Source organism: Methylotenera sp. G11, from assembly GCF_000799735.1.
Taxonomy (GTDB): Bacteria; Pseudomonadota; Gammaproteobacteria; order Burkholderiales; family Methylophilaceae; genus Methylotenera.
On sequence record NZ_JUHH01000001.1, the window covers coordinates 1498178 to 1555576 of the forward strand.

The 57399-nt window shown below is 49.9% G+C and carries 62 protein-coding genes (1 of these 62 running past the window's edge); 14 read left to right on the forward strand and 48 right to left on the reverse strand.

Annotated features, from left to right (window positions below):
- From xerD to GQ51_RS12040, 24 genes are all read right to left on the reverse strand, one after another.
- A protein-coding gene (xerD, locus tag GQ51_RS06855; RefSeq protein ID WP_047551456.1) for a site-specific tyrosine recombinase XerD crosses the window boundary here: on the reverse strand, positions 1-308 show its beginning. Its footprint begins 601 nt before the window's first position; only the first 308 of its 909 coding nucleotides appear in the window; it begins with the start codon at positions 306-308; its stop codon lies beyond the left edge, outside the window.
- Positions 309-791 carry a methylated-DNA--[protein]-cysteine S-methyltransferase gene (locus GQ51_RS06860; RefSeq protein ID WP_047551458.1) on the reverse strand — a complete coding sequence of 161 codons (483 nt, stop codon included), beginning with the start codon at positions 789-791 and terminating at the stop codon, positions 309-311.
- A 100-nt stretch (positions 792-891) separates the two neighbouring features.
- A complete protein-coding gene (gene rplS / locus GQ51_RS06865) occupies positions 892-1287 on the reverse strand; it encodes a 50S ribosomal protein L19 (RefSeq protein WP_047551461.1) in 396 nt (131 codons plus the stop codon).
- Between the two features lie 53 nt (positions 1288-1340).
- Positions 1341-2078 (reverse strand): tRNA (guanosine(37)-N1)-methyltransferase TrmD, encoded by a 738-nt coding sequence (gene trmD / locus GQ51_RS06870; protein WP_047551462.1) that lies wholly within the window; start codon positions 2076-2078, stop codon positions 1341-1343.
- Between the two features lie 16 nt (positions 2079-2094).
- The gene (gene rimM, locus GQ51_RS06875; protein WP_052177860.1) at positions 2095-2643 is read right to left on the reverse strand and encodes a ribosome maturation factor RimM; all 549 of its coding nucleotides are present in this window, start codon (positions 2641-2643) and stop codon (positions 2095-2097) included.
- A gap of 82 nt (positions 2644-2725) precedes the next feature.
- The gene (rpsP, locus tag GQ51_RS06880) at positions 2726-3172 is read right to left on the reverse strand and encodes a 30S ribosomal protein S16 (protein WP_047551467.1); all 447 of its coding nucleotides are present in this window, start codon (positions 3170-3172) and stop codon (positions 2726-2728) included.
- Between the two features lie 189 nt (positions 3173-3361).
- Complete coding sequence (gene queC, locus GQ51_RS06885; RefSeq protein WP_052177743.1) at positions 3362-4084, reverse strand: 7-cyano-7-deazaguanine synthase QueC; 723 nt, start codon at positions 4082-4084, stop codon at positions 3362-3364.
- 7 nt (positions 4085-4091) lie between these two features.
- The gene (queE, locus tag GQ51_RS06890) at positions 4092-4730 is read right to left on the reverse strand and encodes a 7-carboxy-7-deazaguanine synthase QueE (protein ID WP_047551470.1); all 639 of its coding nucleotides are present in this window, start codon (positions 4728-4730) and stop codon (positions 4092-4094) included.
- Between the two features lie 195 nt (positions 4731-4925).
- Entirely contained in the window at positions 4926-5753 is an 828-nt protein-coding gene (locus GQ51_RS06895; RefSeq protein WP_047551471.1) for a YbgF trimerization domain-containing protein, read from the reverse strand.
- A gap of 23 nt (positions 5754-5776) precedes the next feature.
- On the reverse strand, positions 5777-6343 hold the full coding sequence (locus GQ51_RS06900) for an OmpA family protein (protein ID WP_047551474.1): 567 nt from the start codon (positions 6341-6343) through the stop codon (positions 5777-5779).
- 73 nt (positions 6344-6416) lie between these two features.
- Positions 6417-7664, reverse strand: a complete 1248-nt coding sequence (gene tolB, locus GQ51_RS06905) for a Tol-Pal system beta propeller repeat protein TolB (RefSeq protein WP_235276183.1) — start codon at positions 7662-7664, stop codon at positions 6417-6419.
- 344 nt (positions 7665-8008) lie between these two features.
- Positions 8009-8836 (reverse strand): energy transducer TonB, encoded by an 828-nt coding sequence (locus GQ51_RS06910; protein ID WP_327037011.1) that lies wholly within the window; start codon positions 8834-8836, stop codon positions 8009-8011.
- Between the two features lie 19 nt (positions 8837-8855).
- Positions 8856-9251, reverse strand: a complete 396-nt coding sequence (locus GQ51_RS06915) for an ExbD/TolR family protein (protein ID WP_047551479.1) — start codon at positions 9249-9251, stop codon at positions 8856-8858.
- 12 nt (positions 9252-9263) lie between these two features.
- Positions 9264-9938: a protein TolQ gene (gene tolQ / locus GQ51_RS06920; protein ID WP_047551482.1), complete on the reverse strand. Its 675-nt coding sequence runs from the start codon at positions 9936-9938 to the stop codon at positions 9264-9266.
- Positions 9939-10291: 353 nt separating this feature from the next.
- Positions 10292-10711, reverse strand: coding sequence for a tol-pal system-associated acyl-CoA thioesterase (ybgC, locus tag GQ51_RS06925; protein WP_047551484.1), 420 nt, complete (start codon positions 10709-10711; stop codon positions 10292-10294).
- Between the two features lie 13 nt (positions 10712-10724).
- Positions 10725-11762 (reverse strand): Holliday junction branch migration DNA helicase RuvB, encoded by a 1038-nt coding sequence (gene ruvB, locus GQ51_RS06930; RefSeq protein ID WP_047551487.1) that lies wholly within the window; start codon positions 11760-11762, stop codon positions 10725-10727.
- Between the two features lie 6 nt (positions 11763-11768).
- Positions 11769-12815 (reverse strand): AI-2E family transporter, encoded by a 1047-nt coding sequence (locus tag GQ51_RS06935; RefSeq protein ID WP_047551490.1) that lies wholly within the window; start codon positions 12813-12815, stop codon positions 11769-11771.
- Between the two features lie 97 nt (positions 12816-12912).
- Positions 12913-13491: a Holliday junction branch migration protein RuvA gene (ruvA, locus tag GQ51_RS06940; protein ID WP_047551493.1), complete on the reverse strand. Its 579-nt coding sequence runs from the start codon at positions 13489-13491 to the stop codon at positions 12913-12915.
- Positions 13492-13650: 159 nt separating this feature from the next.
- On the reverse strand, positions 13651-14217 hold the full coding sequence (gene ruvC / locus GQ51_RS06945; protein ID WP_200884403.1) for a crossover junction endodeoxyribonuclease RuvC: 567 nt from the start codon (positions 14215-14217) through the stop codon (positions 13651-13653).
- 51 nt (positions 14218-14268) lie between these two features.
- Entirely contained in the window at positions 14269-14994 is a 726-nt protein-coding gene (locus tag GQ51_RS06950) for a YebC/PmpR family DNA-binding transcriptional regulator (protein ID WP_047551495.1), read from the reverse strand.
- Between the two features lie 103 nt (positions 14995-15097).
- A complete protein-coding gene (locus GQ51_RS06955) occupies positions 15098-16015 on the reverse strand; it encodes a DMT family transporter (protein ID WP_047551498.1) in 918 nt (305 codons plus the stop codon).
- Between the two features lie 91 nt (positions 16016-16106).
- On the reverse strand, positions 16107-16484 hold the full coding sequence (locus tag GQ51_RS06960; protein ID WP_047551501.1) for a YybH family protein: 378 nt from the start codon (positions 16482-16484) through the stop codon (positions 16107-16109).
- A gap of 35 nt (positions 16485-16519) precedes the next feature.
- Positions 16520-17026, reverse strand: a complete 507-nt coding sequence (locus tag GQ51_RS06965) for a MarR family winged helix-turn-helix transcriptional regulator (protein ID WP_047551504.1) — start codon at positions 17024-17026, stop codon at positions 16520-16522.
- Between the two features lie 238 nt (positions 17027-17264).
- Positions 17265-18329 (reverse strand): helix-turn-helix domain-containing protein, encoded by a 1065-nt coding sequence (locus GQ51_RS12040; protein WP_052177744.1) that lies wholly within the window; start codon positions 18327-18329, stop codon positions 17265-17267.
- A gap of 283 nt (positions 18330-18612) precedes the next feature.
- Between GQ51_RS12040 and GQ51_RS06975 the strand changes: the two genes are divergently transcribed.
- From GQ51_RS06975 to GQ51_RS06990, 4 genes are all read left to right on the forward strand, one after another.
- Positions 18613-19053 (forward strand): cupin domain-containing protein, encoded by a 441-nt coding sequence (locus tag GQ51_RS06975; RefSeq protein ID WP_047551507.1) that lies wholly within the window; start codon positions 18613-18615, stop codon positions 19051-19053.
- Between the two features lie 27 nt (positions 19054-19080).
- Positions 19081-20622, forward strand: coding sequence for a hypothetical protein (locus tag GQ51_RS06980; protein ID WP_047551510.1), 1542 nt, complete (start codon positions 19081-19083; stop codon positions 20620-20622).
- A 4-nt stretch (positions 20623-20626) separates the two neighbouring features.
- The gene (locus tag GQ51_RS06985) at positions 20627-21532 is read left to right on the forward strand and encodes a TorF family putative porin (RefSeq protein WP_047551512.1); all 906 of its coding nucleotides are present in this window, start codon (positions 20627-20629) and stop codon (positions 21530-21532) included.
- A 243-nt stretch (positions 21533-21775) separates the two neighbouring features.
- Positions 21776-22207, forward strand: a complete 432-nt coding sequence (locus tag GQ51_RS06990; RefSeq protein ID WP_047551515.1) for a CBS domain-containing protein — start codon at positions 21776-21778, stop codon at positions 22205-22207.
- 67 nt (positions 22208-22274) lie between these two features.
- Here the strand turns inward: GQ51_RS06990 and trhP are convergent, their stop codons facing one another.
- From trhP to GQ51_RS07045, 11 genes are all read right to left on the reverse strand, one after another.
- Complete coding sequence (trhP, locus tag GQ51_RS06995; protein WP_047551517.1) at positions 22275-23621, reverse strand: prephenate-dependent tRNA uridine(34) hydroxylase TrhP; 1347 nt, start codon at positions 23619-23621, stop codon at positions 22275-22277.
- Positions 23622-23774: 153 nt separating this feature from the next.
- Positions 23775-24194, reverse strand: coding sequence for a secondary thiamine-phosphate synthase enzyme YjbQ (locus tag GQ51_RS07000; protein ID WP_047551520.1), 420 nt, complete (start codon positions 24192-24194; stop codon positions 23775-23777).
- A gap of 98 nt (positions 24195-24292) precedes the next feature.
- Entirely contained in the window at positions 24293-25102 is an 810-nt protein-coding gene (locus tag GQ51_RS07005; protein WP_047551523.1) for a quinoprotein dehydrogenase-associated SoxYZ-like carrier, read from the reverse strand.
- 117 nt (positions 25103-25219) lie between these two features.
- Complete coding sequence (locus tag GQ51_RS07010; protein ID WP_047551525.1) at positions 25220-25624, reverse strand: VOC family protein; 405 nt, start codon at positions 25622-25624, stop codon at positions 25220-25222.
- Between the two features lies 1 nt (position 25625).
- On the reverse strand, positions 25626-26753 hold the full coding sequence (locus GQ51_RS07015) for a hypothetical protein (RefSeq protein WP_235276184.1): 1128 nt from the start codon (positions 26751-26753) through the stop codon (positions 25626-25628).
- A 138-nt stretch (positions 26754-26891) separates the two neighbouring features.
- A complete protein-coding gene (aspS, locus tag GQ51_RS07020) occupies positions 26892-28679 on the reverse strand; it encodes an aspartate--tRNA ligase (RefSeq protein ID WP_047551531.1) in 1788 nt (595 codons plus the stop codon).
- Between the two features lie 19 nt (positions 28680-28698).
- Positions 28699-29313: a DUF502 domain-containing protein gene (locus GQ51_RS07025; RefSeq protein ID WP_047551534.1), complete on the reverse strand. Its 615-nt coding sequence runs from the start codon at positions 29311-29313 to the stop codon at positions 28699-28701.
- A 14-nt stretch (positions 29314-29327) separates the two neighbouring features.
- The gene (locus GQ51_RS07030; protein WP_047551537.1) at positions 29328-29591 is read right to left on the reverse strand and encodes an FmdB family zinc ribbon protein; all 264 of its coding nucleotides are present in this window, start codon (positions 29589-29591) and stop codon (positions 29328-29330) included.
- Between the two features lie 73 nt (positions 29592-29664).
- Positions 29665-30753 carry a 3-deoxy-7-phosphoheptulonate synthase gene (locus GQ51_RS07035; protein ID WP_047551540.1) on the reverse strand — a complete coding sequence of 363 codons (1089 nt, stop codon included), beginning with the start codon at positions 30751-30753 and terminating at the stop codon, positions 29665-29667.
- A gap of 103 nt (positions 30754-30856) precedes the next feature.
- Complete coding sequence (locus GQ51_RS07040) at positions 30857-31363, reverse strand: single-stranded DNA-binding protein (RefSeq protein WP_047551543.1); 507 nt, start codon at positions 31361-31363, stop codon at positions 30857-30859.
- A 2-nt stretch (positions 31364-31365) separates the two neighbouring features.
- On the reverse strand, positions 31366-32736 hold the full coding sequence (locus GQ51_RS07045) for an MFS transporter (RefSeq protein ID WP_047554007.1): 1371 nt from the start codon (positions 32734-32736) through the stop codon (positions 31366-31368).
- A gap of 154 nt (positions 32737-32890) precedes the next feature.
- On the opposite strand from GQ51_RS07045, the gene uvrA reads away from it, so the two are divergent.
- Together uvrA and GQ51_RS07055 are read left to right on the forward strand one after the other, a co-directional pair.
- Entirely contained in the window at positions 32891-35704 is a 2814-nt protein-coding gene (gene uvrA, locus GQ51_RS07050; protein WP_047554008.1) for an excinuclease ABC subunit UvrA, read from the forward strand.
- A gap of 41 nt (positions 35705-35745) precedes the next feature.
- Positions 35746-35976: a DUF2798 domain-containing protein gene (locus tag GQ51_RS07055; protein ID WP_047551546.1), complete on the forward strand. Its 231-nt coding sequence runs from the start codon at positions 35746-35748 to the stop codon at positions 35974-35976.
- A gap of 6 nt (positions 35977-35982) precedes the next feature.
- Here the strand turns inward: GQ51_RS07055 and mtgA are convergent, their stop codons facing one another.
- From mtgA to GQ51_RS07070, 3 genes are read right to left on the reverse strand one after another with little or no spacing between them, the layout of a single operon-like run.
- Positions 35983-36720: a monofunctional biosynthetic peptidoglycan transglycosylase gene (gene mtgA, locus GQ51_RS07060; protein WP_442922097.1), complete on the reverse strand. Its 738-nt coding sequence runs from the start codon at positions 36718-36720 to the stop codon at positions 35983-35985.
- Positions 36721-36735: 15 nt separating this feature from the next.
- Positions 36736-37548 carry a shikimate dehydrogenase gene (aroE, locus tag GQ51_RS07065; RefSeq protein WP_047554010.1) on the reverse strand — a complete coding sequence of 271 codons (813 nt, stop codon included), beginning with the start codon at positions 37546-37548 and terminating at the stop codon, positions 36736-36738.
- A 2-nt stretch (positions 37549-37550) separates the two neighbouring features.
- Entirely contained in the window at positions 37551-38015 is a 465-nt protein-coding gene (locus tag GQ51_RS07070) for a rhodanese-like domain-containing protein (RefSeq protein ID WP_047551549.1), read from the reverse strand.
- Positions 38016-38309: 294 nt separating this feature from the next.
- Here GQ51_RS07070 and glnA point away from each other — a divergent pair, with 294 nt between their 5' ends.
- From glnA to GQ51_RS12045, 8 genes are all read left to right on the forward strand, one after another.
- On the forward strand, positions 38310-39719 hold the full coding sequence (gene glnA / locus GQ51_RS07075) for a type I glutamate--ammonia ligase (protein ID WP_047551552.1): 1410 nt from the start codon (positions 38310-38312) through the stop codon (positions 39717-39719).
- 179 nt (positions 39720-39898) lie between these two features.
- A complete protein-coding gene (locus tag GQ51_RS07080; protein ID WP_047551555.1) occupies positions 39899-40399 on the forward strand; it encodes a DUF4124 domain-containing protein in 501 nt (166 codons plus the stop codon).
- 270 nt (positions 40400-40669) lie between these two features.
- Positions 40670-41755, forward strand: a complete 1086-nt coding sequence (gene glnL / locus GQ51_RS07085; protein WP_047551558.1) for a nitrogen regulation protein NR(II) — start codon at positions 40670-40672, stop codon at positions 41753-41755.
- A gap of 64 nt (positions 41756-41819) precedes the next feature.
- Positions 41820-43217 (forward strand): nitrogen regulation protein NR(I), encoded by a 1398-nt coding sequence (gene ntrC, locus GQ51_RS07090; protein ID WP_047551561.1) that lies wholly within the window; start codon positions 41820-41822, stop codon positions 43215-43217.
- 93 nt (positions 43218-43310) lie between these two features.
- Positions 43311-43547, forward strand: coding sequence for a CopG family ribbon-helix-helix protein (locus GQ51_RS07095; protein ID WP_047551564.1), 237 nt, complete (start codon positions 43311-43313; stop codon positions 43545-43547).
- A complete protein-coding gene (locus GQ51_RS07100; protein ID WP_047551567.1) occupies positions 43537-43821 on the forward strand; it encodes a type II toxin-antitoxin system RelE/ParE family toxin in 285 nt (94 codons plus the stop codon). The genes GQ51_RS07095 and GQ51_RS07100 overlap by 11 nt, the downstream gene beginning before the upstream one ends.
- 91 nt (positions 43822-43912) lie before the next feature.
- Positions 43913-44587 (forward strand): DUF6445 family protein, encoded by a 675-nt coding sequence (locus GQ51_RS07105; RefSeq protein WP_047551570.1) that lies wholly within the window; start codon positions 43913-43915, stop codon positions 44585-44587.
- Between the two features lie 97 nt (positions 44588-44684).
- A complete protein-coding gene (locus tag GQ51_RS12045) occupies positions 44685-46691 on the forward strand; it encodes a tetratricopeptide repeat-containing sulfotransferase family protein (RefSeq protein ID WP_052177746.1) in 2007 nt (668 codons plus the stop codon).
- 8 nt (positions 46692-46699) lie between these two features.
- Here GQ51_RS12045 and cysC read toward each other — a convergent pair whose 3' ends face one another.
- The 10 genes from cysC to GQ51_RS07160 all read right to left on the reverse strand — a co-directional run bounded on the left by cysC (position 46700) and on the right by GQ51_RS07160 (position 57345).
- Complete coding sequence (cysC, locus tag GQ51_RS07115; RefSeq protein ID WP_047551573.1) at positions 46700-47302, reverse strand: adenylyl-sulfate kinase; 603 nt, start codon at positions 47300-47302, stop codon at positions 46700-46702.
- A 114-nt stretch (positions 47303-47416) separates the two neighbouring features.
- Positions 47417-48673: a porin gene (locus tag GQ51_RS07120; RefSeq protein ID WP_047551576.1), complete on the reverse strand. Its 1257-nt coding sequence runs from the start codon at positions 48671-48673 to the stop codon at positions 47417-47419.
- Positions 48674-49033: 360 nt separating this feature from the next.
- Entirely contained in the window at positions 49034-50155 is a 1122-nt protein-coding gene (locus GQ51_RS07125) for a deoxyguanosinetriphosphate triphosphohydrolase (protein ID WP_088178150.1), read from the reverse strand.
- 216 nt (positions 50156-50371) lie between these two features.
- Positions 50372-51445, reverse strand: coding sequence for a 3-dehydroquinate synthase (gene aroB / locus GQ51_RS07130; protein WP_047551579.1), 1074 nt, complete (start codon positions 51443-51445; stop codon positions 50372-50374).
- Between the two features lie 43 nt (positions 51446-51488).
- On the reverse strand, positions 51489-52010 hold the full coding sequence (locus GQ51_RS07135; protein ID WP_047551582.1) for a shikimate kinase: 522 nt from the start codon (positions 52008-52010) through the stop codon (positions 51489-51491).
- Positions 52011-52132: 122 nt separating this feature from the next.
- On the reverse strand, positions 52133-54328 hold the full coding sequence (pilQ, locus tag GQ51_RS07140) for a type IV pilus secretin family protein (RefSeq protein ID WP_047554013.1): 2196 nt from the start codon (positions 54326-54328) through the stop codon (positions 52133-52135).
- 108 nt (positions 54329-54436) lie between these two features.
- Entirely contained in the window at positions 54437-54928 is a 492-nt protein-coding gene (locus tag GQ51_RS07145) for a pilus assembly protein PilP (RefSeq protein ID WP_200884441.1), read from the reverse strand.
- 55 nt (positions 54929-54983) lie between these two features.
- Positions 54984-55676, reverse strand: coding sequence for a type 4a pilus biogenesis protein PilO (locus GQ51_RS07150; protein WP_047551588.1), 693 nt, complete (start codon positions 55674-55676; stop codon positions 54984-54986).
- Positions 55673-56272 (reverse strand): PilN domain-containing protein, encoded by a 600-nt coding sequence (locus tag GQ51_RS07155; RefSeq protein WP_047551591.1) that lies wholly within the window; start codon positions 56270-56272, stop codon positions 55673-55675. The genes GQ51_RS07150 and GQ51_RS07155 overlap by 4 nt, the downstream gene beginning before the upstream one ends.
- Positions 56269-57345 (reverse strand): pilus assembly protein PilM, encoded by a 1077-nt coding sequence (locus tag GQ51_RS07160; RefSeq protein WP_047551593.1) that lies wholly within the window; start codon positions 57343-57345, stop codon positions 56269-56271. Before GQ51_RS07160 ends, GQ51_RS07155 begins: the two co-directional genes overlap by 4 nt.
- Positions 57346-57399 lie beyond the last annotated feature (54 nt).

Sequence of the window (57399 nt, forward strand, 5' to 3'; positions counted from 1 at the left end):
AGCGTGGGGTCTATGCTGACTTTATTCTCCCGCAGGCAATAACGGTAAAATCGCCGCAGGCTGGCGATCAGGCGACCAATGCTGCGCGGCTTACTCTGCGGGAACCTGAAGGCGAGATATTGCTGAATATCGGCAGCATTTACAGCCAGCAGTTGCGTGTGCCGGACCTGCGCCCATAGTGCGAAACCAGTCAGATCAAGACGGTAGCTTTGCAGTGTATTTTTTGACAAGCCATCTTCAAGCCAGAGATGGTCTATAAAGGTATCCAGTTCCGCACTGGTATCCTGCGCAAGCTCCTGGCTGCTCACTTACAGCTCCACACTTTCATGCCTTAACAGCCATTGTTTGATAAGCAAGCCGTTCTGCCTGCCCTGCATGAAACCACCAAGCCCATTCCTGGCAACCACCCTATGGCATGGAACCAGCAATGGCAGGCTATTCGCGCCACAGGCATTGGCAACTGCCCGTGGGCCAGAGCCGACCTGGGCAGCCAGTTCTGTGTAAGTGCGCGTCTGCCCAAGTGGAATTGCAGCGATGGCCTGCCACACCCGCTGCTGGAAATCAGTGCCTTGCTGGGCTGTAGGCAAGTCAAATGCCGCTGTGGGATTTTGCAGATACAGCATCACCTGTCGGCAGGCGGACTGCACTACGGGATTATCCGACTCTTTAGCCATGGAAATAGTGCCTGAAGGCTGCACCGCCAACAGCTCTATTGCCAGCTGGCCATTGCTTGAAGTAATAGCTACCGCGCCAAATGGGGTACCGATTAACGCATCATTGTCTGTTGTCATGACACGATGTTAAACCAAACTGCCTATGATGAGAATGTTTCGGGCAACAAAAAACCCCAGCGATCTGCATCTGCTGGGGTTTTTCCGGATCCGCCTGAAATTAAGCGCTTTCTGCTGGAGCCATGACTTCTTTATCGCGAGAAACCAATTTCTCTTTAATACGTGCTGATTTACCTGAACGCTCACGCAAGTAGTACAGTTTCGCACGGCGTACATCACCGCGGCGTTTCAATTCGATTGAAGCGATCAATGGTGAGTATGTCTGGAATGTACGTTCAACGCCTTCGCCTGAAGATATTTTACGCACGATGAATGATGAGTTCAGGCCTTTGTTACGTTTAGCGATCACTACGCCTTCGTAAGCCTGTACACGTTTACGGTTACCCTCAACCACGTTAACGCCAACCACTACAGTGTCACCTGGAGCGAAATCAGGAATTGTTTTGCCTAAACGGGCAATTTCTTCCTGCTCTAACATTTTAATAATATCTGCCATTTTCTTATCCCTTGCGGGTTCCTTTTAATTATGAAGAAACTTGTTCCTGCCAACTAATCCTGCTGCAGCAGCCGTGCTTCCTCTTTCGTCAACGGCCTTGCGGCCAATAAATCGGGACGCTGGTCCCGAGTTCTCTGCAATGACATTTTCAAACGCCACTGCCTGATCTTTGCATGATTGCCTGACATCAACACTTCAGGCACCTTCACATTTTTATATTCTTCCGGCCTTGTATAGTGCGGACAATCGAGCAGGCCATCTACAAATGAGTCTTCAATCGCAGAATCACTGTCACCCAGACTGCCGGGCAACTGCCGGATAATCGCATCCATCAACACCATGGCGGGCAATTCCCCGCCACTTAATACATAATCGCCGATGGAGATCTCCTCATCCACCTCAGCATCTATCAGTCGCTGGTCTACACCTTCATAACGGCTGGCCAATAACACCAGACCCGGCTTTTTGCTCAACTGCATGACTTTACCATGCGTCAGCGGCTTACCCGATGGCGAAACATGCACCACCCAAGGCTCGACACCCGCATCCGACTGCACAGCCTTTGCTGCGCCTATCGCTTTTTCCAGCGGCTCTATCAGCATTACCATGCCGGGGCCACCGCCATAAGGCCGGTCATCTACCGTTTTGTGGTTATCAGTAGTGTAATCACGCGGATTCCAATACTGCACCCCATAAATATTTTTCTGTAACGCCCTGCTGGTAATGCCATACTTGGTGATGGCATCAAACATCTCGGGAAACAACGTTACGATATCAAACTTAAACGCCATGATTTTAAAGATCCGGTTAGAAATCCGGGTCCCAATCAACCAGCATCGTTTTTGCTTTCAAATCCACTTCCAATACTACCGATGCAATGAAAGGCAACAGCCTTTCCGGCGCTTTTTCTTTTGCGGCTTTATCAGTCACTGCTTTGCCAGCGGCTTCAGCCTTGGCCGGCGAGGCTTTAACGACCAACACATCATTAGCACCCGTTTCAAGGATGTCATCAATGACACCCAAGTCAACGCCTTGTACGTTCCTGACATGCAAGCCTAACAGGTCTGACCAGTAATACTCGTTTTCGTCCGGTTCAGGCAGTTGCGCCCTTGGCACGGCAACCTGCTTGCCTTTACATGCAAACGCGGCATCGCGGTCATTGATTCCCTGCAGCTTCACCACAATAACGTCGTTGTGGATCTTGGCTGCTTCCACAACCATCTCACGCCAATCGCTACCTTTGCCCAGCCACCACGTATCGTAGTCAAACAGGCCATCAATCGCTTCAGTATCCGGCAGCACTTTCAGCCAGCCATAAATGCCGTAGGGCGCAACAACGCGCCCCATGACTACCATTGCATTATCTGCCAAAATTAACCCTTAAATCCGGCTTAGCCTAATTGCTTGCAATGCCTGAACGAATTCAGGCATCCAGTGATTAAGCGTCAGCAGCTGGAGCTTCTGTTTCAGCAGCTGCTGCTTCTTTAGCAGCTTCAGCTTCTGCAGCAGCTTTAGCATCGGCCTCAGCTTGAGCAGCGTCAGCAGCAGCTTTAACCTTAGCAGCTTCTTCTGCAGCAATTTTAGCTTTTCTGGCTTCTACTTTTGCAGCGTCTTTAGCTTTAGCAGCGATAGCAGCATCAGGGCCTTTAGCGTGAAATTTAACCAGGCGTGCAACTGTCTCTGACAATTGCGCACCGTTGTTTTGCCAGTGCGTAACACGTGCCAGATCAATACGCAAACCTTCAGCGTTAGCGCTTGCAGATGGGTTGTAAAAACCAACGCGCTCAATGAAACGACCATCGCGACGGTTACGTGAATCAGCCACAACAACGTTGTAGAAAGGAGTTTTTTTCGCGCCACCACGAGCTAAACGAATAATAACCATAATCTTTGTTCTCTTTTGAATAATTTAAAGCAGAAAGGCGCGGATTTTACGTTATATCCGAACCTTTTGGCAAGCTATTTATCCATCAATTTCATTATTAATGTATCTATTTGTTTTTGTAACTAATTACACAACAAACATAACCGTGCCAAAAACCCATTTTTTACAACATTCCAGGCGCAATTCTTATCACGGGCGTTCCTTATAATGCGTAGGATCGGCCAAGCCTGCAGCAGCAAAACCCTCACTGCGCAGGCGACAGGAATCACACACGCCACATGCCTTACCCTGGCTATCCGCCTGGTAACAGGAAACCGTCATGGCATAATCCACACCCAGCTCAGTACCTAACCGCACGATCTGCGCCTTTGTCATATCGATCAGCGGCGCATGTACGGTAATGGTTTTACCTTCAACCGCGCTTTTGGTGGCAAGATTGGCCATCGCCTGAAATGCTTTTACGTATTCGCCACGGCAATCCGGATAGCCGGAATAGTCCAGCGCATTCACGCCGATAAATATATCCTGCGCTGCCAGTACTTCCGCCCAAGCCAGGGCGAGTGACAGCATAATGGTGTTACGCGCCGGTACATAGGTAATCGGGATGCCTTCCGAAGCGCTTTCCGGCACTGCAATAGCGCTATCCGTCAATGCAGAGCCGCCAAACAACGATAAATCCAGCTGTGCGGTTTTATGCGCTGCCGCCCCCATTACCGCGGCAATCTTTTTAGCTGCATTCAATTCCGCGATATGGCGCTGGTGATAATCCAGGCTCAGGCAATAACACTCATAACCCTGGCTGCGCGCATATGCAAGTACGGTGGCGGAGTCCAATCCGCCGGACAGCAATACGACGGCTTTACGGCGCGATGCGCTGTTGCCGGTTACAAGCAATGTATCTTGATGACTCATATCAGACTCAGACCCCGGGCTTTTCGCCCCACAATATCTTATGCAACTGCACCTGCATACGCACCGGCAGCTTATCCTGCAACATCCAGCCAGCCAGGTCAGTCGGGTTAACCTGGTTATATACAGGAGAAAACAGCACCGGGCATTTAGCGGCAATAGCATGTTTATTCAAAATATCTTTCGCCCAATCGTAATCGGCACGGCTGCATAGTACAAATTTCACCTCATCCGTTTGCTTGAGATGATCCAGGTTGCTCCATACATTATTTTCGACTTCGCCGGAACCCGGTGTTTTAATGTCAAGAATGACCGAAACACGCTGGTCCACAGGGCTAATATCAATGGCGCCGCCGGTTTCAAGCGATACGCTATAACCTTGATCGCACAACCCCTTAAGCAGCACCTGGCAGCCTTTTTGCGCCAGCGGTTCACCGCCGGTGACAGTGACATACTTTGCGCCATACTCGGCAACTTTAGCCAGGATGTCACTGATTTCCATATTACTACCGCCACTGAACGCATAGGCAGTATCACAATACACACAGCGCATCGGACAGCCCGTAAGGCGCACAAACACTGTAGGCAAACCTACGCGGCTGGACTCGCCCTGCAGCGAATAAAATATTTCGTGGATTTTAAGTTTCATTGGATATTCTGCACATCACATCTGTGCGCCATAAGAAATAGCGCCACAATTCAGGTTGGCGCCATTTTAACTTATAAAGATGCAATACGCTAAATCAAGATTTACTAAGTGAATGTTTTTTCTAATATTTTCTTTAAGAAAATACGGGACAACCACATGCACAGGTCGGCAGACTGCACCGCCTTTCACCAGAAACTACCGGATTGTCTCCAGCGCTTTCAGGCGCTTCTGCGCTGTAGGCGTGACTTCACTATCAGGGAATTTCCTGACCAGGTCACGCAAAGTTTTCTTCGCCGCCGCGACCTGCCCCAGCTGAATCTGACTGTTTGCCATATTCATCATTGCATCCGGCACCTTTGCGCTCTCCGCATGCGTATCCAGCAGCTTTTGCTGCGTAGCGATTGCTGATTTGTAGTTTTTCAAGGCAAATTGGGAATAACCCAGCCCGTACATCGCATCCGCAGCAGAAGCGCTGCCCGGATAGTCTTTCAGGAATTTGTCATAAGCGGAGAAAGCCTCTTTATACTTGGCATCTTTCGATAAAGCATTGGCCGCTTCCAACTGCTTCAACTCATCCGTTTCTTTTGCCGCCGCTGCAGGTGCAGCTTCTGCCGCCGCCTGTGCCGCAGGCGCTGCACTGCTTTCCAGCTTGCGCAAACGGACATCGGTGTCGGTATATAAATCTTTCTGGCGCTGCTGGGCTAAATCCAGGTTATGTGTCACCAGCTCCAGATCGCCTTTTAATCTTGAATTTTCCAGCCTGAGCGCTTCAAACTGACCCTGCACATCTGCCAGGCCATTCTTGGCGATAGCCTCCAGCGAGGTCAGCCGCTGCTCCAACGCCTGCTGGTTTTTCTTCAGTTCATTTAATGCAGCCTGCGTTGACTGATTCTGACTTTGCGTGGTTTTTTCAAGTTCAAGTATCTTCTTGCGCGCTTCGGTGTCATCAAATAAGGCCGAGTGACTAGTCAGCGAAAATAATTGTGCTGTTAAAAACAGGCTTGTCAGAATCAGTTTTTTCATCGTATCTATTCTACGGCTTTAAATTACTCGCCTTCGTAGACAATATCTACGCGACGGTTTAATTGATGACATGCTTCATCTTTGCAGTTTGGCGTGGCTTTTTCTTCACCGTAGCTGACTGCTTCGATCTGCTTGTCTTGCACGCTTAACAGGTTCAATGATTTTTTCACTGCAACCGAACGGCGCTGACCCAATGAAAGGTTGTACTCACGAGTACCGCGCTCATCGGCATTACCTTGCAGGTTAATTTTTGCATTGCTGTGCTGAGACAGATATTTAGCGTGCGCCTCGATCAATGGACGGAACTCTTCCCTTACGGTGTCTTTATCGAAATCAAAATAAATGCTGCGTTTGGACAGGATATTGTTTGGATCAGTCAAAGGATTGCCGCTGAGTGACGCATCATTAACACCTGAAGTGTCTGCACCCGTATCCGCAGCCGGTGCAGCAGGAGCCGTAGCCTCGGTTTTCGGGCTTTTATCTTCTACAGCAGCCGGTTTGTCGACCATAGGCGTACTTTTACATGCAGACAAAGCCATTGCCAGCAACACGCTACCCAAGAGCTTTTTGTTCAAGATGTTTTTGTTCATTTAATTCTCCTCATATTTTAAGTTGCGGTCCCGCAACATTCAGCAAGCTGCGTTGAAATCCTTCAACACACCATTAATTCAATAAAGGTCCCCAGGATGGTTCGCGCACATCACCGCCCGATTCACTCAAGCGCTGCTTGACACGCCCATCTGAAGATACCGCAGCCAAAGCGCCGCGACCACCCACTCGAGTAGCGTATAGTATAACACGGCCATTCGGGGCAAAACTCGGAGATTCATCCTGATTGCCCTCACTCAGCAGCCGCACCTGGCCGTTCACCAAGTCCTGCAAGGCGATGCTGTACTTTGCGCCATCCTTACGCACCATCGCCAATGATTTGCCATCGGGTGCAAATCGCGGGCTCAGGTTATGATCGCCCTGGAAAGTGACGCGCTGCGCATCGCCGCCAAATGCTGATACTTTATACACCTGAGGATTGCCACCGCGGTCTGAGGTAAAGTAAATCCATTTCGCATCGGGCGACCAGACAGGTTCAGTATCAATGGCATTGCTTTTAGTCACTTGCTTGAGGCCTGTGCCGTCGGCATTAATCGTGTACAGCTGCGAGTTAGCCGAATGGCTGAGCACGATCGCCAATTTGGTGCCGTCCGGCGACCAGGCCGGCGCGCTGTTATTGCCCTTGAAATTAGCCAGCGTCAATCGCTGCCCGGTCGTTAACGACTGGACAAAAATAATCGGCTTTTTCTTTTCGAATGAAACGTAAGCGATTTTGCTGCCGTCCGGCGACCATGCCGGCGAAATGATCGGCTCACTTGAAGAAACGACCGTCTGTGCATTCATGCCATCGGCATCCGCCACCTGCAGCGAAAAACGGTTCTTGGATTTATTGATGTAGGCAATGCGGCTCGCAAAAATAGGCCCTTCACCGGTCAGCTTCTGGTAAATCACATCTGCGATCTTATGCGCAGTCAGCCGCAGCTGGCCGGGCGCAATATTATATTCCATGCTGACCAGCTGGTTCTGCTTGAGCACATCAGCCAGGCCGAACATCACTTTAAGGCGATTACCCGGTAAAGCGGTCACATTACCCACAGTGATCGCCTGTGCCTGCAGTACTGCCCATTCTGCATATTTCACCTGCGACACTTCTGTTGGTCGGCTGGCCACACCGCCTGTTTCCAATATGCGGAACAGCCCGCTGCGACGCAAGTCTGCCGCAATGATGTCACCGATCTTCTCCTGGGTAGACCCAGCAGCCTGCCCGAACGGCACGATTGCAATCGGGATCTGCTGCGCGCTACCGCCGCTGATTTCAATCTCCAAAGCGGCATGCGCCGATGTCGAAGCCATTGCCGGCATAAAAGCCGCCATACAGAACAAAACAGGCCGAAATATTTTAAAAAATTTTTTCATAAGAATTAAGTTGGGGTTGCATCCATAAAGTTAATGAATTCTACTGTAAATTATTACTGTAATTAAGATGGATAAACTATCAGCGTTTATTGTATTAGAGCGCTTTGCCCTGAACAAACACTAGTTCAGGATTTCACAAAAATATCAAAATTCCGTCACGCCGCCGGCGTGACGGAATTGATGATGCTTTGCAGCGCAGGATATAGGCACAAAGCACGCTATTCAAAACTAAAGATTACAGGTGATGCAGGCCTTAACCTTTAGCCGCCAAACCAGACCATGGCCGATGTTTAATTTTCATTAGGGTGGAATGTGAGCTTTAGGTTCCTGAACTGTGAGAACAAAGTTCTGTCCGGCGGCAATGGCAATGGTTCCGACATCCTGATCGCGCGCTCAACAGCATCGTCACAGGCCGCATTGCCGCTCGATTTAACAAGCTTGGGAGCACCGCTTAATTCACCGGTAGGGAGCAAGCCGATTTCAAATTTCAATTCCGGACTGCCGCTACCGCACAGTGTTTTATTGACATTGCTGCGGATCTTTTCCTGGATCCTGGCCTTGAACTCATCGACGACACCGGCACTGGCTGCGGATTTTGCAGCAGCAGCTTTCTGCTCGCCGGCAGCCTTATCTTCGCTCAGGCTTTCCTGCTGCAATTTTTTTAAAGCATCATTGGTATTGGATTTTGTAATGCTTTTGTTTTTTAAGGCATCCTGGCGCGCTTCTTCCTGCAGTTTCGCCAGCACATCATTCGTTTTTGCAGCCGGCGGTGGCGGTTCCTTTTTAGCCGGTTCTTTTTTTACCGGCTCTTTCTTGACCGGTTTTTTCTCGATTGCAATTTCCACTTTCGGCTCCGGCTTTACTTCCGGCTCCGCCATTACTGGCTTCGGGATCTCTTTTTGTTCCGGCACAGGCTCTGGGGCAGGCGCCGGGACGGGAGCCGCTTTCTGCTCAGTGGCAGGTACGCTATCCCATAGCTCAACCTGGGCGATACTGATCGGATGCGTCGTTTTCCAGTTAAACGAAATCAGCAGCGCGCCCAGAAGCAGGACATGCACCAGAACAGAAAGTGCGCCGGCTTTCAATGAGTCTGGATTTTCGCGCTGTCGTAACATCATGATAAGTTCTAATCAGGCTTTAAAGCGGCTTCAGCAGCAAGCCGACTTTATCCACTTTATTGGTTTTCAACAGATCCATGACACCGATCACATCTTCATATTTAACGCTTTTATCAGCCGCAATCACAACAGAGCGCTCCGGTGACTTAGCCAGCACACTGCGAATGGCCAGCAGCAACTCATCGCGCTGCATTGTTTTGCCATCGAGCTCGGTGTTTCCGTTCTTTTTCACGGTCACCACGACCGGCGGCAGCTTGGGCTGGTTCAGGCTCTGACCGGCGCCAGGCAGTTCCACCACACCTGGGTTGGTCATAGGCGCCGTCACCATGAAAATCACCAGCAGCACCAGGGTGACATCAATGTAAGGTACGACATTGATCTGGTTCATCATGCGGCGTTTACGTGTGCGTGCCATCGTTTTCCGCCCTTAAGATTTGCGTTGCAGAATATTGGTGAACTCTTCCATAAAGCTTTCATAGCGAACCGAAAGCCGGTCTACGGAACTCGCAAAACGGTTATAGGCAATCACTGCCGGAATGGCCGCAAACAAGCCGATCGCGGTAGCAACCAGCGCTTCCGCAATACCTGGCGCCACCTGGGTAAGCGTTGCCTGCGCCACATTAGATAAACCGCGGAATGCATTCATAATGCCCCATACCGTACCGAACAGGCCGATATAAGGACTGACGGAGCCTACAGAAGCCAGAAACGGCAGATGCGCATCCAGGTCATCCATTTCACGGTTATACGCTGCACGCATCGCACGGCGCGAACCTTCCATCACGTCGGACACTTCCATACGCGCCTGTTGCTTATGCCTGATGTATTCCTTAAAGCCTGCCTCGAATATGCTGGCGATACCCTGCGGTTTACGGCGGCCTGCCGTCACGCCTTCATACAGCTTATTGAGATCCCCTCCCGTCCAGAAAGTTTCTTCAAAGTGATCCGCATCTTTTTCAGCGCGCTTGATAGTGGCCACTTTAATGAATATATACCACCACGAAAAGAGGGAGGTGATCACCAGAATCAGCATCACCAGCTGTACTGGTAAACTGGCACCCGCGACCAAGGTAAAAAACGACATATCACTGCTTGCGCTCATAATTTCTCCACTAGTTCTTACAGCACACTATTTTTATAAAAGACCTTGCACAAAACACTTTCAACCTAAAAGCCTATCGATTTCGTCATTCCGGCGAAGGCCGGAATCCAGACAGGCTTCATGATTAAATAAAAACCACAAACAATGGAAATTGTTAATTTATTTTATAAACAACATGTTACATTTAAGTTCTTACATTAACATTAACTAAATTTACTACTTCAAACATCACCTTGCCTAGATTCCGGCCTCTGCCGGAATAACGGTTTTTTTGATATTTTTGTTGAAAATTAATCCAGCCTTTATTTCATGCAAAGTTCTCTATCAGCAATTATTTTTATAACAAAAAAGTCCTAATCAGCCAATGTCGGCAACATAGCCGCTTTTATATCCGCCGGGATAGCCAAAGGCCTGAATGTTTCAGCATTCACGAACGCCAGCTTTACCTGCGCCTTGATCAGCTGGTGATGATCGCGCATCACTTTCTGCTCCATTTCAATGCTGCCGCGCCCGATTTTCGTCAGCCGGCAACGCACATCCAGCATGTCGTTAAAGTACGCCGGGGCTTTGAATTCAACCGAAAAGCTATGCACAACGATGATCACGCCCAGGTCTGCCCTGACCTGTGGCTGTTCAAATCCCAGCGCTCGCAACCATTCAGTCCTGGCACGCTCCATAAAGTTCAGATAATTGGAATGATAAACCACACCGCCCGCATCTGTATCTTCGTAATAGACGCGGACTGGCCAATTGAAAATAACATTTCCATGCATGCTGACTAACGCCTTACTGCTGCCAAAGTTCGCCCGATGCCAGGCTGCTAGGCACTGCCAGGCCAAAATGCTGGTAGGACTGGCTTGTGGCAACGCGGCCACGCGGCGTGCGCATCAGGTAACCCTGCTGTATCAGATAAGGCTCCAGCACATCCTCGATCGTATCACGCTCTTCACCGATGGCTGCCGCCAGGTTATCCAGGCCGACCGGGCCGCCGCCGAACTTCTCCAGCACTGCCAGCAGCAGCTTCCTGTCCATGACATCGAAACCCAGCTTATCCACATCCAGCATTTTAAGTGCGGCATCGGCAATATCGGCAGAAACCACGCCATTCGCCTTGACCTGCGCGTAATCACGCACCCGGCGCAGCAGACGGTTGGCGATTCGCGGCGTACCGCGTGAACGCTTTGCGATTTCGAGCGCCCCGCTGCCCGCCATTTCGACTTCGAGCAAGCCAGCGGAGCGCTGCACGATGCGGCCCAGCTCTTCCGGCGTATAAAACTCCAGTCTGGATACAATGCCGAAGCGGTCACGCAAGGGGTTCGTCAGCATGCCTGCACGCGTAGTTGCGCCCACAAGTGTGAACGGCGGCAAATCCAGGCGTACACTGCGCGCGGAAGGGCCTTCACCGATCATGATGTCCAGGCGATAATCTTCCATTGCCGGGTACAGGATTTCTTCAACAACCGGTGACAGCCGGTGAATCTCATCGATAAACAGCACATCGTTTGGCTCAAGATTGGTAAGCAGTGCGGCAAGGTCACCCGCACGCTCCAGCACCGGGCCGGATGTCTGGCGCATATTCACGCCCATCTCTTTGGCAATAATATGCGCCAGCGTGGTTTTGCCCAGACCCGGCGGGCCGAACAGCAGCACGTGATCCAGCGCTTCGCTGCGGCCACGCGCAGCATTGATGAATATCTCCAGCTGCGCCCGCGCTTTTTCCTGGCCGATATATTCGTCCAGTATTTTCGGGCGCAATGCACGTTCCAGCGCCTCTTCCTGCGGGCTAATGTTATCCGGAGCAATTAAACGGTCAGTTTCTATCATAAAGCGCTATCTGTTATCCCTGTCTTGCAACGCAATCCAGTGCGTAATGAGTGTCAAGCCAACCGCCAGCAGCGTTGGCCCCAGAAAAATACCGATAAAGCCAAAGGCGAAGGCTCCGCCCAGCACACCCAGCACGACCAGCAACAATGGCAGATGGGATGAATGGCTGATTAAAATCGGTTTAATCACATTATCCACCGTGCTGATTGCCAGCAGGCCATAAAGCGCAAGGAAAATAGCCCAGCCATGGTCACCGTGATTATAAAGCCATAAAGCGGAACCGCCCCACACCAATGGCGGCCCGACCGGAATCACCGACAGGAAGAATGTTGCCAATGCCAGCAGCATCGGCATTGGCGCCCCCGCCAGCCAGAACCCGAACAGCGCCACGGTAGACTGTGCCAATGCCGTACCAAAAATGCCCAGCATCACACCTTTCACGGTGCTGCATGAGAGTGTCAGCATTTCTTCGCCCAGTGTGCCGCCTAAGCGATGCACCATCAATATCACGCCTTTGGCAAGGCGCCTGCCATCACGGTAAAAAAAGAAAGCGATAAAAGCGACCAGCAGCATCTGCAGGAACCCGCCCATCATCATCTGCACCGCCTGTAGCATGATCTTGCGTGCGGGCTCTGCATACTGGCTAAGCAGCTTCATCAATTCCTCATGGCTGATTACGGCACGCTGCCACGATTCTGCCAGCTGCCCTCCTATCAAAGGCAAGCTTCTTATCCACTCAGGCGCCTGGGGTTGCAGGTTCTTTAAAGTCACCTGCGCCTCTTCAATCAGGATTGCCGCAGAATCCGCTAAATTCGTAGCTAGGTAGGCCATCGGCAGGATCACCGCAACAGACAGGAGCGCGGTCATGGTGATGGCGGCCAGGTTATCCCTCTTGCCAAGTTTCAGCCATAGCCACTGATAGGCCGGCCAGGTAAAAACACAGAACACCGCGGCAAAAAGCAATGCCGCCATGAAAGGATGCAGTACAAACAGGCAGCCAACGATCAGTAAAGCAATGAGTGCGATACGCGCAATCTGGTTGGTATTAATCATAAATACCTGTCCTTATCTATAAATTGCCTCTGACGCTGAAGTATATGCATGCGGCTTTGATTCTACCTCAAAACCGACTGATTAAAACCAGGTACAGCTATTTCGAGAGCAGCTTCAGCGCCTGCTTGATACCGTCTGTGACGCTGATTTCCTTATCCAGCAGTTTTACTGAAGCCAAAGCCTCACGTTCGTTATAGCCTAACGCCAGCAAGGCATTCAATATGTCGCTGCTGGCTGATTTCGGCTGGCTGGAGCTCATGGCAGCCACTCCATCAATCGTAAACTTGTCCTTGAGTTCAAGCAGCAAACGCTCTGCCGTTTTTTTGCCGACCCCGGGCACGCGCGTTAGCATGGCAGCCTCCTGCAGGGCAACCGCCTGCACCAGCTCATCAATCGACAAACCGCTTAAAATGGACAATGCCGATTTGGCGCCGATGCCGTTCACCTTTAGCAATTGCCTGAAAGTTGCACGCTCCTGGCTGCTGCCAAAACCATACAGCAGCTGGGCATCTTCACGCACGACAAAATGCGTAAGCATGACCACTTTTTCACCCACGGCCGGCAGGTTATAAAAAGTGCTCATCGGCACTTCACATTCATAACCCACGCCATGGCAGTCAATCAAAACCAGTGGCGGCGTCTTTTCGAGCAAGATTCCACTCAGGCGTCCAATCATGGCATATTCCCAATCATAATAAGCGTTAACACATGCCCTGCATGCAGGCCGCTAGTGCGGCGAATGGCTATACGGGCGGGTTTGAAAAAGTAAAACGGCAAGCATGTGGAGATACTTCCGCGCGCCGGTTCAATAGCAGGATCATTCATCCGCACCGGCTTAGCCAATCAGGCGTCCGCCACGCACACGGTAACCGGCTGTCGCCAGTTTACCGAGGCCCTGCCCGCCATGGGCATGGCATATCGCACAGGCCAGGGCATCTGCGGAATCCGGTTTCGGTGCTGCAGGCAGGTTCAAAAGCCGCTTGACCATCTCCTGCACTTGTTCTTTCTGCGCATGGCCGTTGCCCACCACGGACTGCTTGACCTGCAATGCCGTATATTCAGCCACGCTTAAATTACGGATGACCGCAGCACAGATTGCCGCACCGCGTGCCTGACCAAGCAGCAGCGTAGACTGCGGGTTCACGTTCACAAAGACTTTTTCGATCGCGACTTGATGCGGGCTGTAGGTGTCGATGACCTCAAACAGGCTATCGACAATAATCTTCAGGCGCGCCGGCAGCTCCTCCCGGTCATCCTCACCCGCGACCTTGTTCTTTTTGCCGCTGGCGGTCTTGATCGTGCCGCTTGCGATATAAATGATTTTCTCACCGACTTTCTCGACTACACCGAAGCCGGTAAGACGCAAACCAGGATCAATCCCTAGGATTCTGATACTGTCCAAATTTTTCTCAAATACATCATGATTAGCGGCAGGTTTGCCAGTCAGCGCGGCTTATTCTTCGATCACGGCTGAAGTGTAAACGTCCTGCACATCGTCCAGGTCTTCCAGCGCGTCCAGGATCTTTTGCATTTTCACTGCATCATCACCGGTAAATTCCACTTCATTCATGGCTTTCATGGTCACTTCAGCCAGCACCGCTTTCAGGCCGGCCGCTTCCATGGCTTCTTTTACCGTCACAAAATCAGCGGGCGGTGTAATCACTTCGATACTGCCGTCATCATTGGTCACCACATCTTCCGCGCCCGCTTCCAATGCAACTTCCATGACTTTATCTTCCGAGGTACCCGGCTCATATACCAGGCTGCCACAGTGCTTGAACATAAACGCAACCGAACCGTCCGTGCCCAGATTGCCGCCAAACTTGGTCAAGGCATGGCGCACATCGGCAACTGCACGCTGTTTGTTATCGGTCAGGCAATCAATAATAATGGCAGCGCCATTGATGCCGTAACCCTCATAGCGGATCTCTTCGTAGTTGACACCCTCCAGCTCACCCGTGCCTTTTTTAATCGCACGTGTAATATTGTCAGAAGGCATGTTTTCTTCTTTGGCCAGCGCAACGGCGGCACGCAGGCGCGGGTTCATGTTGGTATCGCCGCCGCCTAAACGTGCCGAAACCGTAATTTCTTTAATGATTTTGGTGAAGATCTTGCCGCGCTTTGCGTCCTGACGACCTTTGCGGTGTTGAATATTTGCCCATTTACTATGACCAGCCATGTCCCGTACCTTTAAATACAATCAAATAAGCACGATTTTATCACAGGCGAACCACAGCCAAGTAAAGGCTGACTTACATTGATTTAACTTTTTAGCCCCGCGCTCAATCCTGCGCCATGGCAGGATCGATAGGCGTATGTTTGCGAATGCTGATCATTGAAATGATCAGCAAGGATGCGGCAATCAGCGTCATGCCGATCAATTCGGTTGTGCTTGGTACTTCATCAAGCTGCACCCAGGCCGCCAGCACGCCGATGACCGGCGCCAGCATGGATGACATGCTGGCAACGCCGGCACTCAGGCGCTGCAACGCATATAGCCATAACAGCCAGGCCAGCGCATTACAGAATACCGAATTAAATATGACGGCACCGATAAAATATGGCGTCCACTGTATTGGCTGCGAAGGTACCAGCAACGCCACGACGGCCAATGGAATCGACCCGAACAGCATCTGCCATGCCGTCAATGTCAACAGGTCAAGATCAGGGGAGCGCTGGTGCAGTTTTTTGGCAAGGATGACAGATAGCGCCCAGAACACTCCCGACAAGACTGCCAGGAACATACTGAACGTATCCGTACCGAGATGCAGCGGATCCAGGATAAACAGCATGCCCATAGTAGAAAGTATCGCCGCAGGCCATTGCAGGCCACGCAATTTCTCACCCAGCATCGGCCAGGCCAGCACCATCACCCAGAACGGCATGGTATAGGTCAGCACGGCAGTTTTGCCGGCACCGCCTTCGACCAGCGCCCAGATCAGCAAGCCGGTAAAACCGCTGGTCTGCATGATGCCAAGCAGGATCAGTGTCGGCATTTCTTTCACACGCAGCGGCTTACGCATATAAACCACGACAGCAAACAGACATAACGCACCGATCACCGTACGCAGTGCCGCAAATTCAAACGCGCCCGAATAAGCCAACGCGCTTTTCATCACCACCCAGTTATAACCCCAGATGACAGTCAGCACAGTCAGCGCAGCAAAGGCGCGAATCGTAATTTTTTTACTGTTTTGCATATTAGCCTGATATTCCACATCGCTTTACCTGCAGCAGTCATTGCCGGTGCAGGTAAAGCTCTGCTAGATTTATTCCGGATTAAGCTTTAGGTTAATTCCAGATATGGGTTACCGCTTTCCAGCCGCCGTCCGCCTGTTTACGATACACCAGATGCACATTGCCGCCAAACGTCTGTTTCTCGCCTTTTTCATTCAGCATCGCTCCAGCCCATTTGCCGCGCTGATAAGCCAGGTTACCGTCTTCCACCGCATCAGCCAGCGTCAGCTGGTGCTCAATGACACCTGCGGCTATCAAACCGGCAAAAAACGTTTGAATAGCTGCTGCGCCAAGCACCGGCTCACCTGCCGGTGCAGGCAGCACAACTGCATTTTCTGCATAGAGCTGGCCGATCGCCTCTGCATTCTTAGCGTTAAATGCCTGGTCAAACTGTGCATTAATGGCTGAAATTTGTGATTGAATATTTGACATCGTTAAACCCTTTTCTATATTAATTAAAAAAACACTTATTCAGTAAGTGCATGAATCCCTGAATTAATCAGTTCCAGCATTTGCTGCAACTGTGTACGTTTTTGATCATCCAGCCCCTGCATGCATTGTCGGAGCCTGCGGTAATAATCCGGCATCACGATATCCAGCTTGGCCTGTCCGGCATCAGTAAGCCTCACCAGCACACTGCGCCTGTCATCTTTGGCATAAACCCTTTCAACCAGGCCGCCCTGCTCCAGGCCATCGATCAGGCCTGTCATCGTGGCACGCGTAACCCCGGCCTTGTCTGCCAGCACCGAAGGCGTTGAAGTCTTGCTGTCTTCACGCATCAATAAAATCAGCACCCACCAGCGCCCTTGCAGCAACCCATGCTTGCTCAAGCAAGCATCAAGCGCTACGGATAAATCGGTAGCCACCCGCAGCAGATGCAAAAAACTGGATATCGCCGTAATATCGGCGTCCGGGTAGCGATCGGCAAATTTGCCAAGCACTTCAGCAGTAGGAAGATCTCTTAATTGCAACATGATTAGTTACATTATAATTAGCCGGCTAACTATGTCAAGCGCTCAATGACGATTTGCAATAGTTCAGTGTCGATAACAATGAAATCAACCCAGCAGCAAGCCATACGTGTCTCCTTGGCTTGCTGCTATATTCAATCGTGATTTTTATGAAATGACTGCCGGCAAGCGACAGAGCTTGATTTTGACACTTGCGTGATACACCGCAAGCCAGGAATCAAGGCCGCCCCGAACAGCCGCCCTATTCTGCCTTTGGCAAGTCTTTGGCATCTTTAATAGCGGTAATATCCTGATTCACTTCAATGGCGCCGATGATTTTGTTGTGCTCATTCAACAGAGGGATCGCCGACATGATGATCGTGCGCTCTGCGCCATCAAAAGCTTTGATATTCACAATTTCACCTTTGCTGACTTCGCCATGCTTCACCGCACGCGCCAGCGTCCAGCCTTCGCCGCCTACTTCTTTACCGGAGTCTTCCCACCAGCCTTTGTAATCACTGTATTGCTCAAGGTTGACCAGCTTGGCGCCGCCCCAGATACGCTCCGCCTCAGGATTTGCCAGCGTGATCCGGCCATTCTGATCCGCAATCCACAGGCCTACGGGGATGGTCTCGATGACTTTGCGCAGTATGTATTCACTTTTTTCCAGAGCCTTCTGCATTTGCTTGCGCTCTGTAATATCAATACTGACGCCCACTATTTTATTAGGCCGGTTCTGGGCATCGTAAAGAAGTTTTGCCCGCGAAACAAACCAGCGGTCATCCTCACCGCCCGGCTGGGGTAAATTGAAATCCCACTCTTTAGCCAACCCGTTATCACTGAATTTTTGAATCAGGTCAGCCAGCCCGAGCGTCTCGAAAGGCAATAAATAAGCGCGGATTCTTGCAATCGGCACACCAAAAACCTGCTCCAGATTAGGCGAACCCGCAAGTTCATTCGTCAGCACATTCCATTCCCAGGTAGCAATGCCTGCCATATCCTGGGCCAGGTTCATGCGCGCTTCGTTCTCCATGATCTTGCCAAGATACTCGCGCCGCTCATCGGCGATGCTCTCGCTGCTGGTAACGCTTTCCCGCAGCTCCTCGACCGCTTCATCGCCGTAACGCAGCCATATCCAGTTAACTTCAAGAAAACCAGCCAGTGCCCTCAGGTTTTCATAGTCAATCTCGCCACCGCGCGTCCAGCGGTGAATCGATGGCACCGATTTACCTATTGCGTTAGCCACCTGCGCCAATGTGAGCTGCTTTTGCTTCAGCAGGGTGGTCAGCCGGTCTGAAAAGTCGAGTTTACTATTATTTTTTGGCATGTCTGCAAAACCTGATAGTTATTTTCCCGATTGATTATAGATTCAAATCAGGACTTAAGTAGTTAAATTTACACAATATTTACAAATTCATTACTCATTAAGTAAAAAATATCTCAATATTTTTTACTTAATGAGTAATTTATTACTTTACAACTAAAAAATTAAGAGGTATAAATGACACATCTCACTCAAATGTGCTTGATTTTCAAATTCTTCTGCGCCTGATTGAGTTTATGTTTTAAGTAAAAGTGAAATTTTTAATACTTCAGAAAAGGAATTAATCATGAAAAAACTACCATTAACCGTGCTGTTAGCTTCTATCGGCGCATCCATCTACTCAGCAGCAACCCTTGCACACGGCACTGCAGTTCCTGAGGGCAGCAAAAACCTGACTTATTTCAAAAATGTTCAGAAAAACCCAATCGCTTCCATGAACGTTCCAGGTGTTAACGCCTACTTTGAAGATGTTGTGGGCAGCGGCAGCCAAACCTCACCACTGTCTTGCGGGCTGTTCAAGATAGAAAAAGGCAAACCTTTGGTTTACACCTACGATTACGATGATGCAAAGATCATCCTTGATGGTCACATCTATTTCTCTGACGGCACACAGAAAGTCAAAGGCCAGCCAGGCGACGTATTGTTTTTCCCTAAAGGTTCCACCATCACGTTCTCAACTGACAAGAGCGGCGTAGCCTGGGCTTGCGGACAACGCAAATTGTTCTAAGACAATTCACCCAGAAGGGGCAAACAGATGAACCAGATTGCATTCAAGAAATTGATTCCGTTATGTGTAACGCTTGCGCTGTCCAGCGTTGCAATTCAGGCGGCCGAAAGTATCGACCTCACGGACTTGACCAATAGTGACCCGTTCTTTTACACGAGTGACCAGAGGATTAAGCCTGATAACAACCAGAAAGAGCTTTTAGGGTTAGGAAGGCCCAATAAAACTCATTCCCAGATCCCCCATCTCCCGTTTTACATGGGCTATATGAACACTAATTCAACGTACCGGTTTGTGAATGTTGCAGAACAGGTATTTACGATGATAGGTGAAGGCAAGCATGGCTTATGGAGAATCCAGGAGAACGGGACAGTCAGGGAATATTTGAGGAAAGATGCCAAAGGCCTGGCAAAAAATGCCGACATCATGGCAAAAGAAAACTTAAATGTGATCGAGCAGAACTATAGCGCTTTCCTGCCCGACGAAAGCTGGTCCGGCTACAAATACCCGGATGAGCAGTATTCAAAGGATGGAAAGCTGAATTACATAGACCTGCCGATTACACATCCAAAATATAAAAACAAATATGCGGAACATGCAGCGATCGACCTACCCAACTGGTACTGCACGATGTCAGAAAATGACTATCCATACGCCCAAAAGGCAATGGGTTTCGCATTCAACCAAAAAGGTGCTAACCAGATCGGGCCACTAGGCAAACGTGCGGGTCTAGATGTCAATGAAAACTACACCAAAGTACTCAGGGTCAACCATTTCCCCGATGCCAAATCATGGGTAAATGTCGGCCAGGAAGGTAAAGACAATTTACACGTCAAATGGGAAGCGGTTGATACCGCCAAAACCAATGCTGAATATTACCTGGTAGAGCGCCCATTCTTTAACAAGCCGTATTTGTTCGTACTTGCCGTATTTGATAATAAAGATAACAGCGACCATCAATACATCAGACCTGATGGCGCTTACTATCAATCCATCAAAAACAAAGCCGCCAATATCAAAACCAGCGTCACAGCCCAACCCAGTTTCCATCTTGAAAAAGGCGGGACAGGCAAGGCAATCGGCCTGCCTATTTTCGGCGTACACCACCCGAACCGGGCCTCATATGGCGCTGGCGGAGCTTGTCCGTTAAAAGGCGGAGACTGGGGGCGCTACCCAAATACCAACAGCGGCTCAGGTTGGCCGACCAATTATGAAGAAGTCACGCCATTATGCGACTCGGTATTAGTTGATATTAAGTTCTATAGCAATCTTGACGGTAAAGACTGGAATGACTCGGCAAAATACCTTGCCAACGCAGGGGTAGGCACAAAATCGGTCAATTACAAATTGCAGCCCGGCCAATATGGTGTCTTCACTGATCCCTACAACACAAAGAACGGGAAGACAAACGCCGAGAGCAAGAGTGTTCCTGCTGAACTGGAAATCACATACCCATCAGTAGAGCCGCCAGTAAGCTATGTAATACCCACCACGAAAGTGGCTGGCAGGATGGTGCCATCAGAGGCAACCACCTGTCGCCCAGTCATACAAGCATCATTAACGAAGGAGTAAGAAAATGATTAATTTCAAGCATAAATTGATCACGTTATCGGTTCTCTGTTTCACCATGCTGGTCGCAAATATCAGCCATGCCGAGCAGAATACCAATAAAACAAGTGAAGAGGCCTATGCCGAAACTGGCCCGGCAAAAGCAGCCAAAGAGTCGGCCGGCTTCCTGGATAACCTGGACAGGGAAACGTTGTTTGGCGGTAAATTCAGCTCGTGGTTTGAGCTGGCGTCTGATTACGTTTTCCGCGGCGAATCGGAAACGAATGACGGCAAGATACCATCAATCAAAGTAGCGGTTACCTGGACGCATCCTAGCGGTGTCTATTTGGGTTACTACGGCGCCAACAATTTATTCCCTGGCAACGATTCCGAAGGCAACAACCCAAAAATCAATGCATTATGGGGGCCTTATGCAGGATATTCAGTCAAGGATATTGGCGGAACCGGTATTAATTACAACGGCATGTTCTTTCAGTACATCTACCCAGGTGACAGCAACTCGAATTACCTGGAAATGTTTAACTACCTGGATAAGCAATTCGGCTCAGTCAACATGAAACTGGAGTACTCCCCCACCCTGACGGACTGGTTTGGCGTCAAGAATCTGCAATCACATAACGTTGCCATTCATCCCAGCTGGTCAGCCCCCTATGGATTTACGGTTTCAGGAGGTGTCGGTTATCAGTTCTTTGACAGCAAGGGTACAAAATATGACCTGGACGGCAATGGCAAAGAACAGCTGAACTGGATGCACTGGAATGTGGGCGTAAGCCGCAATGTATTCGGTTACAAAGTTGACCTGCGCTACCACGATACCGACATCAAAAAAGGCGAACACGATTTCTACGGCTACAGCTCCAATCACCAGATTGTAGACAGTAGGTTTGTATTTGGCGTTTCAAAATCCTTTTGATAACGCAATATTAATCTTTATTACCGCTCTCCAAAGAAAACTAGTCTAAATACAGGCGTTTTCTTTCTTTACGCCCCTCTCCCAAAGAGGGGCTTTTTTATTGCAATACCATCAAGTATCTTTGCACGACAAGTGGCTCCGGCTCCATCACCGTTTAAAAATTCATATCAATCATTGGATAAATTATTTATTGGTGTATATTTAAACTTCACTCTGCATTCTGGTTATAGTCAGGAGATTGCTATGAAAACATTGCAACAGTTACTGGATAACAAAAAATACAAAGAAGTGATCTCAATTGCACCGCACCGCCCGGTGTTCGATGCGCTGGTCATTCTGGCAGAATACCAGATCGGCGCACTGGTAGTGCTTGAGGGCGAGAAACTGGCTGGTATCTTTTCGGAACGCGATTACGCACGCGAGGTCATCCTTAAAGGCCGCTCATCAAAAACAACGCATATTACCGATGTGATGACGCATGACGTAGTGTGCGCCAGCCCTGAAGATACCGTTGAACAGGCCATGACATTGATGACAACCAGGAACTTCCGTCACCTGCCGGTCATGAAAGACGGCAAAGTGATCGGAGTGCTGTCACTGAGCGACCTTGCAAAAGAAACCATTGATTACCAGCAGCGCCTGATCAAGGAACTGCAAACATATATCCAGCGTTGATTTCACAATCTGCAATACAAAAAAGGGAGCACAAGCTCCCTTTCTTTGTAAATCAGCTTAAGCCGGATTACAGATACTTAACCACCATCGCATTATTCAAATCACCGGCGGCAATCGGCAAACGTACAAAGTAACCACTGCCTGATGCTTCCTGGATCGGCTCACCCTTTTTGTTAAACATGGCTTCAACCAATACATCCTGGTTACCGCTTGGATGTATCACCTGCAGACGGTCACCTATGCCAAACTTGTTACGCGCCTCTATATCCGCCAGGCCTTTTTCAGCATCATAGGCAACCACATCACCCACATACAGGCTGCGGTTCGAGCTAGAGTACCCCTGCTTGTAATTCTGGTGCTCCGCCGTATGATGACGCTGATAAAAACCATCGGTATAGCCGCGGTTAGCCAGGTTCTCCAGGTCACCCAGCAGGCTCCAGTCAAACGGGCGGCCTGCAAGCGCATCATCAATCGCCTTGCGGTAATTCTGGCAGGTACGTGCCACGTAGTAACGTGATTTTGTGCGCCCTTCGATTTTCAGCGAATCCACGCCCATCTTGATCAGGCGCTCTACGTGCTCGATCGCACGCAGGTCTTTGCTGTTCATGATATAAGTGCCGTGCTCGTCTTCTTCAATCGGCAACAGCTCGCCGGGACGGCCTTTTTCTTCGATCAGGTAAACCTTGTCTGCCAACGGATGACGCGGCAGGCTGCCACAGCCGGACAGGCTGGATTTCTCCATTTCAGCCTTGAAATCAAATTCATCAAGGCGAATCACGCCGGCCGCATCTTCAGACGCGTCATGCACTTTGTAATCCCAGCGGCAGCTGTTGGTACAGGTGCCCTGGTTAGGGTCACGCTGGTTAAAATAGCCGGACAGCAGGCAGCGGCCTGAATAAGCGATACACAACGCGCCGTGCACGAAAACTTCCAGCTCCATCTCCGGGCAGCGCTGGCGGATGTCTTCAATTTCATCCAGCGATAATTCACGCGACAGGATCACGCGCGTCAAACCCAAACTCTGCCAGAATTTAACCGTGGCATAGTTGACAGTGTTCGCCTGTACAGAGAGATGCACCGGCATCTCCGGCCATTTCTCGCGCACCATCATGATCAGGCCAGGGTCAGACATGATCAGCGCATCCGGGCGCATGGCGATTACCGGCTCCATATCCGCCATGTAAGTTTTCACTTTAGCGTTATGCGGTGCGATATTGCTGGCAACGAAGAATTTTTTGCCACGCGCATGCGCCTCGTTAATGCCGATTTCCAGGTTGGCCATCGAAAAATCGTTATTGCGCGCGCGCAGGCTGTAACGCGGCTGACCGGCATAAATCGCATCCGCGCCGTAATCAAATGCCGTACGCATACGGTCCAGGTCGCCCGCCGGGGCTAATAATTCAGGTATTTTCATTGTTTACTCAAAGTCTAAAAATATTATTAGCCGCAGATGAACGTTGATAAACGCAGATACGTTGTCAAGTTACCAGCAACCTATACCATTTACCTATATGGTGAAAATATCAGGTTTTATCTGTGTGTATCTGTGTTCATCTGCGGCTAATGATTATTCACCAATAATTTTCACCAGGACGCGCTTCTTGCGGCGGCCATCGAACTCACCGTAAAAAATCTGTTCCCACGGGCCAAAATCAAGCTGGCCATCGGTAATCGCCACCACGACCTCACGCCCCATCACCTGGCGTTTCATGTGTGCATCGGCGTTGTCTTCGCCGGTATCGTTATGGCGATAGCTGCTTACCGGCTCGTGCGGGGCAAGGCGTTCCAGCCATTGTGTATAATCGTGGTGCAAACCGCGTTCGTCATCGTTGATGAACACGCTGGCGGTGATATGCATGGCATTGACCAGCACAAAACCTTCACGCACGCCACTTTCGCGCAGGCATTCACGCACCTGCTCGGTGATGCGTATGAACGCTACGCGTGTAGGCGGGTTGAACCACAGTTCTTTACGATAACTTTTCATAAAATACTCCTTAATTTGAATGTGGTAATTTTAACACCTGATCGCCCAGTCACAAAAAAGGCCTCACAAGGAGGCCTTTTTTCATGACTTGAACAGCTTTAACCTTTTACATCCAGGTGCTGGGTAAAGGTTTTGCCCTCATTATCGGTCGCGGTCACTTCCAGCGCACCCGGCGCATCAGGCGTAAAGTTGAATTTAAAGTATGGGTCTTCACTGGTACCCACGCCTACATCTACAGTCATCAGCGGTTTGCCGTTATAAGTGAATGCCGCTTTATTAATGTAAAAAGCCGGCACATAACCCTGCGATACCAAATCACGCTGCAAGCCGGTACGCATGACATGCCTGATATTGAAAGTTGCAGCCACAGGGCTGCCGAACTTCACCGGCGCATCAACATGCAGCTTGATCTTGCCTGCCGCAGCACGCACTGCCGCTTCATCGTTCTCTACCGTGCCTCCACAGCCGCCGGCAGCGCGAATTTCACGTTTAGCCATATAGAGTTTGCCATCGGCTGCTTCTCCCACCAGGCGTACGAATGAATCTGTCTCCATGCGGATACGCGTCGCCAGTTGAAAATTACCCAGCATATCGGTTAGATTGTAAATCGCCGCGAGCTGGATCGGGTTTGCATCCACCAGCACATAAATCTTCTTGATATCAACACCGTTAGCGGCTGCCTTGTCATAACTGAAAGTAACCGGCACCTGCGCCCCGCTTTCAGCACGGCGCGGCGCTTCTATCTTGATAAACTCAACTTCCTGAATGTCGCGCTTGGCAAAAAAGGCTTCTTTCACCACCGGCCATAATTTAGGATCAGCCTCGGCAAAAGCCTGGCCTGCAAATGCCAACAAAACACCGGTCATCAACAAGCATTTTAACAACCGGGACTGTGTCTGTTTACTCATAAATCCGCTCCAAAACTTTATTGACAAGACTTTATTGATATAAATGACTTAAATTATCGATAAGACAGAAAAACTAGTGACCAGGTTCGATTACCTGGGGCCGCACTTTGAAATACTTTACGCTTTTTCATTTTCCAGATGAAAAAATAATTCAATACCGTTGCCGACAGGATCTTTAAAATTGATCTGCTTGACATTCAGCACGGGCAGATCCCGTATTGTATATTCGACATTGTGTTTTTGAAGGTGCGCTTCTGTTGCCGCGATATCGGTACAGGTAAAAGAGATATGATCCAGCGTGGTCAGCACATCAACCAGCGGCTCGCCTTCACCGCGATACTCAGCCAGGTGCACCACGGCATTGGCTGCGTTCTCATCAATGTATAACCAGAAACCCCTGCTGGTAAAGCCCTCGCGCGGCCCGACTTTCAAGCCCACGACATCGCAGTAAAAGTCCTTGAGTTTGAGCATCGTCTCATAAGGCGTGCGCAAATTAACGTGATTAAGTTCGGTGATCGGCATTTTATTTAGGCAAGGCCTCAGTCATCATATTCAAAAACAGGCTCACATCTTTTCCTACTACAGCTTCATAATCTGCGCCGGCTGTCATCTCAATATCATCAGACGCCATTGTAGAATGTGCCGCACCCACTGCCCCAGAGGTCGCAGCAATCACATCCCCGGTTGCCAGTCCTGCCAGCGCCTTGAACAAGCCGCCCGATGCCCGTTTGGTTGTCTGCCCGGTAGAAGCGGCAACAGGCGTTCCCTTTTCGGCCACGCGATTCGGCAATATCACCGTTTTTGCCAGAGAATAGGTTGCCATTTTATTACCTGGCGCAAACACCTGCATCCCGGTGCCCCTGATACTTATCCCGTTCTGGGGTTTATCCTCATAGCCGGAACTCCAATAAAAACGCACTCCGTCAAATCGTGCAAAATTGACTTTCAGGCGCAGCTGAATGATATTGGCCTGCAAGGCATCAGCAGACTTGAAGCCAGGACCGAATTCAGGCATGAATTTGGAATACACATCAGGTGAAGTATCTTTGGCCGTAGCAATCACACTCGCGTTGTCTTCCTGCCCTTTTTCATCCTTATCTTCACCGATCTTGGAAAGATCGCCAAAAAGAATCTCACCCGCAACACCTCTTTCACGATGCACCGGAGGCTGGTTCACTTTGGCGAATTTTTCCTTATACCCCGTCTCCAGCAATACTGTTGGCGGCAGCACCTCATAGCCCAGCTTTTTCAGTTGTTCAACAAAGGCCGCATAGGATTTATCTGCGATTGCCTGGAACTGCTCATCTTTCACCCCTTTAAGGTAATAGATTTTTTCTGTGCTCGAGGCTAAACCCGCACCTGAACCGGCATTCTTGGTAACCGCTTTTTGTTCGGTTGCGAACTCCATCTGAAAACCTGCAATGACCACTTTTTTACTGGCAGTCTCAACGGGCGCCGGATCCTTGGCAAGCAAGCCTTCGGGCTTGAAGGCTTCTTTAAAGTTGGCCGCTTTGTCAGAACTATCGGTGACCTCTACCGGCTTGGCCGGCCCCTTGATCATATCGAACAAATTGGCATGCGCGACTGAAGCATGAGCAACGAACACCATTGCCAACAAAGTCATCACGGAAGAATTGCATTTGCGAACCAAGATAAACCTCCTAAAAAAGCACCTTAATCACTACTCATAATAATGCAATTCACGATGCGCTGACCAGGCTCAAACTCGCAGTCGGTACGATTAGTACGGCAAGAGCCTGCAACAATGCCAGCACAAAGCGAGTGCATTTTATGCAGCCGGATTTTGTGAGCGCACGCGTATATGCAACTCACGCAGCTGTTTCTCATCCACTTCATTCGGCGCATTGGTCATCAAGCACTGCGCGCGCTGTGTTTTAGGGAATGCGATCACATCACGGATAGACTCGGCACCCGCCATTAAAGTCACCAGACGATCCAGGCCGAAAGCCAGGCCGCCGTGCGGAGGTGCGCCGTATTGCAGTGCGTCGAGTAGGAAGCCGAATTTCTCCTGCGCTTCTTCCTTGCTGATCTTCAATGCATCAAACACTTTGGACTGCACGTCCTGTTTGTGGATACGCACTGAACCGCCGCCGACTTCCCAGCCGTTCAGCACCATGTCGTAAGCTTTTGACAGTGCGGCGCCCGGATTGCTGGTCAGGAAATCTTCATGGCCATCTTTAGGTGCCGTGAACGGATGGTGCAAGGCCACCCAGCGGCCTGCATCTTCGTCATGTTCAAACATCGGGAAATCAACCACCCACAATGGCGCCCATGCCCGGCCATCCACATGGCCTTTGTCATGACCGACTTTGAGGCGCAGCGCACCCAGAGCTTCATTCACCACTTTAGCTTTGTCTGCGCCAAAGAACACGATGTCACCATTCTGTGCGCCTGTGCGCTCGATAATGGCGCGCAAAGCATTCTCATGGATGTTTTTTACAATCGGGCTTTGCAGGCCTTCTTCATTCAGTTTGGTGATGTCATTGATCTTGATGTAAGCCAAGCCTTTGGCGCCGTAGATTTTCACGAACTCGGTATAAGCATCGATTTCTGAACGGCTGATTGCAGCGCCGTTCGGCACGCGCAACGCAGCAACACGGCCACCCGCCATATTGGCAGCACCTGCGAACACTTTGAAATCCACATCTTTCATCACATCTGAAAGTTCAGTGATTTCAAGCGTCACGCGCATGTCCGGCTTGTCTGAACCGTATCTGTTCATGGCTTCTGCAAACGGCATGCGCGGGAATTTAGCCGGCAAGTCTACATCCTGCACTTTTTTCAGCATCTGGCGGATCATTTCTTCCACCAGGTCCATGATATCGTTTTCTTCCATGAACGAAGTTTCAATGTCCACCTGCGTGAATTCAGGCTGACGGTCTGCACGCAAATCTTCATCACGGAAACACTTGGTGATCTGGAAGTAACGGTCAAAGCCTGACACCATCAGCAGCTGCTTGAACAACTGCGGTGATTGCGGCAACGCAAAGAACATGCCGTGATGCACGCGGCTAGGCACCAGGTAGTCACGCGCACCTTCAGGGGTTGAGCGTGTCAGCATCGGCGTTTCAACTTCAATGAAACCGTTGGTATCCAGATAGTCACGCAATGTTTTCGCAACGCGATAACGCAGCATCAGGTTCTTCTGCATGGTTGGACGGCGCAGGTCGATATAGCGGTGCTCCAGGCGCACGGTTTCCGTAAGGTTCTCATCGTCCAGCATGAATGGCGGCGTGAGCGAGGCATTCAGCACTTCGATCTCGGTGGCCAGCATTTCCACTTCACCGGTAGGCAAGTTAGGATTTACGGTACCCTCAGGGCGCGCACGTACTTTACATACCACTTTCAATACAAACTCACTGCGCACGGTTTCTGCAATCGCAAAAGCGTCTTTGGTATCCGGGTCGATCACGATCTGCGCCAGGCCTTCACGGTCACGCAAGTCGATAAAAATCACACCACCGTGGTCACGGCGACGATGCGCCCAGCCACATAGCGTTACGGTTTGACCAATGTGTTCGCGGTTTAAATGGCCGCAGTAATGTGTACGCATCATAATTGTGTTTACTATTTATTTATTGAGTTAAAAGTTTAGGTAATTTGTTTGCCGGTGCAACGACACCCATGGAGATGATGTATTTAAGCGCTTCATCTACGCTCATTTCCAGTTCTATCACATCGGCTTTAGGCATCATCAGAAAGTAACCACCGGTTGGGTTAGGGGTAGTCGGCACAAACACGCTGACGTAATCGCCATGCAGATGATTAGCCACATCGCCGCCGGGCGTGCCGGTCAGGAAAGCAATCGTCCATGCGCCTTCACGCGGGAACTGCACCAGCACGGCTTTACGGAATGCATTGCCGGAATCGGAGAACAGCGTATCCGAAACCTGCTTGACGCTGGAGTAGATCGACTTCACGACGGGCAGGCGCTGGAGCAGCTTTTCCCAAAGTGAAATGATCTGCATACCGAAAAAATTGGTTGCGATGATGCCGGTCGTCAGCACGATAGCAAAAGTCAGGATCACGCCGAAGCCGGGAATATCGCGGCCGAACAGGGTATGCGGATGCCATTGCTCAGGCAGCAGCAACAGGCTTTGGTCCATCATGCCGATCAATGATTTGAGCACCCAGATGGTAATCACCAGGGGAACCAGAACCAGCAAGCCTGTTATCAGATATTTTTTCATAAAAAATGCGTTCGCTAGTGGCAGGCGCAACCGGTACCGCAGGCAGCAGGTGCTGCGCTAGATTCCGGAGCCGGCTCAGGCTTTTTTGCGCTGTTACCGCCTTTAAAATCGGTTGCATACCAGCCACTGCCGGTGAGTTGGAAACTAGGTGCGGAAACCTGCTTGGCAAAACTCTCTTTACCGCATTGCGGACAAGCTTCTACCTGCGCCGCGCTGATCTTGCGCATCACCTCGGCTTTATGACCGCAGCTGCTGCATTGATAATCGTAAATAGGCATTTAAATCCTCCTTACACAAATATGTTGAACAACATGAAATTATACCCGAATACCGTAAAAGCATTCAGCAGGCTTAGTTATCGTCATCCTGCTGGTTCTGAAAACGCCTTTTCCTGACGCTCTCCGCCAGCATATCCAAAAGCTCTACCGTATCATCCCAGCCCAGGCAGCCGTCGGTGATCGATTTACCGTATTCCAGTGCGCAGCCCGGTTCATGATCCTGCCGGCCTTCATTCAGGTGCGACTCGATCATCAGCCCGATGATGCGATCATCCCCCGCATTCAGCTGCTCTGCCACATTTGCCGCGACGTTCTTCTGCAGCTTGTACTGGCGCTGACTATTCGCATGTGAGCAGTCCACCATCACTTTGGCATTCAGGCCTGACTGCGCCAGCTCCTTGGCTACCGCTTCAATATTCTCTGCATCGTAGTTAGGTGTCTTGCCGCCGCGCAGGATCACATGGCAATCTTCATTGCCGGTCGTTGAAATAATCGCCGAACGGCCATCCTTGGTCACGGATAAAAAGTGGTGCGGGCTGGCAGCGGCCTTGATTGCATCAACCGCAATGCGGATATTGCCATCCGTACCGTTTTTGAAACCCACTGGGCACGACAAACCCGAAGCCAGCTCACGATGGATCTGCGATTCAGTGGTGCGCGCACCAATCGCACCCCAGCTCACCAGGTCAGCCGTATATTGTGGCGTAATGGTGTCCAGAAACTCGGTTGCAGCAGGCAGACCCAGCTCATTCACCTCAAGCAGGAAACGCCGCGCCAGATCGAGCCCCTCGTTAATATCGAAACTGCCATTCAGGTGCGGATCGTTGATGAGGCCTTTCCAGCCCACTGTCGTGCGTGGTTTTTCGAAATAAACGCGCATCACGATCAGCAACTCGTTGCTATGCTTGCGCGATTGCGTCAGCAGGCGTTTTGCATATTCGATACCTGCATCATAATCATGGATAGAACAAGGCCCGATCACTACCAGCAGGCGATCATTCGCACTGTGCAGAATGCGGTGTATCTCGCTGCGTGCTTTGACAATGCGATCCACGGTAGCCTTGCTCGGCTCAAGCTTCTCCAGCAGCACAGAAGGCGGAGTCAACTCCTTGATTTCGATAATACGCACATCGTCAGTAATAATTTTTTGGCTAGGGCTCATTTAGGTAACTCGTTGAATGCGCAAAATAAAAGAAACGCAAAAAACAAAGCCCGTATAGAGCGGGCTTTGTTTTAATAATTGTCTAATTATACTGCGATAGCAATCAAAACGGTATATCGTCCTCAAAATCATCAAAACCTGAGCCGGCCGCAGCCGGTTTTGGCGCAGACTGCGCCGGCGCAGTCCTGGCCTGACCCTGGCTTGGCGGTGCCTGGTTGTAATCGTCCATACCGCCCTGATCCATACCGCCATCGTAGCTGGCATTTGAACCGCCGCCATCACGGCCGCCCAGCATCTGCATCTGGTCAGCAATGATTTCCGTTGTGTAACGGTCCTGACCTTCCTTGGTTTGCCATTTACGTGTCTGCAGGCGGCCTTCCACATATACCGGGCGGCCTTTTTTAAGGTACTCGCCGGCAATCTCAGCCAGTTTGCGATACATCACGATATTATGCCACTCGGTACGCTCCTGTTTGGCGCCGGATTTATCTTTCCAGCTATCAGTTGTCGCAATACTGAAATTACATACAGCTTCACCATTCGGCATATAGCGCACTTCCGGATCCCGCCCCAGATTGCCTACCAATATTACTTTATTCACTGATGCCATATTTATCCCTTCAACAATTGATACACTTGGGCGTCATCCCAATCATGCGATTTATCTAATTTCAATATTACCGTGCGCTCCTGTGGCAGCACCGCAGCTTCAACCACACCCGCACACGCCAGCAGCCTGCCCCTGATCGCATTCGCTTCGGCAGCCGTCATGCCGTCAGCAGAGGCGTCCATCGTATACATCCTGGTTCTTACCGCCAATGGCGCCTGCATGGATGATGCAAATAATAGCCATAAAACCATCATTACACCACAAAATATAAATACGCTGGAAAAGCCATACGTATGCGACAGGTAGCCGCCAAGCGCACCACCGACAAAAATACCCAGGGACTGCGACGTATTATAAACCCCCATCGCGGTGCCTTTTGCCGCTGCCGGTGCAATTTTGCTGATCAATGACGGCAATGACGCTTCCAGCAGGTTAAATGCGATGAAATAGATGGTGAGTGAAGCAACGATACCCCAGAAATAAGATATTGAAACCGCGAACATGATCTGGGCAAGCAGCATGACCGCTACCGCCGTCACAAAAACCTGCTTCATTCTGGCTTGTTTTTCACCATAAATAATCGCAGGCACCATGAGCACGAATGCAGCCACGACAACCGGCAGGTAAATTTTCCAGTGCTGGCTTACGTCCATTGCGCTGGATTGGTTGATTGCAAAAGGCACAACGACAAACATGGCCATCTGCGCTGCATGCAAGGCAAATATGCCGTAATTCAAACGTAACAGCTGGGTATTTTTCAGTACGTCTTTCAGTTTCGCCGGAGCCGCGCTTGCGTCCGAGTGGTAATGGCTATCGACAGGGTCAGGCACCACATATTTCACCACCGCAATCGCAGCCAGCGTCAGTATGCCGGTCAGGAAAAAGATTCCCGGCACCCCGATCCAGTCATTCAGAATCGGACCTGCCACCAGTGAAAGCGCAAATGCGATACCTATGGTGCCGCCTATGGTTGCCATAGCCTTGGTGCGATGCTCATCACGCGTCAGGTCAGCCACCAGGGCGGTGACTACAGCCGAAACAGCACCGGCTCCCTGAATGGCACGCCCGATAATCACGCCTTCGATATTCATCGCCAGTGCTGCCACCATGCTGCCAAGGGCAAAGATACCCAGGCCGATATAAATCATCGGCTTGCGGCCATATTTGTCAGATGCCATGCCGAACGGCAATTGCAGCAATGCCTGCGTCAAGCCGTAAGCGCCCAGCGCCAAGCCCACCATCAGGCCGCTGGGCTTGTCCGGCAACGTTGACGCATAAATCGCGAAAATCGGCAGGATCAGAAACATGCCCAGCATGCGCAGGCCATAAATCGACGCCAGACTTAACGTGGCGCGCAGCTCTGCCGGAGTCATTTTTTCTGTAGTAATGATGTCTTCGACAACGCTGATTGTCGCAGATGTTGTATTGTGCAACGATGACATGAAAAATAATTAATCTTAATGCGTAAAAGTAGGTATATTAGCAGGTTGCCCCAATTTTTAGTAAATGCATGATGGATTTAAACCGATGGATCTGATTCGTATTCGCGGTGCGCGCACCCACAATTTAAAGAACATATCGCTGGATATTCCACGCAACCAGCTGGTAGTCATTACCGGCTTGTCTGGTTCCGGCAAGTCCTCACTGGCTTTTGATACACTGTACGCTGAGGGGCAGCGCCGTTATGTTGAATCACTCTCGGCATACGCCCGCCAGTTTCTGGCGCGTATGGATAAACCTGATGTCGATTTAATCGAAGGTTTATCTCCCGCCATCTCCATTGAGCAGAAATCCACCTCCCACAATCCGCGCTCCACCGTAGGCACGGTCACCGAGATCCATGATTACTTAAGGCTGCTATACGCGCGCGCCGGCGATCCGGAATGCCCGGAGCATGGCATCAAGCTGGAAGCGCAAACGGTAAGCCAGATGGTAGACAGCGTATTGGCGCTGCCTGAAGACACCAGGCTCATGATACTGGCGCCGGTTGTATCCAACCGCAAGGGCGAGCAGATTGATTTATTTGAAGAACTGAAAGCACAAGGTTTCGTGCGTCTGCGCGTAGACGGCAAGATTTATGAAGTCGATGCGTTGCCGCAACTGGCAAAAACCACCAAACATAACGTAGATGTCGTGGTTGACCGTATCAAAGTCAAAGCGGATATGAAGCAGCGTATCGCGGAATCATTTGAAACCGCCCTGCGTTTGGCCGAAGGCAAAGCGATTGCCTTGGAAATGGATACTGAAAAAGAGCATTTATTCTCAGCCAAATTCTCATGCCCGGTTTGTGACTACTCACTTGCCGAATTAGAGCCGCGCCTGTTCTCGTTTAACAACCCGATGGGTGCCTGCCCGAAATGCGACGGCCTCGGAAACATCAACTTTTTTGACCCGAAACGCGTAGTTGCATTTCCGCATCTGTCACTGGCCGCAGGCGCGATCAAAGGCTGGGACAGACGCAACCAGTTTTATTTCCAGATGCTGTCCAGCCTGGCAGCACACTACGACTTTGACCTGGACACGACCTTTGAAAAACTGCCGGAAAACATCCAGCATATCCTGCTGCACGGCAGCGGCAAAGAAGAAGTGGCTTTCAAATACCTCAATGAACGCGGCTTGTTCTACCAGAAAACGCACAGCTTCGAAGGCATTTTAAACAACCTGCAAAGACGCTATCACGAAACAGACTCGCAGACCGTGCGCGAAGAACTTGCAAAATACCTGAATTCACAAAGCTGCCCGGATTGCGTCGGCACACGCTTACGCAAAGAAGCTCGCCACGTAAAAGTGGGCAACAAGAACATTCACCAGGTATGTGAAGTGCCGCTGAAGCAAGCGCTCACCTTCTTTGAGAATATAGAACTGACAGGCGCAAAACTTGCCATCGCCGATAAAATCGTTAAAGAGATCAGCAACCGCCTCAAGTTCCTGACCAACGTAGGCCTGGAATATCTGTCACTATCGCGCTCCGCTGAAACCCTGTCCGGCGGCGAGGCGCAGCGTATTCGTCTCGCTTCGCAGATCGGCAGCGGTCTGACGGGCGTCATGTACGTGCTGGATGAGCCATCCATCGGCTTGCACCAGCGCGATAATGACCGACTGCTAGACACGCTCAAGCGCCTGCGCGACATCGGCAACAGTGTCATTGTGGTGGAGCATGACCAGGATGCGATCATGGAAGCGGATTATGTCGTGGATATCGGCCCGGGCGCCGGCGAACATGGCGGCCGTATCGTGGCGGAAGGCACGCCACAGCAGATCAAAGACAACCCGAACTCGGTCACTGGTGAATACCTGAGCGGAAAACGCCAGATTACTTACAACAAAAAACGCACCTCCCCTGACCCTGCACGCTGGATGAAACTCACCCACGCAACAGGCAACAACCTGAAAGACGTCACCCTGAAGCTGCCGGTTGGCCTGCTCAGCTGCATTACCGGCGTCTCCGGCAGCGGCAAGTCCACACTGATCAATGACACGCTATATAGGATCGTTGCCCACCACTTGTACGGCAGCAGTACCGAACCTGCACCTTATGGTGAAATGAACGGCCTGGAGTTTTTTGACAAGGTCGTCGACGTAGACCAGAGCCCGATCGGGCGTACGCCACGTTCCAACCCGGCAACCTACACCGGCCTGTTTACGCCGATACGCGATCTATTCGCCAGCGTGCCGGAAAGCCGCGCACGCGGTTACGGCCCGGGGCGCTACTCATTTAACGTAAAGGGCGGGCGCTGTGAGGCGTGCCAGGGTGACGGTGTGATTCGCGTTGAAATGCACTTCCTGCCTGATGTATACGTACCTTGCGATGTGTGTAAAGGCCAGCGCTACAACCGTGAAACTTTGGAAATTCAGTTCAAAGGCAAAAACATCCACGAAATTTTAGGCATGACGGTTGAACAGGCGCACGCGTTTTTCAGCGCACAGCCGGTGATTGCACGCAAACTGCAGACTTTACTGGATGTTGGCTTAGGCTACATTACCCTGGGCCAGAGCGCCACAACACTTTCAGGCGGCGAGGCACAGCGCGTGAAACTGGCGCTGGAACTGAGCAAACGAGACACCGGGCGCACCTTGTATATTCTGGATGAACCGACCACCGGCCTTCACTTTGCTGACATACAGCTGTTACTGGACGTGATTCACAGACTGCGCGATGCTGGCAACACCATCGTGATTATTGAACATAATCTGGATGTGATTAAAACCGCAGACTGGATTGTAGACATGGGTCCCGAAGGCGGTGATGGCGGCGGCACCATCATCGCCGAAGGCACGCCGGAACAGGTCGCGCAAAATGAAGTGAGTTACACGGCGAAATATTTGCGGGCTATGCTGTAGAAAACCTGCTCTTGATTTGACACCGACTATGATTTGCCAATATGAAAATTGATAAAAAATATAGCCCTGTCTTATTTGCATTCTTCATGTCACTGCTGATGGCGCTGATCATGTCCGGGGTTCTCACCGCTTTGTTTTCAGGGTTTAACCAGCAGTTTTTTGCACAATGGATGCGCGCATTTATCCATGCCTGGCCAATCGCATTTCCAGCCATATTCATCGTAGCGCCGGTGGTCAGAAAAATTGTGGGCGCAATCACCAAAGAAGAATAGATACGCTCACTTCGGCACCGCCACCATGTGCATTCTTGCCTGTATGGTCGCTGTACGACGGCTCAGGTAACGCGTATATTGGTGCGTATCATAAAACCGCGGATTGGGAATCATTGCCGCAAGCCTTGCCGCCTGCCCGGCGCCGAGTTTGGATGCGCTGGTTTTATAATAATGCCGCGCCGCAGCTTCTGCACCGAACACACCATTACCCCACTCGATCACATTCAGGTAAATTTCCAGAATACGGCGTTTGCTGAGCATTTTTTCCAGCATCAGCGTAATGACGGCTTCCTGCGCCTTGCGCCAGGGTGTGCGCTTTGTTGATAAAAACAGGTTCTTTGCCAGCTGCTGGCTGATCGTGGACCCGCCGGCAACAATCTTGCCTTTCTTCAGGTTTTTCTCGTAGGCTTTTTGAATGCCTTCCCAATCAAACCCTTCATGTTCAAGAAACTTGGCATCCTCAGAAGCGATCACTGCCCGCTTCAGGTGAATAGAGATCTTTTCGTAATCAACCCACTTATATTTCAACTCGGCATCCGGGCGTTTCACCTGGATAATCTCCAGGCGATCCTCCATGAATGCACTTGAATGCGGGTTGAATTTAATCCACCAGCAGATATGCAGGAATATCCAGATTTGATACAGCACGATAAATGCCAACAGCAATGCCAGGCCGCGCTTGATATAGCCGCTTTTAGTCAAAGGCCTGGCACCGGGCCGCTGATTCAACAGCCAGTCGTTCAAAAAACTCCTGAGCATTTACAGGGCCCTTACCATTGCAATGACCGGCTGCGTTTCCGGCCGTATGCCACGCCAGTACGCAAAGGCCTCAGCCGCCTGCTCTACAAGCATACCCAAGCCATCCACAACCTGTGCACCATGATTGCGCGCCTGTTTCATAAAAGGCGTTTCCCTGCCGTACATCATGTCATAAGCCAGGCAGCCCTCGGCAAAAACCGTATCCGGAACGGGTAATGCCGTATCCGTCAATCCGGTAGAGGTCGCATTGATCACAATATCAAACTGCTGGTTTTTTAAACCCTCAAAAGTAGTTGCCTTGGCCTGGCGAGATTCATGGTGCGACTTGCTCACGACATTTTCCGCTTTCTGCAATGTGCGATTCGCCACTACCAGCAACCCCGGGCACTCGGCAAGCAGCGGCTGGAACACGCCTTCAGCAGCGCCACCTGCACCCAGCAGCAATACACGCTTACCGCTGATTGCAGTGTCAAGATTGCGGGTAATATCGCGGATCAAACCATCTCCATCCGTGTTATTGCCGTATATGCCATTTGCGGTAAATGAGATCGTATTGACTGCGCCGGCTGACTTTGCCTGCTCAGTGTGAAAGTCACACAGCGCAAATGCCTCGAACTTGAACGGCACCGTAACATTCACCCCTTTATAGCCTTTTGCGATCAGGTCTCGAATCGTGTCTGCAAAACCATCCAGGGGGGCTAACACACGCTCATAAGTCATATCCTGCCGGGTTTGCCTTGCAAAGGCCTCGTGTATCATCGGTGATTTGCTGTGTGCGACAGGGTTGCCAATCACGGCGTATTGATCAACCATCATTAATTAGTCCACGGCAAACCGGCTCGTTTCCAGCCATTAATCAGCGTGCGCTGCTTGTCCGCATTAGCTTCGCCCTCAAACCCTTCAAGGGTGTTATAGGCCTGTGAAAACCCCAGAGATGCCGCTACCGCTGCGGCGTTATGTGAGCGCCCGCCTGTACGGCATAGAAAGATCAGCACAGAATCCTGATCGCACTGATGGCGATCAAGCTCAGCGGCTAATTGCTTTGCAAAATCCGCATTCGCCACCATGCCGGGATAAAATGCCCACTCCACATTGATGGCGCCGGGTACACGCCCGACCAGTTCAAGTTCAGCTTTGGTACGCACATCCACCAGTAATGCCTTAGGGTCAGCCTGCAGAACCTCAAAAGCCTCTTTCGGGGTAAGAGCGCCCGCGTAAGGTAAATTCTTCTCTGCAGCACGATTTTGTGCCAAAGCCAAAACTTCTGACGGATTACTCATCACATTGTCCTTCTTAAAAGTTATAATTCTGTCTTTACGAATTTTAAAAGTATAGCCTTAAAACCCGCAAAATATTCACGCACACCAAGCGCTCCATATTGGTGCGCAAATTTGCGTAATGCACCAATATGGAGCAAAAATCATTGCGACACTTAGCACATGCTCACAAATCCGCATGGGTTTAATGCTTTTGAGATTGGCACGTTTCCTGCTACTCTACTGAGTTAAATTTAATTGATTTTTATAGTTTTACTTACACTTTAATTTAAACCACACCATCCTAGGAGATTCTAAATGTCAGTGGCTAATGTAATGAAAATGGTAAAAGAAAACGACATCAAATTTGTCGATTTTCGTTTTACAGACACTCGCGGTAAGGAACAACACGTCACTGTGCCTGTTTCTCACTTCAATGAAGACAAGTTTACAGAAGGTCACGCTTTTGATGGCTCATCAATCGGCGGCTGGAAAGGCATCCAAGCATCAGACATGCAATTGATGCCTGATCCTTCAACAGCCAACATCGATCCGTTCATGGACGAGCCTACACTGATCCTGACATGCGACGTAGTTGACCCTACCGATGGCAAAGGTTACGACCGTGACCCACGTTCACTGGCAAAACGCGCTGAAGCCTACCTGAAATCAACTGGACTGGGTGACACTGCTTACTTCGGTCCAGAGCCAGAGTTCTTCATTTTTGACAGCATTCAATGGGAAGTTGCAATGAGCGGCTGCTCAGTACGCATCAACTCAGAAGAAGGTGCATGGGCATCAAACGAGAAATTCGAAGGCGGCAACACTGGCCACCGTCCTGGCGTTAAAGGCGGTTATTTCCCAGTGCCTCCTGTCGATTCATTGCATGATATCCGCTCAGCAATGTGTTCAACATTAGAAGCGATGGGCGTGCCTGTTGAAGTGCACCACCACGAAGTTGCGACTGCCGGCCAATGCGAAATCGGTACTAAATTCAGCACCTTGGTTCAACGTGCTGACTGGACCCAAATCCAGAAATACGTGATCCTGAACACAGCGCACGCTTACGGCAAAACAGCTACATTCATGCCAAAACCATTCGCTGGCGATAACGGCAGCGGCATGCACGTACACCAATCAGTATGGAAAGATGGCAAGAACCTGTTCGCAGGCAACGGCTACGCCGGCTTGAGCGAGTTCGCACTTTACTACATCGGCGGTATCATCAAACACGCCCGTGCATTGAACGCGATCACAAACCCAGGCACCAACTCATACAAACGTCTGGTTCCACACTTTGAGGCACCGGTTAAACTGGCTTACTCAGCTAAAAACCGTTCAGCTTCAATCCGTATCCCATTCGTACATTCTGACAAGGCACGCCGCGTTGAAGCGCGTTTCCCGGATCCTATCGCTAACCCATACCTGGCATTCTCTGCATTGCTGATGGCTGGCTTAGACGGCGTACAGAACAAGATCCACCCAGGTGAGCCAGCAACAAAAGACCTGTACCATCTGCCACCAGAAGAAGACGCGCAAATCCCAACAGTTTGCTCATCATTAGAGCAAGCTTTAGAAGCTTTGGATAAAGACCGTGAGTTCCTGACTCGTGGCGGCGTGTTTACCGATGACTGGATCAATGCATACATCGACCTGAAAATGGAAGAAGTCAACAAAGTGCGTATTACTCCGCACCCAGCTGAATTTAGCCTGTACTACTCATGCTAAGCTGCATTCACTAGCAAATAAAAAAGGGCGAGTTTCTCGCCCTTTTTTATTGCCTGCTGCTTACGGTCAACGAATACAAGCCAGAATCGTTCTAAAAACTGATGTGGCATGCCTCACCGACAGGCAATACAGCCGCTGACTTTATTGCCTAATCCGCTCAACTCTAATAAACTAAGCCCATGAAAAAACACTTATTTTTGTTGCTGATCTCCCTTACCGTCCCAACCGCAGCAGTTGCCGAAATTTACAAACATGTAGATGCCGATGGTCGCGTCACCTATTCCAACATCAAATCCAAAGGCGCGACACGGCTGGAAATCGACCCGGATGCGAGCAATATCAGCAATGACCGCGCTAAAACAAAAAGCGGCTCCACCAGTAAACGCACTGCCACACCGGATGGCTTCCCGCGTGTAGATAAAGACATGCAGAACCAACGCGACGGCAAGCGCAGAAGTATCCTCCAGAACGAACTGGATGCCGAAAAAGCAGCGCTGGAAGAAGCTAAAAAGGCCTATTCCGAAGGCGAATCCAATCCTGAAGTTTACCGGACAGCCAACGGACAGACCTTCCGCAATGTGCCGAAATTTGATGAAAAAATGAAATCACTCAAAGAGAATGTGGATAACCACCAGAAGAATATCGAGCTACTGCAAAAAGAGCTGGATTCACTGCGTTAATCTGAGGGTTTTGCAGGAATATTTCCAGCTAAAAAACCTGTCAATTCCGTCATTCCGGCCTGCGCCGGAATGGCGCTCTCTTGGTATTTTGATTAAAGCAGGGTTGATATTTGTTTCATACGATCCAATCAATCTATTTTTAAAATACCAATTGCCTAAAAACTACGTGCAAATAGCCCCTCTCAAAATATTATCCTTATCCAACCTTATCTGGCCTGGCTTTTGCTTTATTCATAGTATGATTACTGAAACTTCGAGTGCATTAATACTATGGTTCAAAAAACGCCAGACCATTTTGCCGGGTTAGAACATTTAGCGACAGCAATAATATTGCTCGATCACAACTGCCGCGTGGTTTACGTTAACCCCGGGGCCGAGATCATTTTTGCTTTCAGCGCCACTCAGATCATCGGGCTGCACATCGGTGATGTTTTCCCTAACTGCGATATCCTGATGATGGCAGTTAACAACGCCATTCAACAACAAAGCCCTTTCCGTGAACATGAGTTCAACATCAGCACACACCGCCATAACTCTTTTGCGGTTACCTGCACCGTCACGCCGATTGAATCACCTGCCGCCAGCCTGATCCTGGAATTTCAGCAGATGGATGCACAACTGCGCATTGCGCGTGAAGAACGCATGCTGATACAACAGCAGGCGAATGCCGAACTGCTGCGCAACCTTGCACATGAAATACGCAACCCGCTTGGCGGCCTGCGCGGTGCGGCCCAGTTGCTTGAACACGAACTACCCTCACCCAGCCTGCGTGAATATACGCAAGTCATCATCAAAGAGGCTGACCGTCTGCAGGCATTGATGGACAGGCTGCTGATTCCGCACCGGGTACCCAAATACCAGCCCACCAATATCCATGAAGTGCTGGAGCGCGTAAGAAGCCTGATACTGGCTGAATCCCCCCAGTCTGTCATCATCAGGCGCGATTATGACCTGAGCCTGCCGGAACTGATCGGCGACCGGGAAAAACTCATCCAGGCGGTGCTTAACATTGCGCGCAATGCCGTACAGGCAATGCAAACCCATAAAACACCAGGCAGCCAGATTACGTTCAAAACGCGTGCTGAACGGCAGGTAACGCTTGCCAGAAAGCGCTATCGCGTTGCAATCAAGCTGGAAATCATCGATAACGGCCCGGGCATCCCTGCGGATATACGCGACCGCATTTTCTATCCACTGGTTTCCGGCAGTGAAGGCGGTTCCGGCTTAGGCCTCACGCTGGCACAAACTTTCATCACCCAGCATCACGGCATGATTGAATGCATGAGTGAGCCAGGCAACACCTGTTTTACGATCCTGCTGCCGATAGAAACCAATGCCGTTAAAGCGGCAAGCTAATTGGCCAATGATTACAACCTGCATTACGACTTGCAAAGATACTCACTTTAAATAAGAGAACCATATGAAACCAATCTGGATTATTGATGACGACAAATCTATTCGCTGGGTTTTTGAAAAAGCGCTCGCACGCACTGATTTTGAGTTCAGGACTTTTTCTTCAATCGCGGAAGCGCTCAATGAACTGGATCATAACCAGCCACAGGTCGTGGTCAGCGACATTCGCATGCCCAATGGTTCCGGCCTGGATTTTCTAAGCGAGATCAAGCGCAGATACCCTGATATCCCAGTCATTATCATGACAGCCTACTCAGACCTGGAAAGCGCAGTGGCTGCATTCCAGGGTGGTGCATTCGAGTATCTGGCCAAACCGTTTGACGTTGACCAGGCCATAGACATCATTAAACGTGCCGTAGAAGAAAGCACCCGGCAAGCGACAGAAAGCTCCGCTGACAGCATCAGTGAAGAAACGCCGGAGATCATCGGTCAGGCGCCTTCCATGCAGGAGGTATTTCGCGCAATCGGCAGGTTAAGCCGCTCGCATGCCACGGTGCTGATCAACGGCGAATCAGGCAGCGGCAAGGAGCTGGTAGCCAGGGCGTTGCACCGGCACAGCCCGCGTGCCGACAAACCCTTTATTGCGATCAACACCGCGGCAATCCCTAAAGACTTATTGGAGTCCGAACTGTTCGGGCATGAGCGCGGCGCATTTACCGGTGCTGCGGCATCACGCCGCGGCCGCTTCGAGCAGGCTGATACCGGCTCCCTGTTTCTGGATGAGATCGGCGACATGCCGGCAGACCTGCAAACAAGGCTATTGCGGGTATTAAGTGACGGGCAGTTTTACCGCGTAGGCGGACACCAGCCGATCAAAGTCAACGTACGCATCATTGCCGCCACCCATCAGGATCTGGAGCAGCGCGTTAAGAACGGGCTGTTCCGTGAAGACCTTTTTCACCGGCTGAATGTGATCAGGTTACGCCTGCCGCCATTGCGAGAGCGTCGTGAAGACATTCCCCTGCTGATCAAGCATTTTCTGCAACACAGCGCCTCGGAACTTGGCGTGGAAGCCAAACAACCCTCTGTTGCCGCACTCAAATACCTGAGCGCCGTCAACTGGAGCGGCAATGTAAGGCAACTTGAAAATGTGTGTCACTGGCTCACAGTCATGGCACCGGGTCAAAATATCGACATTGCCGACCTGCCGCCGGAACTCAAGGAAGACACCGGCACCCCCGCCGGCAGCGCTTCATGGCAGGAAGCGCTGGCATCTGAGATTGCCGATGCACTTAACCGCGGTGAACAGAACGTCATGGAAACGCGCACACATACATTCGAGCGCATACTGATAGAAAAAGCGCTTGAACATACACACGGCCGACGCGTTGAAGCCGCAACCCAGCTCGGCATCGGCCGCAATACCTTAACGCGCAAAATACAGGAGCTAGGAATTGAAGAATAAATTGACATAAATCAGCCAATTAAATTGCTTTCTTGCGCATTTCATTTAAATATATTACATTGTATACATTGAAATACACATTAGGAGTATATGATGGAAAGCGCAGTTCTTACTTTAAGACTAAATGCAGATACTAAAAATAAATTAGATCAACTCGCCAATGCTACGCACCGCAGTAAATCTTTTCTGGCGGCCGAAGCCATCAGCCGTTATTTGGAACTAGAAGCCTGGCAGATTTCTGAGATTGAATCATCAATTAAAGAAGCTGATAACGGTGATTTTGCATCCTCCGAACAGCTATCAAAGTTAGCTAATAAATATGCAGGTTAAATGGTTAAAGCGAGCGCTGGATAATTTAGAAGATGAAGCCGAATACATCGCACAAGATAACCCTAAAGCAGCGCATGCTCTAGTGACACATGTATTCAATTCCGTTAATCAACTTACAATCTTTCCTAACCTAGGCAAAGCAGGACGTGTGTTCGGCACAAGGGAGCTTATTATCACGGACTTCCCTTACATCATACCGTACAGAGTTAAATCTGATGTGGTCGAGATACTGCGTGTTTTTCATACTTCTCGAAAATGGCCGAAACATCTATAAACACCCCAACATCACTTGTGAATATATATCAGAATGATGTCGTTGCAATGATTAACAGCCTGCTTCAGGCTGCAAACCGAGAATCGACTAAATGAATCTATACCCTACCGTTACTGTCATTGAAAATTTCTATGAAAACCCGGATGAAATCAGGAAATTCGCGCTGAAACAGAAATTCAGCTACTGCCACGAGTTAAAAGATATTGATTATGTTTACCCGGGATGCAGAACCAGGGAACTATTCGATCTGGACAAAAGCCTCTATGAAAAAGTCTGCAAGAAGCTGGTATCGGTCTTTCACAACACGCAGACTGACAATATGCGCTGGGCAATCTCAACAAGCTTCCAGGTAGTGGAAGCTAAATTCGAACGCGGTGTGCTGCATCAAGACCCCAACACTATTTTTGCCGGGGTCATTTATTTAACGCCAGACGCACCGATTACGGCTGGCACTTCATTATTCAAGCCAAATAAATCGTTTAGTGAAGAAAAATACCAGGCGGCATTAAAGCTGAACGATAAGAATTTCAGGGCTAACCTGCCTGTTTCCAGTGATTATCACAGCATGTTCGATGAAACGGTGCGTGTGAACAACATCTACAATACATTGATTATTTTCAATGCGCAGACCTATCACGCCGCCAATGATTTTTTTGGCGACAGCCTTGAAAACGGCAGAATGGCGCAAGTTTTCTTCATTAATAAGATAGATGCCATGCGGCATGATATTTTTCCGTTACAGCGGACTCAATCAATTAACATCTAAAGCACCTGTCACCTGACTCACCTTGATTCAACGTTATCACCATAACTCCGGTTTCAAGGTAAAATCGCGCTATATTTAATTCTTTAAAAAGAACTCCATGAAGCAATATACCCAACAGCAATTTAAATTCATTAATGAAAATTTCCAGCAAGGCCAGCGCGCAATGCAAATGGGTATGTTTGGACGTGCAGAAAAGTACTTTGCCGATATTATTAAAATCGCACCTGAAATTATCGAGGCACAGAATGCGCTGGCACTTACTTATGCCGCTACCAAGCAGCATGACAAAGCGGCTGCGCAATTCAAGGTTATTTTAAGGGCTAAGCCCAATGATGCACACACACACCATAATCTGGCCAACACGCTTTATGAACTCAGCCAGTTTGAGGAAGCGATCCAGCACTACCAGGCCGCACTCAAGATCAATCCAAACCTTGTAGATTCTAACATTCACTGCGGCATCGCTTACCGGGCAATCAAAAACTACGATGAGGCGATAAAATGTCTGCACCAAGCACTTAATCTAGATAAGAAAAGTGCCAGGGCATTTCACATTCTTGGTGTCATCTATGCAGAGCTCGATGATTACCCTCGCACATTAGAGTGCCTGCAAAATGCCTCTGGGTTAGCCCCAATGGACGCAGACATCAATATCAGTTATGCCGATATGCTTGCTAAGGTCGACCTGAACGGCAGCGCCGCAATCAAATACATGGATATCTGCAACAGGCACCCCAATCTATTAAAGGCATTTACATTGTTTGGCAAGCATCTCGTCAATATGCGCTATTACGACGAAGCACTGCAATGCTATGACCGCGCGCTACAATTAGGCGCTAACGGTATTGATACTTTAGACACTCTCGGTAAAATTTACCTGGGCATGGGCAACGTAGATGCTGCGATAGATAACTACAACAAAGCACTGGCAATTGAACCCAGCCGTTTATCTTCACTCATCGGTTTGGAACAGGCTTATCAAGATGACGGTAAGCTCGATAAAGCGATCAGCATTTGTGATGAAATCATAGCCACCCACGGTGACTCACCTAAAGGCTACCTGTTAAAGTCTGGAGTATTAAAATCGCAAGCCAATGATGGCATAGCTGAAAACCTGCTTAGGTTCATAAACCAAGATAATTTAGACGAATCTTTTATGGTAGATATCAATTTTGCCTTAGGCAAAATTTACGATGATCAAAAAAATTACAAGCAGGCATTTCATCATTATGCGCTAGCAAATTCAATTAAGAGCCAGAAGCTAAGCTATGATCGTGAAGAGTCTGAAGCTAGTTTCACAAAATTAATTGAAACTTACAACACGGATTTCTTTAAAAATCGTCAGACTTACGGTACTGACAGCAAGCTACCGATCCTGATTATCGGCATGCCACGCTCTGCCACAACACTGACCGAGCAGATCATATCCAGTCATCCCAGTGTACTGGGCGCTGGCGAAGTTGAGTTCTGGAGTGATACAGTCAACTCCTTGCATTACATACTAAACTCGAAGTCCAGCTATCCAGAATGCGTCCAGGACATGCTGCCTGCTCACGCGAAGGAAATCGCGGCGACGTATGAATCTACCCTGCTCAAGACTACAGGCGCCAGCGCGGCACCAGTACACATCACAGATAAAATGCCACATAATTTTATGAGTATTGGTTTAATTGCAACAATATTTCCAAATGCAAAAATCATTCATACCAAACGCGATCCTGTAGACACCTGTTTATCCATTTTTTTCCAGCACTTCAATGAGCATCACTCATACGCATTTGATCTTAGCAACCTGGGATTCTATTACAAACAATATGAACGTCTCATGCAGCACTGGCATACAGTACTGCCAGGCCGCATTATGGATATTCACTACGCAGATACCATTGCCGACCCGGAATACTGGACGCGTAAACTGATATCTCACATAGGGCTGGAATGGGACGATGCCTGTCTGGCACCACATAAACTGGAACGGTCCGTTAAAACACCATCACACTGGCAGGTCAGGCAGCCAATTTATAAAACCTCGGTTCAGCGCTGGAAAAATTATGAACCATATATACAGCCGCTGATAGATGCGCTAAATGTAAATACCAGGTAAACACCAGCCTATTCTGCCCTTAACACTCCATGAAGCTTGAGGTAATCCAGTATTGTATTGACACAGGATTCCAGCGAATCAACACCCGTGTTTACTATTAACTCTGGATTCACCGGCGCTTCATAGGGTGATGAAATACCTGTAAATTCTGCTATCTCGCCACACCTCGCTTTAGCATACAGGCCTTTCACATCACGTCGCTCGCATGCTTCCAAATCCGCATTACAGTAGATCTCAATAAACTCGCCATGCTTCACTAAGCTGCGCACACGCGCCCGGTCTGCAAGAAAAGGGGATATAAAAGCTGACAACGTGATCACGCCTGCTTCCAGAAACAACCTACTTAGTTCGCCTACTCGCCGTATATTCTCCTGCCGGTCATCTGCACTAAAACCGAGGTCGGCGCATAAACCATGGCGCACATTATCGCCATCTACCACAAACGTTCTGCAACCTAGCTCAAACAATGCCTTCTCAACTGCGTGCGCAAGTGTCGACTTGCCAGCGCCTGATAAACCGGTAAACCATAAGATTACACTTTTATGGCCGCTCTGCTGCTCACGGTGCTGCCTGCTGACCAGACCCTGCTGGTGAAAAATATTTTTGTTCATTGTCTTGTAATTATTGATTGATAGTGCACATTTTACAGCAATAAAAAAGCGGCACCCAAAGGTGCCGCTTTTAATTATGCTTCTAAATTATTACAGGGTAAACCCTGCTTTATCCTAGAAGAATAAGATCGCGCCCAGAGACACAGTTTTTGATTTACCGTCAAGTGAACCAACTTCTGTTTTAACATCTGAGTACTCAGCAACCAAGTTCAGGTGTTTTGTAACTGGGTGGTAAGCACCAACAGTCCACATTTTGTTTTCGTAATCATTGCCAGCCATTACGTCTGAAGCAGCACTGTTACCTTCAAGTTTTGATTTGCCGTATGCCAGACCCAATTTTGTACCAACTGTTGGGATTGTGTATGTACCTTGTACGTACCAGTCTTTAGAGTCACGACGTTTACCTAACGCATCGAAACCGTCACGCAGTTGCACTGTGGTACCGATACCTTTACCATCGTTGTAGTAACCTGTCAAGCCGAAGCCAGCCACGTTAACAGTAGCACCGATGTCGAATGCACGTGCAGTTTCATCACCGTTGTCGTTACCGTAGTAAGTCAGGTTTTTAACTTTTTGTGAGATCATAGATGCCCACACTTTACCTGATACATCGCCAGCCCACTCGTATGAAGCTTTAGCTTCGAATGCAGGTGATGAACCACCGCGTGAGCTGCTTGTTGAGCTGCCGAATACGCCTTGGTCAGTATATACGCCACCGTAGTAGAATGTGTTTTGGCCAACAGCTTGTGCATTCCAAGCTTGTGTTACACCCGCTGTGAATTGGAAGCCATTCCAGTTTGGTGATGTGTAAGCTACTTGTGATTTCCAGTCAGCATACACGAAACCTGTACCGATGCGGCCCAGTGTTGTTGTGTTACCAGCCAGTAAACCAGCACCTGAACCAACACCCAGCAATGTCATGTCGTTCAAGATAGCGTCTGAAGCGTAGATGCCCAGATCTTTACCTAACTTGATAGAACCCCATGATTTGTCACCGAATGTCAAGAATGCTTGACGGTTTTCTTGGTGAGCTGATTGTTTACCAGATTGTGTTGTTGAAGCACCTGGGTTGATGCTGATTGTGAAAGCAACATCCAAGTCGTTTTGACGTGTTTTACCTGAAACTGACAGGTAGTTTGGCAACAAACCAGTAGTGATGTTTGACTCAGTGCTTTCGCCTGTAGAGTTGCTACCGCCGAGTGTGTTAGCACCTTTCAAGTCACCTGATTGACGTGTAGATGTGTAGTAAGCGTTTACAACACCGCCGATGTCCAATGTCCAATCGCCAGCTGGAATGATGATACCAGCGTTAGCGCTTGAAGCTGCAGCAACTAATGCTGAAGCAACTGCTAATTTAATAGTTGTTTTCATATAAATCTCCTAAAAATTTATTGCTCTTATTACTTCGTAACCTCATCAGCTTTTTTCGTTATTGCTAACAAACAAATGAGAAAGTTTGCAAACTCCCTCAATGAACGATCAATTCATCAAGAAGGTAAGCGCTAGTATGCACAATGAAATCTGCGGATTCAACTTAAAATTGGCATTTTTGTCACAATTACTTACATTTGTTGTTATTTTGCAACAGGAGAAATCGTTGCATTGATACAACACAGCAGTAATGACGTTCAATAAAAGAACAACATCACTAGCAATATGGGCACCTGATACGGCATTTGCATACATTTCATTGCGCCGCTGATTGAAGGCCTTGCCAAACCTATTTAAGACTTACAGGTATTCTTCCACCGTGAACAGCTTGCGATGTTCACGGATTGCAAAGCGATCCGTCATGCCTGCAATGTAGTCCGCAACCGCGCGCGCTTTGTCTATCTCTGCATAGGCCTGGAACTCGCCCGGCAGCAGGCCTGTGTTATCAAAAAAAGCGGCAAACAGTTCACGCACGATACGCGCGGCTTTGGCGCTCATGCGATTGACTTTGTAATGGCGGTATAGATTTTTGTGCAGAAACTGCTTGAGCTTGAGGTTCTGCTCGGCAATACCGCTGCTGAAATTGATCAGCGGCGGCAGCCTGCGGATGTCGGCAAGGTTTTCCGGCTGGTGCAGGCCGATATTTTTTGCGCTCTGTTCGCATAAATCCACCACCAGGGTATTGATCATGCGGCGCACGGTTTCATTCACCAGCCGTTTCTGCTCCAGCCTGGGGTACAGCGCTTTTACCTCACTCAGCTTACAGGCGAACAAGTCCACTTTAGATAGCTGGTCTACCGTAATCAGCCCGGAGCGCAGGCCATCGTCAATATCATGATTGTTGTAAGCGATTTCATCCGCATGGTTCGTCAGCTGCGCTTCCAGGCTTGGGCTGGTTTTGTCGATAAAACGCCGGCCGACATCACCCAGCTGCCTGGCATTCTTGATCGAGCAGTGCTTGAGTATGCCTTCGCGCACCTCAAATGTGAGGTTCAGGCCGTCGAATTCGGCATAGCGCAGCTCCAGCTGCTCCACCACACGCAGCGATTGCATATTATGCTCAAAACCGCCGTAATCGCGCATGCAGTCATTCAGCGCATCCTGCCCGGCATGGCCGAACGGTGTATGCCCCAGGTCATGCGCCAGGGCGATGGCTTCGGTCAGGTCTTCGTGCAGCCTGAGGGTGCGCGCGATGCCCCGCGCCAATTGGGCGACCTCGATACTGTGGGTTAATCGGGTGCGGAACAGATCTCCTTCATGGTTCACAAAAACCTGGGTCTTGTATTCCAGCCGCCGAAACGCGGTAGAGTGAATGATGCGGTCACGGTCGCGCTGGAACGCATTGCGGGTAGACGAAGGCTGTTCGTCATAGACACGGCCGATGCTTTGTTCCGGGTTTGCGGCGTAAGGTGCAAGTTGCATATCATTCATCATTCAAACCCGGTTGTTGTTAAGTGAGCAAGACAGCTTTGTACGAATATCCTTAAGCCGGAAATTTATCAATTCCATACCCAAGCGCATTTTCCCTTGCCACTCAATGACAATTCACTTTGCCTGGATTCCGGCCTCCGCCGGAATGACGGTTTTTCTGATATTTTCAGCAAAATCAACGTACATGCCTGTTTCAGGCAAGCCTGTCTATAAAGATAAAGTAGCTCTGAGCTTGTCAGCGTCGTAGTCGCTGGTGATGACGGATTTACCGATACCCTGCTGCAGCACCAGCCGAATCTTGCCATCCGCCACTTTTTTATCCATCTGCATTAAATCGAGATATTTATCCGCACTCAGTTTCGGTGCATCCAGCGGTAACCGCGCTTTAGTCAGCAATGCATGGATACGCGCGACTTCAGCCGCATTCAGCCAGCCCATGCGCTGCGACAGGTCTGCCGCCATCATGGTGCCCGCGGCAACCGCTTCGCCGTGTAGCCACACGCCATAACCCATTGCATTTTCAATTGCATGACCAAAGGTATGGCCCAGGTTGAGCAAGGCACGTTCGCCGGTTTCGTGCTCATCGCGCGCGACGACTTCCGCTTTATTGCGGCATGAGCGGTAGATGGCTTCACTGATTGCATTTTCATCCAGTGCCATCAATGGCTCGATATGGGCTTCGAGCCAATCAAAAAATTCTGCATCACGGATCAGGCCGTATTTAATCACCTCGGCCATACCTGCCGACAGTTCGCGTGCCGGCAGCGTTTTTAATGTATCGATATCCGCCAGTACAACTTGCGGCTGGTAAAAAGCCCCTATCATGTTTTTACCGAGCGGATGGTTAATGCCGGTCTTGCCGCCTACAGATGAGTCTACCTGGGAGAGCAAGGTGGTTGGTATCTGGATAAACGGCACGCCGCGCAGGTAAGTTGCCGCGGCATAACCTGTCAAATCGCCGATCACGCCGCCGCCAAGCGCAATCAGGGTGGTGCTGCGCTCACAGCGATTCTGCAGCAGCACGTCATAAATCTTATTCAGCGTTTCCGTATTTTTATAGGCTTCACCATCCGGCAGGATGATCGGGATCACGCTGACGCCAGCCGCCTGCAGCGTCTGGGTCAGCTGGTCCAGGTACAGCGGCGCAACAGTCGTATTGGTCACAATGGCGACATGTTTGCGCTTCAAATGCGGCAATATCAAATTGGCATCAGTCAATAAATGGCGGCCAATGTGAATCGGGTAACTTCTGTTTGCTAAATCTACGTTAAGTGTCTGCATATCAATTAATCATCTGTTATCTGTTTATATTCTGTTTTTCTGCTCAGGCCTGCGCAGATTCCCGCAGCAGCAGCTGTTCTATATAACCGGTGATTTCAAGCGCGGACTGTGCACCGGTGTCTACAATATAATCGGCCAATTCGGTATAGATCGGGTCACGCGCTATATAGAGCTGCTCAAGTTTCTGCCTGGGATTCGCCCCCTGTAATAAAGGGCGGCTTTTGTCGTTACGCGTACGCTGGTAAAGGTCATGTACTTTTGCGCGCAGATAGATGATTTTACCGCTGTTTTTCAGGAACCGGCGGTTTTCCGGATTAAGCACGGCACCGCCGCCGGTGGCCACCACCGCATGGTCGAGCTGGCTAAGCTCCTCTATGGAGGCAGTTTCGCGTTTACGGAAGCCTTCTTCGCCTTCCAGCTCAAAAATAAGCGGAATCTTGACACCGGTCTTACGCTCGATCTCCACATCCGAGTCGTAAAACTCCCTGCCCAGCTGCTTTGCCAGCAGACGACCGATGGTCGTTTTTCCGGCACCCATGAGCCCGATAAAATAAATATTATTCAATTGTAAAACCCTTAATTTTTATCTGTTGCCAATATGCAATTCAGCAGCACATAAAACAAAATGCCCATCACTGTAATGATGGGCATTTTATGACAATCTGATGTTTCTGTCAGATTTTGCTTTTATTGCAGACTCATACGTTCATCCATGATTTTAGGCGTAATGAAGATCAGCAATTCGGTTTTATCTGTCGATAGTGATTTACGCTTGAACAGATTGCCCATGATAGGCAGGTCACCGAAGAACGGTATTTTTTCTACATCATTGCGGTCTTCCTGTTCATAGATGCCACCCAGGACCGCCGTTTCTCCGTTCGCCACCAGCACTTGCGTATTGATTGACTGCGTTTCAATCGCCGGCGCTTCAGTCAAACCGACACCGGTACGGATATATTGGCCAACCCGGTCTTTCTTGACTTCAAGATCCATGATGATCTTTTCATCAGGCGTGATCTGCGGCGTCACTTCCAGGCTCAGCACGGCGGGTTTGAACGTAATATTGGCGGCACCGCTGGCAGAACTCTGCAGGTATGGAATATCCGTACCTTGCGAGATCTTGGCCTTGCGCTGGTTTGCGGTAGTGATGCGCGGGCTGGAAACCACCTTGCCGCGCTTATCAGTCTCAAGCGCAGACAATTCCAGGTTCAGCAGCAATCCGGCTGACAGCCTGAACAGGGTAAACGCAAAGCTGCCGGCGCCTGCTTTAGTGACTGGCAGGTTCGACATCAGGTCAGGCAGGCCGTCACTGCTGGTTAAGGTGCTGTTAAGGTTATTAACTTTATCGCTGTAAATCGTATCTGTCAGGGCTGTCTGCGCTGTACCATTATGTGTACCCTGCGTAAGCGTGCTGGAGGTTAGCGTTGTCGGCCTGTTGCCTATAGTACCGCCTATCGTCGCGACGCTGCTGCCTGGCCTGCCGGTTTGTGTCACGCCAAAGCGCGCGCCCAGGTCCTTGCCGAATTTCTCATCGGCAATGACGAGGCGTGATTCAATCATCACCTGCTTCACAGGAACATCGGTCTTGTTGATGATGGCCTGCACCTGTTCCAGGTATTTAGGGATATCCTGCACAAAAACGGTATTCGTGCGCGGGTCAAGCACTGCACTGCCGCGTTTGGACAATATGCGCTGTTTAGGGTCGCTCAGGATATCCTTCAGCGCTTCTGCTTTCATGTAATTCAGTGTGAACACTTCGGTGCGCAATGGTTCTACGTCATCGATCTGCTGCTGGCTTTCAAACACCAGCTTTTCCTTGGCTGCCAGCTCTTCTGACGGGGCGACAAGAATCACATTGCCGTTCTTACGTTTATCAAGCCCTTTGCTCTGCATGATGATTTCCAGCGCCTGATCCCATGGCACATCTTTCAGGCGTAACGTCAGGTTGCCGGTTACGGTGTCACTGGTAATGATATTCAGGCCGGTAAAGTCGGCAATGACCTGCAGCACTGCACGCACTTCGATGTTCTGGAAATTGAGCGAAAGTTTCTCGCCGGCATAGCCAGGCTTGCTGCCGCGCACCAGTTTGTTCGGGTCATCCACGATCTGACGCACATCAATAATGAATTTTTTATCTGCCTGATAGGCTGAATGCTCCCAATTGCCTTTAGGCTCAATCACCATATGACCGTTTTTACCCTGCTTCATCGTATCGACATAGAGTACCGGGGTATTGAAATTAGTCACATTCAGGCGGCGCTGCAGGTTTGCAGGCACTTCTGTATTAATGAAATCGACTACAATCGTCTTGCCTTTCTGCTTGATGTTGATGCCCGCTGATGGGTCTGACAAGTCAACAATGATGCGGCCTTCGCCGTTTTTACCGCGCGCAAAGTCTACATTGTTAAGGGCGATGGGCTGGCTGCCAAGTTTAGGCTCGGAGAACCTGGTTTCCACCACTGACTCCGTTGCCGCTGCATTCGCCTGCAATGTGATCGTCACATCATTACCGTTTACACTGGTGTTGTAACCGACATTCTTAGACAAATTCAGCACCATGCGGGTACGTTCCTTGCCCTGCGCTAAAGTGACGCTTTTCAGCGCGCCCTGGTCTGCACCGATATTGCTTTTGCCTACGCCGTTAGAGACCTGAGGAAAGTCCAGCGCGATCCTGGCCGGATTGCTGAGCGTAAAGCCTGCCGGCGGGTTAGTCAGGGGCTGCGTTGTTTTCACATGAATAGTGACCCTGCCCCCTGGCAACGATGAAAAATCCACGCTTTCAATCTTATTGCCCGACGCGGATTGATCCTCAGCCAGCAATAAGCCTGAAAACATAGTCATGACAAGCAGCAAGACTGCCTGTAAAAATTTTGATATCAACATATTTGTTTTCATCGTTTCACCCTAAACCTCTTTTTTAAGACTGTATTAATACCCGCAGATCGTTTAAACATCGATACTTCAGGCTTATAAACCGTTCCGATTATTTTTTTATTCCTGCAAAGCCAAGTTTGAAGCGCGTTCTATCCAGTCACCTGATAGCTCATCCTGCACAATCTCATTCAATATGACTTCCCTATCGGTAATTTGCGTGACACGTCCGTAATTCTGTCCCACATAATTGCCGACCTTCACCTGCTGGACGACATTATCCGGGGTTTTAAGCAAGGCATAAATCAGCTTGTTCTTTGACAGCAGGCCAACATATTTCAAACTTTCAAGCGGATAGGCTTCCAAAGGTTCTTTAGGCCGGTTCAGGTTAGGCTGCAAGGCGCTTGACTTGTTCGCCGCCTTGCGCGCGCGGAATGGATCCACCAGGGTGCCGTCCGCGTTGTATTGCAATGCCGTATATGGCTTAACCTCGGGCAAAGGTTTGACCTGGGGCTTGATACCCTTGGCGGCATCCCGCATATACTGATCCAGGTCATCCCCTTCCTCACCACTGCAGGCAGCCAGGAGGACACCCAATACCAGAACCGGCAGAAGCCTGAAGCTACCGAACTGTACCTGCCTAAGATTCAAACATTGTTTCACTTAATCAGCCTTTCTTACCAGATTTTGCTTTGGCTTCTTTTTCAGCTTTCAGAGCTTTCTGCTTCGCAGCGATCTCCTCTGCGTCCAGATATCGATAGGTTTTCGCCACAGCTTCCATCACCAGCATATTGCCTGCACCGGCAGCCTTGGCATCAGCCGGCTTGCTATCCTTGCCGCTGCCTTGAGGCACCACGGCAACATTGCTGATCGTAACGATACGGGACAGCCTGGAAATGTCTGACGCAAAAGCGCCCAGGTCATGATAAGTGCCCACCACCTTGATTGCGATCGGCATTTCGGCATAGAACTCGGCTTGCGTTTCGCTGCCGGGCTTGAACAACTCGAACTCCAGCCCCCTGCTCAGTCCGGCCTGGTTAATGTCAGTGAGCAGCCCATCAATCTGCGACTTATCCGGCAGCTGCCTTAACAGCGCACCAAAAGTTTTCTCGATCTCGACCATCTGCGCACGGTAAGCTTCCAGATTGATTGCCTGGCTCTTTTTGGCAAGGAACACATCCCTTAATTGCTGTTCTTTGGCTTTTTCCTGATCCAGCGTCTCAAGTGCAGGGCTCAGCAGGAAGTAATACCCCAATGCCAGCAGCAGCACAAAAACAACCGCAAGCAGCACAGCCTTGACCGGCATAGGCAAGTTACCGGCATTCTTGATATCAATATTATTGAAATCTTCTAATTTCATGGCTTGCCCCCTTCTACTGCCTTGCCTTTTGTTGCATCAGCCTCTTCTTCCACCTGCGGGGCTTTCAGCTTTACCGTAAGGGTAAACACATTCTGTTTCTGCCCGTTTGCCGTGACAGCTTTGATTTCAACCAGCCCCGGCGCTTCCAGCCAGGCAGAAGCATTGTAGTTGCGCACCAGCGTAGCCACCCTGGCATTGGTGTCTGCAACCCCTTCAAGGGTAATCAGGTCGCCTACCTGCTTAATGCTCTTGAAATACATGCCTTCAGGCAATTGGCGGCTCAGCTCATCAAACACAATCACGGCCTGGCTGCGGTTGGTTTGCAGGTTCTCAACAACCTGCTTGCGTTCCAGCATGGCGCTGATCTGGTCCTTGAGGTCCTGGATGTCCTTGATTTCCTTATCCAGCTTCACAATCGCTGCATCCAGCCTTGCGTTCCGCTCAGTCTGGGAATCAATTTTGGCATTGATCACGGTATAAGCCATAAACACGATGGTGCTCGCCACAATCGCGGTAAAAGCTGCCATCAGGCCGAATTGACGCTGCCTGGCCTCTCTTCTGATTTGCCGGTGCGGGAGTAAATTGACGCGTATCATATCTCTATACCTCGCATTGCAAGTCCACAAGCTATCAGAAGGGCTGGTGCATCAACGGGAAGCTGCTGCGATTTCACCCTGGATCCCATTGCCATGCTGTGGAATGGGTTTGCGATTACGGTATGCACCTGGGTGCGATCCTGCACGGTCACTTCAATTTCAGGAATCGATGCGCAACCACCCGCCAGTACGATGTGGTCTACATGGTGGTATTGTGTTGAGCTGGTAAAGAACTGCTGCGCCCTGGCCACTTCTGTCGCAAGCAGCTGCACAAACGGCTGCAACACTTCACTTTCATAACTTTCGGGCAACCCGCCCCTGCGCTTGGAAATTTCCGCCTCTTCAATCGACAAACCGAACCGGCGCTGTATTTCCTGCGTAAGCTGATTGCCGCCAAAACTCTGCTCACGTGCATAGACCGGCTTGTTGTCATGCAGAACATTAATATGCATCATGGTGGCGCCGATATCCACGATCATCACGGTCTGCTCATTACCGGAATCAGGCAATTGCACCGACACCAGCGTATAGGCCGCCTCAGTCGCATACGAATCCACATCCATGACAATGACTTTCAGGCCGGCGACTTCCGCAGCGGCCACGCGGTCTTCGATTTTTTCCTTACGCGCGGCAACGATCAGCACTTCCACTTCTTCTTCCGGATTACTGGGCGCGGGTCCCAGTATCTGAAAGTCAATATTCACTTCATCCAGGGGGAACGGAATGTATTGATTAGCCTCACCCTCGACTTGCGCTTCCATGTCTTCTTCACGCAGGCCGGCTTCCATGATGACTTTCTTGCTGATGACGGCAGATGACGGCAAGGCAAGCGCGGCGTTCTTCTCACGGGTGCCCAGCAGCCTGAACGCCTGCCTGATGGCATCTGCGACCTTCTCCAGGTCTGCCACATTGCCGTCGATTACCGCTTCCGGCACCATAGGCGCAATGGCATACCCTTCCAGCTTGTAACCGCCACGACTGTCCCCAGACAACTCTACTATCTTCACTGAAGTGGAGCTGACATCAATACCAATAAGCGGAGGAGTTTTTTCTGTAAAAAGACTGAATTTCAAAATGAAATTCCTTTTCTAATTTCGTTAGTTACGAACATTTCTAATAATTTACAT

What these genes read in the sequence shown, in the direction of transcription:
- glnL (WP_047551558.1), top strand. Translation starts at nt 40,670, where the DNA reads ATGGTTCAAAAAACGCCAGACCATTTTGCCGGGTTAGAACATTTAGCG.
- rimM (WP_052177860.1), bottom strand. Translation starts at nt 2,643, where the DNA reads ATGGTAGTCATGGGGCGCGTTGTTGCGCCCTACGGCATTTATGGCTGG.
- GQ51_RS07155 (WP_047551591.1), bottom strand. Translation starts at nt 56,272, where the DNA reads ATGATACGCGTCAATTTACTCCCGCACCGGCAAATCAGAAGAGAGGCC.
- GQ51_RS07045 (WP_047554007.1), bottom strand. Translation starts at nt 32,736, where the DNA reads ATGACTCCGGCAGAGCTGCGCGCCACGTTAAGTCTGGCGTCGATTTAT.
- tolQ (WP_047551482.1), bottom strand. Translation starts at nt 9,938, where the DNA reads ATGAGCGCAAGCAGTGATATGTCGTTTTTTACCTTGGTCGCGGGTGCC.
- GQ51_RS06990 (WP_047551515.1), top strand. Translation starts at nt 21,776, where the DNA reads ATGAAAACATTGCAACAGTTACTGGATAACAAAAAATACAAAGAAGTG.
- GQ51_RS12045 (WP_052177746.1), top strand. Translation starts at nt 44,685, where the DNA reads ATGAAGCAATATACCCAACAGCAATTTAAATTCATTAATGAAAATTTC.
- uvrA (WP_047554008.1), top strand. Translation starts at nt 32,891, where the DNA reads ATGGATCTGATTCGTATTCGCGGTGCGCGCACCCACAATTTAAAGAAC.
- GQ51_RS07080 (WP_047551555.1), top strand. Translation starts at nt 39,899, where the DNA reads ATGAAAAAACACTTATTTTTGTTGCTGATCTCCCTTACCGTCCCAACC.
- GQ51_RS06910 (WP_327037011.1), bottom strand. Translation starts at nt 8,836, where the DNA reads ATGATGTTACGACAGCGCGAAAATCCAGACTCATTGAAAGCCGGCGCA.
- GQ51_RS06980 (WP_047551510.1), top strand. Translation starts at nt 19,081, where the DNA reads ATGAACCAGATTGCATTCAAGAAATTGATTCCGTTATGTGTAACGCTT.
- GQ51_RS06935 (WP_047551490.1), bottom strand. Translation starts at nt 12,815, where the DNA reads ATGATTAATACCAACCAGATTGCGCGTATCGCACTCATTGCTTTACTG.
- GQ51_RS07070 (WP_047551549.1), bottom strand. Translation starts at nt 38,015, where the DNA reads ATGAGTAATCCGTCAGAAGTTTTGGCTTTGGCACAAAATCGTGCTGCA.
- ruvB (WP_047551487.1), bottom strand. Translation starts at nt 11,762, where the DNA reads ATGATAGAAACTGACCGTTTAATTGCTCCGGATAACATTAGCCCGCAG.
- GQ51_RS06960 (WP_047551501.1), bottom strand. Translation starts at nt 16,484, where the DNA reads ATGTCAAATATTCAATCACAAATTTCAGCCATTAATGCACAGTTTGAC.
- aroE (WP_047554010.1), bottom strand. Translation starts at nt 37,548, where the DNA reads ATGGTTGATCAATACGCCGTGATTGGCAACCCTGTCGCACACAGCAAA.
- queC (WP_052177743.1), bottom strand. Translation starts at nt 4,084, where the DNA reads ATGAGTCATCAAGATACATTGCTTGTAACCGGCAACAGCGCATCGCGC.
- GQ51_RS07030 (WP_047551537.1), bottom strand. Translation starts at nt 29,591, where the DNA reads ATGCCTATTTACGATTATCAATGCAGCAGCTGCGGTCATAAAGCCGAG.
- GQ51_RS07100 (WP_047551567.1), top strand. Translation starts at nt 43,537, where the DNA reads ATGCAGGTTAAATGGTTAAAGCGAGCGCTGGATAATTTAGAAGATGAA.
- rplS (WP_047551461.1), bottom strand. Translation starts at nt 1,287, where the DNA reads ATGGCAGATATTATTAAAATGTTAGAGCAGGAAGAAATTGCCCGTTTA.
- trmD (WP_047551462.1), bottom strand. Translation starts at nt 2,078, where the DNA reads ATGGCGTTTAAGTTTGATATCGTAACGTTGTTTCCCGAGATGTTTGAT.
- GQ51_RS06985 (WP_047551512.1), top strand. Translation starts at nt 20,627, where the DNA reads ATGATTAATTTCAAGCATAAATTGATCACGTTATCGGTTCTCTGTTTC.
- GQ51_RS07035 (WP_047551540.1), bottom strand. Translation starts at nt 30,753, where the DNA reads ATGAGCCCTAGCCAAAAAATTATTACTGACGATGTGCGTATTATCGAA.
- GQ51_RS07125 (WP_088178150.1), bottom strand. Translation starts at nt 50,155, where the DNA reads ATGCAACTTGCACCTTACGCCGCAAACCCGGAACAAAGCATCGGCCGT.
- rpsP (WP_047551467.1), bottom strand. Translation starts at nt 3,172, where the DNA reads ATGGTTATTATTCGTTTAGCTCGTGGTGGCGCGAAAAAAACTCCTTTC.
- aroB (WP_047551579.1), bottom strand. Translation starts at nt 51,445, where the DNA reads ATGCAGACACTTAACGTAGATTTAGCAAACAGAAGTTACCCGATTCAC.
- GQ51_RS06955 (WP_047551498.1), bottom strand. Translation starts at nt 16,015, where the DNA reads ATGCAAAACAGTAAAAAAATTACGATTCGCGCCTTTGCTGCGCTGACT.
- GQ51_RS06950 (WP_047551495.1), bottom strand. Translation starts at nt 14,994, where the DNA reads ATGGCTGGTCATAGTAAATGGGCAAATATTCAACACCGCAAAGGTCGT.
- GQ51_RS06915 (WP_047551479.1), bottom strand. Translation starts at nt 9,251, where the DNA reads ATGGCACGCACACGTAAACGCCGCATGATGAACCAGATCAATGTCGTA.
- GQ51_RS07055 (WP_047551546.1), top strand. Translation starts at nt 35,746, where the DNA reads ATGAAAATTGATAAAAAATATAGCCCTGTCTTATTTGCATTCTTCATG.
- GQ51_RS07005 (WP_047551523.1), bottom strand. Translation starts at nt 25,102, where the DNA reads ATGAGTAAACAGACACAGTCCCGGTTGTTAAAATGCTTGTTGATGACC.
- trhP (WP_047551517.1), bottom strand. Translation starts at nt 23,621, where the DNA reads ATGAAAATACCTGAATTATTAGCCCCGGCGGGCGACCTGGACCGTATG.
- GQ51_RS07040 (WP_047551543.1), bottom strand. Translation starts at nt 31,363, where the DNA reads ATGGCATCAGTGAATAAAGTAATATTGGTAGGCAATCTGGGGCGGGAT.
- GQ51_RS06895 (WP_047551471.1), bottom strand. Translation starts at nt 5,753, where the DNA reads ATGAAAAAACTGATTCTGACAAGCCTGTTTTTAACAGCACAATTATTT.
- tolB (WP_235276183.1), bottom strand. Translation starts at nt 7,664, where the DNA reads ATGCCGGCAATGGCTTCGACATCGGCGCATGCCGCTTTGGAGATTGAA.
- GQ51_RS06975 (WP_047551507.1), top strand. Translation starts at nt 18,613, where the DNA reads ATGAAAAAACTACCATTAACCGTGCTGTTAGCTTCTATCGGCGCATCC.
- GQ51_RS07025 (WP_047551534.1), bottom strand. Translation starts at nt 29,313, where the DNA reads ATGAAAAAATATCTGATAACAGGCTTGCTGGTTCTGGTTCCCCTGGTG.
- GQ51_RS07000 (WP_047551520.1), bottom strand. Translation starts at nt 24,194, where the DNA reads ATGAAAAGTTATCGTAAAGAACTGTGGTTCAACCCGCCTACACGCGTA.
- ybgC (WP_047551484.1), bottom strand. Translation starts at nt 10,711, where the DNA reads ATGCATGGAAATGTTATTTTCAATTGGCCAGTCCGCGTCTATTACGAA.
- GQ51_RS06900 (WP_047551474.1), bottom strand. Translation starts at nt 6,343, where the DNA reads ATGAACAAAAACATCTTGAACAAAAAGCTCTTGGGTAGCGTGTTGCTG.
- GQ51_RS07150 (WP_047551588.1), bottom strand. Translation starts at nt 55,676, where the DNA reads ATGAAATTAGAAGATTTCAATAATATTGATATCAAGAATGCCGGTAAC.
- GQ51_RS12040 (WP_052177744.1), bottom strand. Translation starts at nt 18,329, where the DNA reads ATGCCAAAAAATAATAGTAAACTCGACTTTTCAGACCGGCTGACCACC.
- ntrC (WP_047551561.1), top strand. Translation starts at nt 41,820, where the DNA reads ATGAAACCAATCTGGATTATTGATGACGACAAATCTATTCGCTGGGTT.
- GQ51_RS07105 (WP_047551570.1), top strand. Translation starts at nt 43,913, where the DNA reads ATGAATCTATACCCTACCGTTACTGTCATTGAAAATTTCTATGAAAAC.
- ruvA (WP_047551493.1), bottom strand. Translation starts at nt 13,491, where the DNA reads ATGATTGGACGCCTGAGTGGAATCTTGCTCGAAAAGACGCCGCCACTG.
- GQ51_RS06965 (WP_047551504.1), bottom strand. Translation starts at nt 17,026, where the DNA reads ATGTTGCAATTAAGAGATCTTCCTACTGCTGAAGTGCTTGGCAAATTT.
- GQ51_RS06860 (WP_047551458.1), bottom strand. Translation starts at nt 791, where the DNA reads ATGACAACAGACAATGATGCGTTAATCGGTACCCCATTTGGCGCGGTA.
- aspS (WP_047551531.1), bottom strand. Translation starts at nt 28,679, where the DNA reads ATGATGCGTACACATTACTGCGGCCATTTAAACCGCGAACACATTGGT.
- cysC (WP_047551573.1), bottom strand. Translation starts at nt 47,302, where the DNA reads ATGAACAAAAATATTTTTCACCAGCAGGGTCTGGTCAGCAGGCAGCAC.
- pilQ (WP_047554013.1), bottom strand. Translation starts at nt 54,328, where the DNA reads ATGTTGATATCAAAATTTTTACAGGCAGTCTTGCTGCTTGTCATGACT.
- GQ51_RS07095 (WP_047551564.1), top strand. Translation starts at nt 43,311, where the DNA reads ATGGAAAGCGCAGTTCTTACTTTAAGACTAAATGCAGATACTAAAAAT.
- glnA (WP_047551552.1), top strand. Translation starts at nt 38,310, where the DNA reads ATGTCAGTGGCTAATGTAATGAAAATGGTAAAAGAAAACGACATCAAA.
- queE (WP_047551470.1), bottom strand. Translation starts at nt 4,730, where the DNA reads ATGAAACTTAAAATCCACGAAATATTTTATTCGCTGCAGGGCGAGTCC.
- GQ51_RS07010 (WP_047551525.1), bottom strand. Translation starts at nt 25,624, where the DNA reads ATGCCGATCACCGAACTTAATCACGTTAATTTGCGCACGCCTTATGAG.
- GQ51_RS07120 (WP_047551576.1), bottom strand. Translation starts at nt 48,673, where the DNA reads ATGAAAACAACTATTAAATTAGCAGTTGCTTCAGCATTAGTTGCTGCA.